This is a genomic window from Nocardiopsis sp. L17-MgMaSL7, from assembly GCF_003182025.1.
In the GTDB taxonomy this organism is placed as follows: Bacteria; Actinomycetota; Actinomycetes; order Streptosporangiales; family Streptosporangiaceae; genus Nocardiopsis; species Nocardiopsis prasina.
The window spans coordinates 363,330-421,000 of sequence record NZ_QGTF01000005.1 but is presented as its reverse complement, the minus strand read 5'-3'; the positions used below and the strand labels follow the sequence as shown (position 1 = coordinate 421,000).

Annotated in this window: 44 protein-coding genes and 1 tRNA gene (1 of these 45 only partly in view); 31 read left to right on the top strand and 14 right to left on the bottom strand. The window is 71.3% G+C overall.

All coding sequences use genetic code 11. From position 1 onward, the window contains the following. Together sucC and sucD are read left to right on the top strand one after the other, a co-directional pair. Positions 1 to 697 carry the 3' portion of an ADP-forming succinate--CoA ligase subunit beta gene (gene sucC / locus BDW27_RS11715; RefSeq protein ID WP_017545892.1) on the top strand. Its footprint begins 485 nt before the window's first position, so only the last 697 of its 1,182 coding nucleotides appear in the window; its start codon lies beyond the left edge, outside the window; its stop codon occupies positions 695 to 697. 12 nt (positions 698 to 709) lie between these two features. Then, complete coding sequence (gene sucD / locus BDW27_RS11710) at positions 710 to 1,588, top strand: succinate--CoA ligase subunit alpha (protein ID WP_017545891.1); 879 nt, start codon at positions 710 to 712, stop codon at positions 1,586 to 1,588. A 93-nt stretch (positions 1,589 to 1,681) separates the two neighbouring features. On the opposite strand, the gene BDW27_RS11705 is transcribed toward sucD, so the two are convergent. Beyond that, on the bottom strand, positions 1,682 to 2,167 hold the full coding sequence (locus tag BDW27_RS11705; protein ID WP_017545890.1) for a DUF1707 domain-containing protein: 486 nt from the start codon (positions 2,165 to 2,167) through the stop codon (positions 1,682 to 1,684). A gap of 219 nt (positions 2,168 to 2,386) precedes the next feature. Here BDW27_RS11705 and BDW27_RS11700 point away from each other — a divergent pair, with 219 nt between their 5' ends. Continuing rightward, positions 2,387 to 3,985, top strand: a complete 1,599-nt coding sequence (locus tag BDW27_RS11700) for a DUF6350 family protein (protein ID WP_110049301.1) — start codon at positions 2,387 to 2,389, stop codon at positions 3,983 to 3,985. Between the two features lie 85 nt (positions 3,986 to 4,070). On the opposite strand, the gene mfd is transcribed toward BDW27_RS11700, so the two are convergent. Continuing rightward, positions 4,071 to 7,682 carry a transcription-repair coupling factor gene (mfd, locus tag BDW27_RS11695; RefSeq protein WP_110049300.1) on the bottom strand — a complete coding sequence of 1,204 codons (3,612 nt, stop codon included), beginning with the start codon at positions 7,680 to 7,682 and terminating at the stop codon, positions 4,071 to 4,073. A 406-nt stretch (positions 7,683 to 8,088) separates the two neighbouring features. Here mfd and cysC point away from each other — a divergent pair, with 406 nt between their 5' ends. The 3 genes from cysC (at position 8,089) to BDW27_RS11680 (ending at position 12,183) form a co-directional block, all read left to right on the top strand. Then, a complete protein-coding gene (cysC, locus tag BDW27_RS11690; protein WP_110049327.1) occupies positions 8,089 to 9,672 on the top strand; it encodes an adenylyl-sulfate kinase in 1,584 nt (527 codons plus the stop codon). Beyond that, positions 9,672 to 10,430, top strand: coding sequence for a MazG family protein (locus tag BDW27_RS11685; protein ID WP_110049299.1), 759 nt, complete (start codon positions 9,672 to 9,674; stop codon positions 10,428 to 10,430). The genes cysC and BDW27_RS11685 overlap by 1 nt, the downstream gene beginning before the upstream one ends. Positions 10,431 to 10,836: 406 nt before the next feature. Continuing rightward, positions 10,837 to 12,183 (top strand): short-chain fatty acid transporter, encoded by a 1,347-nt coding sequence (locus BDW27_RS11680; RefSeq protein WP_017545885.1) that lies wholly within the window; start codon positions 10,837 to 10,839, stop codon positions 12,181 to 12,183. A 6-nt stretch (positions 12,184 to 12,189) separates the two neighbouring features. Here the strand turns inward: BDW27_RS11680 and BDW27_RS11675 are convergent, their stop codons facing one another. After that, positions 12,190 to 13,641, bottom strand: a complete 1,452-nt coding sequence (locus BDW27_RS11675; RefSeq protein WP_017545884.1) for an FtsW/RodA/SpoVE family cell cycle protein — start codon at positions 13,639 to 13,641, stop codon at positions 12,190 to 12,192. 303 nt (positions 13,642 to 13,944) lie between these two features. Between BDW27_RS11675 and eno the strand changes: the two genes are divergently transcribed. The 6 genes from eno to BDW27_RS11640 all read left to right on the top strand — a co-directional run bounded on the left by eno (position 13,945) and on the right by BDW27_RS11640 (position 19,351). Beyond that, positions 13,945 to 15,228: a phosphopyruvate hydratase gene (gene eno / locus BDW27_RS11670; protein WP_017545883.1), complete on the top strand. Its 1,284-nt coding sequence runs from the start codon at positions 13,945 to 13,947 to the stop codon at positions 15,226 to 15,228. 162 nt (positions 15,229 to 15,390) lie between these two features. Continuing rightward, on the top strand, positions 15,391 to 15,765 hold the full coding sequence (locus tag BDW27_RS11660) for a septum formation initiator family protein (protein WP_017545881.1): 375 nt from the start codon (positions 15,391 to 15,393) through the stop codon (positions 15,763 to 15,765). Positions 15,766 to 15,817: 52 nt separating this feature from the next. Next, positions 15,818 to 16,402, top strand: coding sequence for a DUF501 domain-containing protein (locus BDW27_RS11655; protein WP_017545880.1), 585 nt, complete (start codon positions 15,818 to 15,820; stop codon positions 16,400 to 16,402). Continuing rightward, complete coding sequence (locus tag BDW27_RS11650; RefSeq protein WP_017545879.1) at positions 16,399 to 17,391, top strand: Ppx/GppA phosphatase family protein; 993 nt, start codon at positions 16,399 to 16,401, stop codon at positions 17,389 to 17,391. Before BDW27_RS11655 ends, BDW27_RS11650 begins: the two co-directional genes overlap by 4 nt. 379 nt (positions 17,392 to 17,770) lie before the next feature. Further along, positions 17,771 to 19,147: an NAD(P)/FAD-dependent oxidoreductase gene (locus BDW27_RS11645; RefSeq protein ID WP_017545878.1), complete on the top strand. Its 1,377-nt coding sequence runs from the start codon at positions 17,771 to 17,773 to the stop codon at positions 19,145 to 19,147. Positions 19,148 to 19,277: 130 nt separating this feature from the next. Beyond that, positions 19,278 to 19,351, top strand: a tRNA-Leu gene (locus tag BDW27_RS11640). 473 nt (positions 19,352 to 19,824) lie between these two features. Here the strand turns inward: BDW27_RS11640 and BDW27_RS11635 are convergent. After that, on the bottom strand, positions 19,825 to 21,588 hold the full coding sequence (locus BDW27_RS11635) for a helix-turn-helix domain-containing protein (protein ID WP_110049298.1): 1,764 nt from the start codon (positions 21,586 to 21,588) through the stop codon (positions 19,825 to 19,827). Between the two features lie 220 nt (positions 21,589 to 21,808). Between BDW27_RS11635 and pruA the strand changes: the two genes are divergently transcribed. The 3 genes from pruA to BDW27_RS11620 all read left to right on the top strand — a co-directional run bounded on the left by pruA (position 21,809) and on the right by BDW27_RS11620 (position 25,625). Further along, complete coding sequence (gene pruA, locus BDW27_RS11630) at positions 21,809 to 23,434, top strand: L-glutamate gamma-semialdehyde dehydrogenase (RefSeq protein WP_110049297.1); 1,626 nt, start codon at positions 21,809 to 21,811, stop codon at positions 23,432 to 23,434. Between the two features lie 174 nt (positions 23,435 to 23,608). Continuing rightward, positions 23,609 to 24,535 carry a proline dehydrogenase family protein gene (locus tag BDW27_RS11625; protein ID WP_017545875.1) on the top strand — a complete coding sequence of 309 codons (927 nt, stop codon included), beginning with the start codon at positions 23,609 to 23,611 and terminating at the stop codon, positions 24,533 to 24,535. A gap of 157 nt (positions 24,536 to 24,692) precedes the next feature. Then, entirely contained in the window at positions 24,693 to 25,625 is a 933-nt protein-coding gene (locus BDW27_RS11620) for a Bax inhibitor-1/YccA family protein (RefSeq protein ID WP_110049296.1), read from the top strand. A gap of 64 nt (positions 25,626 to 25,689) precedes the next feature. Here the strand turns inward: BDW27_RS11620 and BDW27_RS11615 are convergent, their stop codons facing one another. The 3 genes from BDW27_RS11615 to BDW27_RS11605 all read right to left on the bottom strand — a co-directional run bounded on the left by BDW27_RS11615 (position 25,690) and on the right by BDW27_RS11605 (position 28,472). Beyond that, on the bottom strand, positions 25,690 to 25,941 hold the full coding sequence (locus tag BDW27_RS11615) for a DUF4287 domain-containing protein (protein WP_017545873.1): 252 nt from the start codon (positions 25,939 to 25,941) through the stop codon (positions 25,690 to 25,692). 206 nt (positions 25,942 to 26,147) lie between these two features. Continuing rightward, entirely contained in the window at positions 26,148 to 27,368 is a 1,221-nt protein-coding gene (locus tag BDW27_RS11610) for an acetyl-CoA C-acetyltransferase (protein ID WP_026129487.1), read from the bottom strand. Positions 27,369 to 27,413: 45 nt separating this feature from the next. Continuing rightward, a complete protein-coding gene (locus BDW27_RS11605) occupies positions 27,414 to 28,472 on the bottom strand; it encodes an SGNH/GDSL hydrolase family protein (protein WP_017545871.1) in 1,059 nt (352 codons plus the stop codon). A 323-nt stretch (positions 28,473 to 28,795) separates the two neighbouring features. Here BDW27_RS11605 and BDW27_RS11600 point away from each other — a divergent pair, with 323 nt between their 5' ends. The 3 genes from BDW27_RS11600 to BDW27_RS11590 all read left to right on the top strand — a co-directional run bounded on the left by BDW27_RS11600 (position 28,796) and on the right by BDW27_RS11590 (position 32,423). Beyond that, positions 28,796 to 30,163: a cystathionine beta-synthase gene (locus BDW27_RS11600; RefSeq protein ID WP_017545870.1), complete on the top strand. Its 1,368-nt coding sequence runs from the start codon at positions 28,796 to 28,798 to the stop codon at positions 30,161 to 30,163. 127 nt (positions 30,164 to 30,290) lie between these two features. Continuing rightward, positions 30,291 to 31,019 carry an acyltransferase gene (locus tag BDW27_RS11595; RefSeq protein ID WP_017545869.1) on the top strand — a complete coding sequence of 243 codons (729 nt, stop codon included), beginning with the start codon at positions 30,291 to 30,293 and terminating at the stop codon, positions 31,017 to 31,019. 258 nt (positions 31,020 to 31,277) lie between these two features. Further along, entirely contained in the window at positions 31,278 to 32,423 is a 1,146-nt protein-coding gene (locus BDW27_RS11590) for a cystathionine gamma-synthase (protein ID WP_017545868.1), read from the top strand. Positions 32,424 to 32,528: 105 nt separating this feature from the next. Here BDW27_RS11590 and BDW27_RS11585 read toward each other — a convergent pair whose 3' ends face one another. Continuing rightward, the gene (locus BDW27_RS11585; RefSeq protein ID WP_017545867.1) at positions 32,529 to 32,774 is read right to left on the bottom strand and encodes a hypothetical protein; all 246 of its coding nucleotides are present in this window, start codon (positions 32,772 to 32,774) and stop codon (positions 32,529 to 32,531) included. 299 nt (positions 32,775 to 33,073) lie between these two features. Between BDW27_RS11585 and BDW27_RS11580 the strand changes: the two genes are divergently transcribed. Together BDW27_RS11580 and BDW27_RS11575 are read left to right on the top strand one after the other, a co-directional pair. Continuing rightward, positions 33,074 to 33,805 carry a GntR family transcriptional regulator gene (locus BDW27_RS11580; RefSeq protein ID WP_017545866.1) on the top strand — a complete coding sequence of 244 codons (732 nt, stop codon included), beginning with the start codon at positions 33,074 to 33,076 and terminating at the stop codon, positions 33,803 to 33,805. 8 nt (positions 33,806 to 33,813) lie between these two features. Continuing rightward, positions 33,814 to 34,623: a GntR family transcriptional regulator gene (locus BDW27_RS11575; protein WP_017545865.1), complete on the top strand. Its 810-nt coding sequence runs from the start codon at positions 33,814 to 33,816 to the stop codon at positions 34,621 to 34,623. A gap of 7 nt (positions 34,624 to 34,630) precedes the next feature. On the opposite strand, the gene BDW27_RS11570 is transcribed toward BDW27_RS11575, so the two are convergent. Both BDW27_RS11570 and BDW27_RS11565 read right to left on the bottom strand, forming a co-directional pair. Beyond that, complete coding sequence (locus BDW27_RS11570) at positions 34,631 to 35,782, bottom strand: VWA domain-containing protein (protein ID WP_110049295.1); 1,152 nt, start codon at positions 35,780 to 35,782, stop codon at positions 34,631 to 34,633. Continuing rightward, entirely contained in the window at positions 35,782 to 37,203 is a 1,422-nt protein-coding gene (locus BDW27_RS11565) for a sigma 54-interacting transcriptional regulator (RefSeq protein ID WP_110049294.1), read from the bottom strand. Before BDW27_RS11565 ends, BDW27_RS11570 begins: the two co-directional genes overlap by 1 nt. Before the next feature lie 192 nt (positions 37,204 to 37,395). On the opposite strand from BDW27_RS11565, the gene BDW27_RS11560 reads away from it, so the two are divergent. Both BDW27_RS11560 and BDW27_RS11555 read left to right on the top strand, forming a co-directional pair. After that, positions 37,396 to 38,550, top strand: coding sequence for an FIST N-terminal domain-containing protein (locus tag BDW27_RS11560; protein WP_199560624.1), 1,155 nt, complete (start codon positions 37,396 to 37,398; stop codon positions 38,548 to 38,550). Positions 38,551 to 38,682: 132 nt separating this feature from the next. Beyond that, a complete protein-coding gene (locus BDW27_RS11555) occupies positions 38,683 to 40,044 on the top strand; it encodes a hypothetical protein (RefSeq protein ID WP_110049292.1) in 1,362 nt (453 codons plus the stop codon). Positions 40,045 to 40,174: 130 nt separating this feature from the next. Here the strand turns inward: BDW27_RS11555 and greA are convergent, their stop codons facing one another. Both greA and BDW27_RS11545 read right to left on the bottom strand, forming a co-directional pair. Then, positions 40,175 to 40,675: a transcription elongation factor GreA gene (gene greA, locus BDW27_RS11550; RefSeq protein ID WP_017545860.1), complete on the bottom strand. Its 501-nt coding sequence runs from the start codon at positions 40,673 to 40,675 to the stop codon at positions 40,175 to 40,177. A 150-nt stretch (positions 40,676 to 40,825) separates the two neighbouring features. Then, positions 40,826 to 41,242 carry a DUF4307 domain-containing protein gene (locus BDW27_RS11545; protein ID WP_026129486.1) on the bottom strand — a complete coding sequence of 139 codons (417 nt, stop codon included), beginning with the start codon at positions 41,240 to 41,242 and terminating at the stop codon, positions 40,826 to 40,828. A 156-nt stretch (positions 41,243 to 41,398) separates the two neighbouring features. On the opposite strand from BDW27_RS11545, the gene mca reads away from it, so the two are divergent. The 5 genes from mca (at position 41,399) to BDW27_RS11520 (ending at position 46,530) form a co-directional block, all read left to right on the top strand. After that, positions 41,399 to 42,277 (top strand): mycothiol conjugate amidase Mca, encoded by an 879-nt coding sequence (gene mca, locus BDW27_RS11540; protein WP_026129485.1) that lies wholly within the window; start codon positions 41,399 to 41,401, stop codon positions 42,275 to 42,277. 5 nt (positions 42,278 to 42,282) lie between these two features. Next, positions 42,283 to 42,570 (top strand): hypothetical protein, encoded by a 288-nt coding sequence (locus BDW27_RS11535; RefSeq protein ID WP_040694353.1) that lies wholly within the window; start codon positions 42,283 to 42,285, stop codon positions 42,568 to 42,570. 83 nt (positions 42,571 to 42,653) lie between these two features. Beyond that, positions 42,654 to 43,352 carry a GntR family transcriptional regulator gene (locus tag BDW27_RS11530; RefSeq protein WP_017545856.1) on the top strand — a complete coding sequence of 233 codons (699 nt, stop codon included), beginning with the start codon at positions 42,654 to 42,656 and terminating at the stop codon, positions 43,350 to 43,352. 95 nt (positions 43,353 to 43,447) lie between these two features. Next, positions 43,448 to 44,452, top strand: coding sequence for an ornithine cyclodeaminase family protein (locus BDW27_RS11525; protein ID WP_017545855.1), 1,005 nt, complete (start codon positions 43,448 to 43,450; stop codon positions 44,450 to 44,452). Between the two features lie 44 nt (positions 44,453 to 44,496). After that, complete coding sequence (locus tag BDW27_RS11520; RefSeq protein WP_110049291.1) at positions 44,497 to 46,530, top strand: thioredoxin domain-containing protein; 2,034 nt, start codon at positions 44,497 to 44,499, stop codon at positions 46,528 to 46,530. An 88-nt stretch (positions 46,531 to 46,618) separates the two neighbouring features. On the opposite strand, the gene BDW27_RS11515 is transcribed toward BDW27_RS11520, so the two are convergent. Next, positions 46,619 to 47,986, bottom strand: coding sequence for a serine/threonine-protein kinase (locus BDW27_RS11515; RefSeq protein ID WP_110049290.1), 1,368 nt, complete (start codon positions 47,984 to 47,986; stop codon positions 46,619 to 46,621). A gap of 314 nt (positions 47,987 to 48,300) precedes the next feature. Between BDW27_RS11515 and BDW27_RS11510 the strand changes: the two genes are divergently transcribed. The 3 genes from BDW27_RS11510 (at position 48,301) to BDW27_RS11500 (ending at position 51,432) form a co-directional block, all read left to right on the top strand. Next, positions 48,301 to 48,912 carry an RNA polymerase sigma factor gene (locus BDW27_RS11510; RefSeq protein WP_017545852.1) on the top strand — a complete coding sequence of 204 codons (612 nt, stop codon included), beginning with the start codon at positions 48,301 to 48,303 and terminating at the stop codon, positions 48,910 to 48,912. A gap of 93 nt (positions 48,913 to 49,005) precedes the next feature. Then, positions 49,006 to 49,767 (top strand): isoprenyl transferase, encoded by a 762-nt coding sequence (locus tag BDW27_RS11505; protein WP_017545851.1) that lies wholly within the window; start codon positions 49,006 to 49,008, stop codon positions 49,765 to 49,767. Between the two features lie 306 nt (positions 49,768 to 50,073). Further along, complete coding sequence (locus tag BDW27_RS11500) at positions 50,074 to 51,432, top strand: PhoH family protein (protein ID WP_040694331.1); 1,359 nt, start codon at positions 50,074 to 50,076, stop codon at positions 51,430 to 51,432. Positions 51,433 to 51,696: 264 nt separating this feature from the next. On the opposite strand, the gene BDW27_RS11495 is transcribed toward BDW27_RS11500, so the two are convergent. Beyond that, complete coding sequence (locus tag BDW27_RS11495) at positions 51,697 to 56,616, bottom strand: SCO7613 C-terminal domain-containing membrane protein (RefSeq protein WP_110049289.1); 4,920 nt, start codon at positions 56,614 to 56,616, stop codon at positions 51,697 to 51,699. 464 nt (positions 56,617 to 57,080) lie between these two features. Between BDW27_RS11495 and BDW27_RS11490 the strand changes: the two genes are divergently transcribed. Further along, positions 57,081 to 57,671: hypothetical protein (locus BDW27_RS11490; protein ID WP_110049288.1), on the top strand; the 591-nt coding region annotated here is incomplete at its 3' end.

Sequence of the window (57,671 nt, the reverse complement as noted above, 5' to 3'; positions counted from 1 at the left end):
GGGCAACCTGCCCGAGGCCGCCGCCGCGGGCGCCACGGAGATCGTCTCCAAGCTGTGGGACGCCTTCGTGGGCAAGGACGCCACCCTCGTGGAGGTGAACCCGCTCATCCTGACCAAGGACGGCCGGGTCGTCGCCCTCGACGGCAAGGTGACCCTGGACGAGAACGCCGAGTTCCGCCAGGACCTCGAGAGCCTGACCTTCGCCGAGGAGGGTGACCCGCTCGAGGTCGCCGCCAAGGCCAAGGGCCTCAACTACGTCAAGCTCGAAGGCGAGGTCGGCATCATCGGTAACGGTGCCGGTCTGGTCATGTCGACCCTGGACGTGGTCGCCTACGCCGGTGAGAACCACGGTGGCGTCAAGCCCGCCAACTTCCTCGACATCGGTGGCGGCGCCTCCGCCGAGGTGATGGCGAACGGCCTGGAGATCATCCTGGGCGACCCCGCCGTCAAGAGCGTCTTCGTCAACGTCTTCGGTGGCATCACCGCCTGCGACGCGGTCGCCAACGGCATCGTGCAGGCTCTGGAGCTCCTGGAGCAGCGCGGCGACGACGTCAGCAAGCCGCTGGTCGTGCGCCTGGACGGCAACAACGCCGAACTGGGCCGCCAGATCCTCGACGAGCGCGCCCACCCGGCCGTTCGTCGGGTCGACACGATGGACGGCGCCGCCGCTCAGGCCGCCGAGCTCGCGGCGAAGTAGGGACAACACACCATGGCTATCTTCCTCAACAAGGACAGCAAGGTGCTCGTCCAGGGCATGACCGGCTCTGAGGGCACCAAGCACACCCGCCGTATGCTCGCGTCCGGCACCAACATCGTTGGTGGCGTGAACCCGCGCAAGGCCGGGCAGAGCGTCGACTTCGACGGCACCGAGGTGCCCGTCTTCGGCTCCGTCGCCGACGGCATGGCCGCCACCGGCGCCGACGTCACCGTGATCTTCGTTCCGCCGAAGTTCTCCAAGGACGCCGTCGTCGAGGCGATCGACGCCGAGATCGGTCTGGCCGTCGTGATCACCGAGGGCATCCCGGTCCACGACACCGCCGCCTTCTGGGCCTACGCCGGCTCCAAGGGCAACAAGACCCGCATCGTCGGCCCGAACTGCCCCGGTCTCATCACCCCGGGTCAGTCCAACGCCGGCATCATCCCGGCCGACATCGCCAAGCCGGGCCGCATCGGCCTGGTCTCGAAGTCGGGCACGCTCACCTACCAGATGATGTACGAGCTGCGCGACATCGGCTTCTCGTCCGCCGTCGGCATCGGTGGCGACCCGATCATCGGCACCACGCACATCGACGCCCTGGCGGCCTTCGAGGCCGACCCGGACACCGACGTGATCGTGATGATCGGTGAGATCGGTGGCGACGCCGAGGAGCGCGCGGCCGACTTCATCAAGGCCAACGTGACCAAGCCCGTCGTCGGCTACGTCGCTGGCTTCACCGCCCCGGAGGGCAAGACCATGGGCCACGCCGGCGCCATCGTCTCGGGCTCCTCCGGTACGGCCGCCGCCAAGAAGGAGGCCCTCGAGGCCGTTGGCGTCAAGGTCGGCAAGACCCCGAGCGAGACCGCTCAGCTGGTGCGCGACCTCTTCTAGGGGACGTGCCCCGCAGGGCGCTCGTTCAGCACGGCTCCGCCCCGCCTCCGGTGACATCCGGTCGGTGGGGCGGAGCCGTTTCGTGTGCGGGGGTCAGCCGCCGAGCTGGTCGCGCCGTCGGCGCTGGGAGATGAGCTGCCCGACGAGGGGGCCGACCACCATGAGGCAGAAGAACCCGAGGAAGACCGTGATGGCGTAGACGTTGCCGCTGACGAACGAGGGCGTGCCCCACACGAGCAGAAGGAAGCCGCCCCAGCCGAGGAGTCCGCCGATGTTCACGCCCCTGTCCTTCTCGGAGACCTCGGCCTCGTCCTCGTCGGGGACGGCGGGGGAGGTCTCGGCGGACGGGTGGGCCGGGTCGGGTTCGGCGACGGAGCTGGGGGCGAGTCTGCGCGGCAGGTCGTCGAAGAGCGGGACGAGGTCGGCGTTGTTCACCGCCCGGAGCGCGGCGTCCGAGCGGTACTCGTGCTCCTCGGTGTCGAGTCGCCCCTCCTCGAACGCCACGCGCAGCTTCCCGAGAGCCTCGTCGCGTTCGGTGTCGGACAGCCGGTAGCTGCGGTCGGGTTCGAGTTCTGCCATGTGGCGTCCTTGGTGCGGGGGGCGGGGTCTCATCTTACGACGTATCGCGTTTGTGGGGCGTTCCGTCATGGCGACCCGCACACGACACGCGCGGCCCGGATACCACGGAGCATTCCGGTCCCTGGCAGCATAAGTCGGGTGAGTACGCCAGGATCTCCCCCCGACCGAGGCCGACAGTCGAAGCGGTCCACGAGCACCAGCGACGGGGCCCCCGGGAGTGTGCCCGCGTCACCGCCGGAGGCGGCGGGCCGACCGATCTACTCCACGGGCGGGGTGGCCGCGGCTTCGGCCGCCGGTATCGGCCTGGCGGTGATCGTCACGCTCACCATGGCCGGGTGGGTGGCCGCGCCCCACGACACCTTCGGTGAGGACATCGTGGACCTGCTGCGGGGCGCCGTGCTGGCCTGGCTGGTCGGCCACCACGTGTCCTTCTCCATCGCGGAGGGGCAGATCAGCCTGTTGCCGATGGGTCTGGTCCTGTTGCCGGGGATGCTGCTGTACCGGTTCGGCCGATGGTTGGCGGGCTGCTGCGTGATCGAGCGGCTGCGGCACGTGCACCGGGCGGCGCTGGCCATCGCCGGTCCCTACGCGGCGATCGCGGGCACGCTCGCGCTCCTGGCCCGCACCGACGAGGCCGTGCCCAGCATGCCGCGCGCCCTCCTCATGGGGTTCGTGATCGCGTTCATCGCGGGCGGGCTGGGGGTGCTGCGCCAGCTCATGCGGGACAAGGGCGTGGCCGCGCGCGACCTTCTCGACCTCATGCCCGCGCGGTCGAGGTCGCTGCTGGTAGGCATGCTCGCGGCCACGGGAACCCTGCTGGTCGGGGGGCTGGTGCTGTTCCTGGTGGCGTTGGGGATGAACCTGCCGGAGGCGGTCGAGATCACGCGGTCGCTGGGCCCGGGGGTGGTCGGCGGTTCGCTCCTGCTGATCGTGCAGTTGGCGTACCTGCCCAACGCGGTGGTGTTCGCGGTCTGTTACGCGCTCGGCCCCGGGTTCGCGATGGGTGCGTCCACGGTGGTCGCGCCGACGGAGGTGTCGGTGGGCGCTGTCCCGGCACTGCCGATGCTCGCGGCGCTGCCCTCCAACGGCGCCGCCCCGGTGCTGTCCCTGGGCGCTCTGGCGGTGCCGTTCCTGGCGGGGGCGATCGGCGGGGTGCTGACCCAGCGCAGCGCGCCGGACGTGGTCAGCGAGGCGGCGCCGCTGTGGGGGTTCGTGTGCGGCGTGACGACGGGGCTGCTGTTCGCCGCCCTGGCCGGGGTGGCGGGCGGTTCGTTGGGTGCGCAGCGGCTCAGCGACATGGGCCCCTCGGCCTGGCAGGTGGGAGTGGTGGCCGCCCTCGAAGTGGGGGTGGCGGCGGCGGTGGCGGCCTGGATCGCCAACTGGTGGTACACGCGCAAGCAGTCCCGTGAGGTGGCCGCGGAGCGGGAGGAGGCCGCGGCCGAGCCGAGCCCCGAACCCGCAGTGCCCGTGGTGGAGCTGCCCGAGGACGTCCCGGTCGGCAAGGGGCTGGCCACCGTCACGGCGCTGCGCCCCCGCGAGGAGGAGCGCGAGGAGAAGGTGGCGGAGGAGGCGCCGGAGCCGACCATCGCCGAACGCCGGGCGGTGCTGCGGCGTGTGCGGCAGGCGCGCAGGCGCGACCGCGTGGTGGAGCGGCAGGCACGCCGGGAGGCCCGCCGGGAGCTGCGGGGGCAGCGCCGCGCGGACCGGCGCGCCGAGGGCGGCTGGTGGCGTCGCGGCCGCGCGGACGAGGAGTCGGAGGAGGAGCTGTACGGCATCACCTACGAGGCCGCTCCCGAAGAGGTGGACCGGCGCGACTGAGGTGGGAAGCCCGGGACGGGCCCCCGACCCCGGAGACGACGGAGGGCACGGCCGGTGGCCGTGCCCTCCGTCGTCTCTCGGGCCGTCAGTCGCCCTGCGGGGCGACCCGGCGCTTGCCGGGCTCGAAGATCGAGTTCACGAGGTCCGTGCACCACTTGAGGAGTTCGAGGTCGCGCAGCGGCTTGCCGCCCAACCCGCCCGCCTTGGGGACCGGTACCAGGAGGGTCTTCGCGGACTCCTTCTGGATGGACCTCGGGTACATCCGCCGCAGCCTCAGTTCCTGGGACTCGCGCAGCTCCACCGGGGAGAAACGGATCTGGTTGCCCTGCATGACCACGTCGGCCAGCCCGGCGGACTTGGCCAGCACCCGGAACCGGGCCACCGCCATGAGGTTGTCCACCTGCTGCGGCGGTGCGCCGAAGCGGTCGGTGAGCTCCTCGTAGGCGGCGAGGATGTCCTGCTCGCTGGTGACGCTGGCGATCCGCTTGTACGACTGGAGGCGCAGCCGCTCGCCCGGCACGTAGTCGTGCGGGATGTGCGCGTTGATCGGCAGCTCCACCTTGGTCTCGACCTCGGCCACCGCCTCCGGGTCTCCCTTGAGCTCGGCCACGGCCTCACCGACCATACGCACGTACAGGTCGAATCCCACGCCCGCGATGGTCCCGGACTGCTCCGCGCCCAGGATGTTGCCCGCGCCCCGGATCTCCAGGTCCTTCATGGCCACGTACATGCCCGCGCCGGTCTCGGTGTGCTGGGCGACGGTGGCGAGCCGTTCGTAGGCGGTCTCGGTGAGCGGGCGCTCCGGCGGGTACAGGAAGTACGCGTAGGCGCGCTCGCGGCCACGGCCCACACGGCCGCGCAGCTGGTGCAGCTGGGACAGCCCGTAGGTGTCGGCGCGGTCGATGATGAGCGTGTTGGCGTTGGGCACGTCCAGGCCGGACTCGACGATGGTCGTGGAGACCAGCACGTCGAAGTTCTTCTCCCAGAAGTCGACCATGACCTTCTCGAGCTGCTGCTCGTTCATCTGGCCGTGCGCGTAGGCCACCCGGGCCTCGGGGACCAGGCGCTTGATGGAGGCGGCCACCTTGTCGATGGACGCCACCCGGTTGTGCACGAAGAACACCTGTCCCTCACGCATCAGCTCGCGCCGGATCGCCGCGGTGATCTGCTTGTCCTCGTAGGGCCCCACGAAGGTGAGCACCGGGTGGCGCTCCTCGGGCGGGGTGAGGATCGTGGTCATCTCGCGGATGCCCGTCAGGCCCATCTCCAGGGTGCGCGGGATGGGCGTGGCCGACATCGCCAGTACGTCGACCTGGGTGCGCAGCCGCTTCAGGGCCTCCTTGTGCTCCACTCCGAAGCGCTGTTCCTCGTCGATGATGACCAGGCCCAGGTCCTTGAAGCGGGTCTCCTGTGACAGGAGCCGGTGCGTGCCGATCACCACGTCCACCTCGCCGGAGCGCAGGCCCTCGCGGGTCAGCTCGACCTCGCCGTCGGTCTGGAACCGCGACATCGGCTTGACCTTGACGGGGAAGGACGCGTAGCGCTCGGTGAACGTGGACAGGTGCTGCTGGACCAGCAGGGTGGTGGGCACCAGCAGCGCCACCTGCTTGCCGTCCTGCACCGCCTTGAACGCGGCGCGCACCGCCACCTCGGTCTTGCCGTAACCCACGTCGCCGCAGATCAGCCGGTCCATCGGGACCGACTTCGACATGTCCTTCTTGACCTCGTCGATGGCGGCCAGCTGGTCGGGCGTCTCCACGTAGGGGAAGGCGTCCTCCAGCTCGTTCTGCCACGGGGTGTCCGGCCCGAACGCGTGCCCGGGGGAGGCCTGCCGCGCCGAGTACAGGCGGATGAGGTCTCCGGCGATCTCGCGGACCACCTTGCGGGCCCGGCTCTTGGCCTTGCTCCACTCGGCGCCGCCCATCTTGGACAGCGTCGGCGCCTCGCCGCCCACGTACCGGGTGACCTCGCCGAGCTGCTCGGTGGGCACGAACAGGCGGTCGCCGGGCTGGCCGCGCTTGGAGGGCGCGTACTCGATGAGCAGGTACTCGCGGGTGGCGCCCTGGATCTGGCGGCTGACCATCTCCAGGTAGCGGCCCACGCCGTGCTGTTCGTGCACGACGTAGTCGCCGGGCTTGAGCTGGAGGGGGTCGACCGTGCCCTTGCGGCGGCTGGGCATGCGGCGCATGTCGCGGGTGGAGGACTTCTGCCCCACGAGGTCGGTCTCGGTCAGGACCACCGTGTGCACCGACCGCAGCAGGAAGCCGTGGTCGACCAGGCCGGTGGTGACCGTGGCGATCGCCTCCTTGGGCGGCTCAGCCAGGTCGGCGGCGAGCGTGGCACCCAGCCCCGCGTCCCTGAGCATGGCCACCAGGCGTTCGGCCGGGCCGTGGCCCTGGGTGACCAGCACGACGCTCCAGTTGTCGTGCAGCCAGCTCTTGACGTCGGCCAGGGCGCGCTCGGTGTCGCCGCGGTAGGAGTCGGCGGGCACCGCGCCCACCACGACGGCGTCGTCCTCCTCGCTCGGGTCCTGCCCGGTGCCCTCACCGGCGCTGAAGGGGGTCAGACCCCACCAGGGCAGCCCCAGCCCCGTCGCGGCCGAGCGCAGCTCGGAGATGGACATGTAGGCGGACTCGCCGAGGTCGATGGGGGCCTCACCGCCGGAGGCGGCGTTGATCCAGGAGGCGTCCAGGAACTCGGCGCTGGTGGCCTCCAGCTCCACGGCGCGGGTCCGGATGCGCTCGGGGTCGCAGCCCAGCACCATCGCGTTCTTCGGCAGGTACTCCAGGAAGGGTTCCATGCGTTCGGCGAGGACGGGGGCGAAGGCCTCCATGCCCTCGACCGAGACGCCGTCGGCGATCTTGTTGAGCACCTCGGCCAGTGAGGGGTGTTCGGCGGCCAGGGCGCGGGCGCGCTCGCGCACGGTGTCGGTGAGCAGCAGCTCACGGCAGGGCGGGGCGAACAGGCCGGAGGCGGCGCGGGAGTCGGTGGCCTCCCCGGCCTCGCCGGGGGTGATGGAGCGCTGGTCGGCCACCTGGAAGTAACGGATGTCCTCGACGGTGTCGCCCCAGAACTCCAACCGGAGCGGGTGCTCCTCGGTGGGCGGGAAGACGTCCAGGATGCCGCCGCGCACGGCCATGTCGCCGCGCTTCTCCACCAGGTCCACGCGGGCGTAGCCGGTGTTGGTCAGGGAGCTGACCACGTCCTCCAGGGAGGCCTCGTCACCGGGCCGGATACGGACGGGTTCGAGGTCGCCCAGCCCGGCCACCAGCGGCTGGAGGACGCTGCGGACCGGGGCCACCACCACGCGCAGCGGGGTGGTGAGCGGGTCCGCGGGGTCCGGGTGCGCCAGACGGCGCAGCACCGCGAGGCGCTGGCCCACGGTGTCCGAACGCGGGGAGAGCCGTTCGTGCGGGAGGGTCTCCCAGGCGGGGAAGAGCGCGACCGAGTCCGCGGGCAGCAGCGAGCCGAGCGCGTCGGTCAGGTCGGCGGCCTCCCGCTCGGTGGCGGTGACGGCGAGCACCGGCCGGTTCGCGCCCACGGGGGACTCGGCGGCCAGCGCCCCCACCATGAAGGGGCGCAGTGCCGCCGGGGCGACGAGGTCGAGGTGGGGATCGCGGCCGCTCCGGGCGGTCTCGATCGCACTGTGCAGTGCCGGGTCCTTGGAGACGTCGGCGAGAAGTCCAATGAGGCTCATAGCACCAAAAACTGGAAGTGGTCCGGTTCAGGAGTCGGGTCCTGCCCTGACGCCGACACCCGCGTGCGGCGGGCACGGTTGCCGCCGTCCCGCGAGGCGAGTGGGGACGGGTCCGTACGTGAACGGTGACGGTTGTGGGCGGCCGATGGGCGTGACCACCCGGCTTCTCTCAGCTTATCCAGTACCGCCGTCACACGCGGGCCGGTCGCGGGGTCGGCGGTTGGGTTCCGCCGCGTCCGCGCCCCACTCCCACACTCGGGGAACCGGAAGGGTCACTTCCTACCGAACCCATCCTGAACTGGTGATATTCCGCAGCGACGGCCTCGACGCCGGGGTGTGGGGGCCGGCGGGCATACGCTGGACGCTCGTGGAGGGTCCCGCTGGACGGACAGAGAAGAGGATGTGCGTGGTGAGTGCCCACAGAGACGGGAGCGGGCCGGGCGGGGGCGCCGGCCGATCGAGTGCCCCGGCCTTCGCCCCAGGTCCGGACGGCCTCGCCCACTTGGAACTCATCCTCAGCGGCGCCTACCCGCTGGCCGGGTTCATGACCCGCGAACAGGCGGAGTCGGTGGCGCTCCGGGGACGTCTGCCCGACGGCCGCCCCTGGCCGGTTCCGGTCACCCTTGAGGTGCCGGAGGAACTGGCGGGACAGGAGCGGCTCACGCTCACGGACCTGGAGGGCGCCCCGCTGGCCGAACTCGTGGTGAGCGAGCGCTGGGAGTCGTCCGGTGAGGCCGGTGTGCACTACCTGGCCGGAGACGTCACCCTGCTGCGGCCGCCCACTTACGGGGTCCTGCGGGAGTTGCGGGCCACCCCCGCCGAGGTGCGCGCCCAGCGGGGGCTGGAGCCCACCCCGGACCGGCCTCTGCTCGCTGTGGTCACCGACCGGCCGCTGCACCACCGCGCCCTGCACCAGATCCGCGCCGAGGCCGAGACGCTGGGGCGCGCCGAGGTCCTCGTCATCGTCGACACCGGGCTGCACGACGAGGGACTGGCCGCGACCGTGCTGGCGGCCGAGCCGCTGCTGCCGCCCCGGACGTCGTTCGCCGTCGTCACCCTGCCCCGGTCCGGAGCACGCTCCACGAGCACGCTCGGCGGGGCGTGGACCGAACGCGACGCCGCGCTGGCGGGGCACGTCGCCGCCGCCTACGGCGCCACCCACCTGCTGGTCGAGGCGGGCGGCCGCCCGCCCGAGACCGAGCGGGTCATGGCGCTGCGGCCGCCGCTGACCGTCCTGGACCCCGAGCCGTGGCGGTACGACGCGAACGAGGCGCTGTGGAAGCCCCTCACCCACGTCGACCCGCGCACGGTCCTCGCGGAGCTGAGCGACGACGAGGTCGCGGCGGAACTCGCGCACGGCCGCGAACTCCCGTCCTGGTTCACCCCCGCACGGGTGGGCGCCGAACTCGCGCGGCTGCGCCCCGCGCGTACCCGCCGCGGCCTCACCCTGCTCTTCACGGGCCTGTCCGGATCGGGCAAGTCCACCATCGCCCGGGGGGTGTGCGACGGAGTCCGGCGCTCGGGCCGCACGGTGAGCCTGCTCGACGGCGACGTGGTGCGGCGCGTGCTCTCCAAGGGGCTGACCTTCTCCCGGCAGGACCGCGAACTCAACATCCGGCGCATCGGCTACGTCGCCGCCGAGATCACCCGCCACGGCGGGGTGGCGGTGTGCGCGCCGATCGCGCCGTACGCGGCCGGACGGGCCGAGGTCCGTGCCATGGTGGAGGAGTTCGGGGACTTCTTCCTGGTGCACGTGGCCACGCCCCTGGAGGAGTGCGAGGCCCGCGACCGCAAGGGCCTGTACGCCCAGGCGCGGGCGGGGCGCATCCCCGAGTTCACCGGGGTCTCCGACCCCTACGAGGAGCCCACCGACGCCGACCTGGTCGTCGACACCGTGGGCGCGGACCCCGCCGAGTCCGTGGCCCTGGTGCTGGACGCCCTGCGCGAGGGCGGTTGGCTCCCCTCCGACCAGCACGTGAGCGAGGAATGATGACGAGCGACGCCCCGACCCCACCGGTGCCCGGGCACCGGATGCTCCGCCTGGTCGAGGTGATGGAGACGCTGCGCCGGGAGTGCCCGTGGGACAGCACCCAGACCCACGAGTCCCTGGCGAAGTTCCTCATCCAGGAGTCCTACGAGACCCTGGAGACCATCGAGGACGGTGACTACCCGCAGCTGCGCGAGGAGCTCGGTGACGTGCTGCTCCAGGTGGTCTTCCACTCCGCGATCGGCGCCGAGCGCCCCGAGGGCGACCCGGCCCGGTTCACTGTGGACGACGTCGCCGACGCGATCATCGACAAGATGACCCGCCGCCACCCCCACGTGTTCGGGGGCCAGGACGTGTCCGGCACCGACGAGGTGTGGTCGAACTGGGAGGCCATCAAGGCCGCCGAGCGCGCCGAGAAGGCCAGGGCCAACGGCGGCACGGGTGAGACCTCGGTCCTGGACGGGGTGCCCTTCGCCCAGCCCGCCGTGCTGCTTGCCTACGAGCTCCAGAAGCGGGCGGTGCGCAACGGATTCCCGGCCGATCTCGTGGGCGACGACGGTGTCGAGGGCGGAGAGCTCTTCGCCGCGGTGGCCGCCGAGCGCGACCAGGGTCGTGACGCCGAGACCGACCTGCGTCTGGCGGCCCGCCGCTTCGACACCCGCGTGCGCGCCGCCGAGGAGGCCGCCCGCGCCGAGGGCCACGAACCCCGCGAGCTCAGCGACGAGCAGTGGCGCACCTACTGGGCGAAGGCGGGCGAGTAGACGTAAGGCGAACACGGCCCCGGGCAGTGAGCTGCCCGGGGCCGTCGTTTTCGTGTCCGGTCCGGGCGTTCGCGAGCGCTTCCGGGGGCGTTCGGGCCGCGAGGGAGTGCTCCTGGGCGACCGCGCGCCACGCGTACCAGCACGGCAGAGGATGTGGGAGAGCACGGACGACACCGCCAGGGTGAGGTCGACGAGGACGATCCTCCGTGACTCGGCGGCGCCCCACCGGCTTTGACCCCGCGGGGCTGGTGTGAACGACCTGCCGGCCTGACGCTGAAAACCCTCAAATCGCCTAGTTTGATCTTGACTCCCATGTGACCCATGCAACACAGTGCTCTCACCTCGGGGCCCGGGGCTCCGGCACCCTCCGCCGGAGTCGGGCCCCCGAACCCGTGGGAGCCCCCTAATGCGCCGCTTCGGAAACGCGCTCGCGGCGTTCAGCACCAGGTGGGTGCCGGACGCCTTCGTCTTCGCGGTCATCCTGTCCGCGCTCGTCTTCGGTATGGCCCTGTTCCTGACCGAACGCACCCCGATCCAGTTGGTCGGGGACTGGTACGGCGGGTTCTGGGGCCTGCTGGAGTTCGGCATGCAGATGACCCTGGTCCTGGTCACCGGGTACGCCCTGGCCTCGTCGCCTCCGGCGCGGCGGGCGATCCACAGGGTGGCGGGGCTGGCCCGGGGGCCGCTGACGGCGGTACTGGTCACGGCCGTGGGCTCGGCGCTGCTGGGCATGCTGCACTGGGGGCTCGGCCTGATCGCCGGTGCGCTCCTGGCTGTGGAGGTGGCCCGCTCCTGCAAGGAACGCGGGATCAGGGTGCACTTCCCGCTTGTGGTCGCGGGCGGCTACACGGGGCTGATGGTCTGGCACAGCGGGCTGTCCGGATCGGCGCCGCTGCTCGTCAACACCCCGGGGCACTTCCTGGAGGACCAGATCGGCCTCGTGCCGCTCAGCGAGACCATCTTCCAGCCCTTCAACCTGGTCTTCCTCGCGGCGATGCTGATCGGCGCCCCGCTGCTGCTGATGAGCATGACCCCGAAGCCGGAGGAGAGCGAGGAGATCGGCGACACCGCCGAGAGCGGCCCCGGCGGGACCGGGCGGCCCGCCAAGGAGGAACTGCTCGCCCTGTCACCGGCGCAGCGCCTCATGCACAGCCGCGTCCTGGTGTACGCGGTGGTCGCCGTGGGGCTGGTGTACCTCGTGCCCGCCATCGTGACCAACGGTGTGGTGGGCATGGACATCAACATGCTCAACTTCGCGTTCCTCATGGCCGGACTGGGCCTGCACGGGACGCTCGCCAGCTACTCGGCGGCGGCCGCCGAGGGGGCGAGGAACGCCTCCGCCGTGATCATCCAGTTCCCCTTCTACGCCGGGATCATGGGGATCATGGACACCTCCGGGCTGCTGGAGGTCATCACCCAGTGGTTCATCTCGTTCTCCACCCCGTTCACGTATCCGTTCTGGGCCCTGATCAGCGCCTGCCTGGTCAACCTCGCCGTGCCCTCGGGCGGCGGCCAGTGGGCCGTGCAGGGTCCGGTGGTCATCGGCGCCACCGAGTCCCTGGGCATCCGTCCCGGGGTGGGCGTCATGGCGGTGGCCATGGGCGACCAGCTCACCAACGGCATCCAGCCGTTCTGGGCGCTGCCGCTGCTCGCGCTGACCAAGCTGCGGGCGGGGCGCATCCTGGGCTACTCGGCGGTCGTGATGCTCTTCGGCATCCTCGTCGCCTCCCTGTGCATCACGTTCCTGACCTGAGCCTCCTCAGCGGCGGTCCCGGATGCCGTCGGGCAGGTCCCGCACGTTGATCACCTCGGTCGCGGGGTCGCCCGGCGCCAGCCCCGAGCTGAACGACTCCTGCGGACGGCGGGCGGTCTCGCTGATGGTCAGCAACAGGCCCACGATCAGCCAGTTGGCCATCAGTGCGGACCCGCCCGCCGACAGGAACGGCGTGGTCATACCCGTGAGCGGGATGATCAGCGTCGCCCCGCCCAGCACGATGAACACGTCGAACGCGGTGATGAAGCCGTAGCCGAGCGCGGTGAGCTTGAGGAACACGTCCCGGCAGCCCAGGGAGATGCGCAGCGCCCGCTGGGCGAAGAGCAGCAGCAGGGTGAGCACCGCCATGAGCCCCGTCAGGCCCAGCTTCTCGCCCATCGACACCAGGATGAGGTCGCTGTCGGCGGCGAACAGGTTCTCCGCGTTGCCACTGTGGAACCCGGTCCCCAACAGCCCGCCGTAGGCCAGGGCGATCATGCCCTCCACCACCTGGAAGCTGCCGCCCTCGCTGTGGTACACGTCCGGGTCGAACGCGTTCAGCCAGATCCGCACCCGGTTCTGCACGTGCCCGAAGATCAGGTAGGCCACGTAGGCGCCCGCTGAGAAGGCCACCAGCCCGATCAGCACCCAGGACTTGCGTGCGGTGGCCGCGTACAGCACGGCCAGGAACGTCCCGAACAGCAGCAGCGAGGTGCCCAGGTCCTTGGTGCCCACCAGCAGCAGGATCGCCACCCCCCAGCCCACGGCCATCGGGGCCAGGTCCCGGGCGCGCGGTGCGCTGAACACCTTCACACCGCCGATCCTGAAGGTGCGGGTGACCAGCGCCATCACGTCGCGCTGGCGGCCCAGGTACGAGGCGAGGAAGATCACCAGCAGCACCTTCGCGAACTCCGAGGGCTGCATGGTGAAGGGCCCGACCATGATCCACCGGCGGGCGCCCAGCACCTCGTGGCCCAGCGGCGACAACGGGAGCAGCAGCAGGACCAGCGCGGCCAGGGCGATGAGGTAGGTGTACATGGTCAGGCGACGCGGATGCCTCACGAACACGATGGCGGCGGCGCACAGCACCATGCCGACCAGCGTCCACATCAGCTGCCTGTCGGCCTCACTGCTGCCCGGGGCGAGGTCCCGGGTCATCTGGAGCGCCCAGATCATGGTGATGCCGAGCCCGCTGAGCGCCGTGGCGACCGGGAGCAGCACGGGGTCGGCGTAGGGGGCCACGAACCGCAGCAGCACGTGCAGGGCGATCGCACCCGCGCCGAGCACCGCGCCGTACACCAGCACTCGGTCGTCGACGCCGCCGGTCACCGACAGCGACGCGTACAGCAGGGCGGCGAAGGTCACCCCGATCGAGGCGAGCAACAGCGCCAGTTCGGCGCGTCTTTGTCGCGCGGGGCGCAGAGCCCCGTCCAGCGGTTCGGTCGGCGGGTTGGCCATGCTCGTCCTCTACCGTTCACGCGGGGCCGTGGCTGTTCCGGTGTGGATGGGGGGACGGGCGGCCCTCAGTTGGAACTATAGACACGGGTGGGGGCCAGGCAAGCGGAACGGCCACTTCCGGGCGGTTCGGTTTAACCGGTACGTACCGATGTGGAGGTCGCCCGGGCCGTGACGGCGGGCGATACGTCCGGTATGGACTAGACCAATCTGGCAGGGCGGGCACCACCCACCGGTCCGGGGGTCGCTAGTCTCGTGTCCGGGTCCGGAAACTGTGGGCCCAGACATCGAAGAGACGGAGAGATCGTGGCGTCCATCGAGGCAGTAACGGCGCGGGAGATCCTTGACTCCCGGGGCAACCCGACAGTCGAGGTCGAGGTCCTGCTCGACGACGGGACCCTCACTCGCGCTGGTGTCCCCAGCGGTGCCTCCACCGGCAGGTTCGAGGCGGTCGAGCTGCGTGACGGCGGCGACCGGTACGGCGGCAAGGGCGTGACCAAGGCCGTCACCGCCGTCAACGACGAGATCGCCGACGAGCTGCTCGGCCACACCCCCGACGAGCAGCGCATCATCGACCGCGCGCTCATCGACCTGGACGGCACCCCGGACAAGTCCCGGATCGGCGCCAACGCCATCCTGGGCACCTCCCTGGCCGTGGCCAAGGCCGCCGCCGAGGAGGCCGGTCTGCCGCTGTTCCGCTACATCGGCGGCCCCAACGCGCACGTCCTGCCCGTCCCGATGATGAACATCCTCAACGGTGGCGCGCACGCCGACAGCAACGTCGACATCCAGGAGTTCATGGTCGCGCCCATCGGCGCCCCCACCTTCTCCGAGGCCGTGCGCTGGGGCACCGAGGTCTACCACTCCCTGAAGTCGGTCCTGAAGTCGCACGGCCTGGGCACCGGCGTCGGCGACGAGGGCGGCTTCGCTCCCAACCTGGAGAGCAACCGCGCCGCGCTGGACCTGATCGTCGAGGCGATCGAGAAGGCCGGGTACAAGGTCGGCACCGACATCGCGCTGGCCCTGGACGTGGCCGCCAGCGAGCTGTTCTCCGACGGCGTGTACACCTTCGAGGGCAAGTCCCGCACCGCCGAGGAGATGGCCGCCTACTACGGGGAGCTCGTCGACTCCTACCCGCTGGTCTCCATCGAGGACCCCCTCGACGAGGAGGACTGGGACGGTTGGAAGAAGCTCACCGAGCAGCTCGGCGCCAAGGTCCAGCTGGTCGGCGACGACCTGTTCGTCACCAACCCGGAGCGGCTCCAGCGCGGCATCCTCGCCGACACCGCTAACTCGCTCCTGGTGAAGGTCAACCAGATCGGCACCCTCACCGAGACGCTGGACGCGGTCTCCCTCGCCCAGCGCAGCGGCTACACGGCGATGATCAGCCACCGGTCCGGCGAGACCGAGGACACCACCATCGCCGACATCGCGGTGGCCACCAACGCCGGGCAGATCAAGACCGGTGCCCCGGCGCGCAGTGAGCGGGTCGCCAAGTACAACCAGCTGCTGCGCATCGAGGAGGAACTGGACGACGCCGCCGTCTACGCGGGCGTGTCGGCCTTCCCGAGGTTCGCCAAGCGCGGCTAGTCTGCCCCAGTGTCCCGCGAAACCAAGCAGCCGCCCACAAAGGCCAAGAAGGCGACCAAAGCCGACAGGCCTGCGAAGGCCGCTGCCCGGAAGGGCGCCAAGCGCGCGGGTGACGCGGGCACGAAGGACTCCGGTGTGGGCCGCACCTCCAGGGTGCGGCCCATGCTCACCAGCCGCGCGGCCATCCTCGCGCTGGTCGTGTGCGTGATCGCGCTGAGCCTGGCCTATCCACTGCGCGAGTACGTCATGCAGCAGTCGGAGATCGCGCAGCTCAAGGAGGAGCGCGCCCGCATGGAGGAGAACGTCGCCCACCTCCAGGAGCGCGAGGAGGCCCTGGGCGACGAGGGCTACGTGGAGCGCGAGGCCCGCGCCCGGCTCCACTACCAGTACCCCGAGGAAACCGCCTACATCGTCATCAGGCCCGGTTCCGAGGCCGAGGCCGAGGCGGGCCCGGCCGAGCCCACCGAACCGTGGTTCACCGAGTTGTGGCGCTCCGTGGAGGAGGCCGACAGCCCGGAGCCCGACGCCGGTCTCTAGGTCCTGCGGACCCGGCCCGGGCGGGTACGGCGGCAACTATGCTGGGCTGGTCATGACTTCCGCAGATCAGCCCGTTCCGGGGCACACCGACGGCGGTCCCGCGTCCGAACGGGACCTCGCCGCCATCGAACTCCAGTTGGGCCGCCAGCCGCGGGGGGTCCGTGCCGTAGCGCACCGGTGCCCGTGCGGCCTCCCCGACGTGGTGAAGACCGCTCCCCGCCTGGAAGACGGCACCCCCTTCCCGACGTTGTACTACCTGACATGCCCGCGAGCCGCCTCGGCGATCGGCCGTCTCGAGAACGACGGCCGTATGCGTCGGATGCAGGAGCGCCTGGGCGAGGAGCCCGAGCTCCAGGAGGCCTACACCCGGGCCCACGAGTCCTACCTGGAGGAGCGCGCCGAGCAGGCGCGCACTGACGGGATGGAGCCGTTGCCCGAGGGGATGCAGAGCACCGGGGGCATGCCGACGAGGGTCAAGTGCCTGCACGCGCTGGTCGGCCACGAGCTGGCGGCGCCGGGCACCAACCCGTTCGGGGCGGAGGCCCTGGCCGAGCTTCCGGACTGGTGGGCCAAGGGCCCGTGTGTGTGCGTGGACGAGAACGCCCCCGAGGGCGCTGAAGGGACGGACGCTTCATGAGCGGTGTCGCGGCGATCGACTGCGGAACCAACTCGATCAGGCTGCTGATCGCCGACGTGGTCTTCCTGGGAGACGACGAGGTCCAGGTGGTCGACGTCGACCGCCGGATGGAGATCGTGCGTCTGGGCCAGGGGGTCGACGAGACCGGGGCGTTCGCGCCCGAGGCCCTGGAGCGGACCTTCGAGGCGCTGCGCGGCTACGCGGAGACCATCGAGGCGCACGGGATCGAGCTGGGCCCGGACGCGGTGCGCATGGTCGCCACCAGCGCGACCCGGGACGCCAGCAACCGCCAGGAGTTCGTGGACGGCGTCCGCGCGATCCTGGGCGTGGAGCCGGAGGTGGTGACCGGTCTGGACGAGGCCGAGCTGTCCTTCGTGGGCGCCACGGCCGAGCTGGAGGCGCAGGCCGCCGAGGGTGAGGTCAACGCTGACTTCACGCCGCCGTTCCTGGTCGTCGACATCGGCGGGGGATCCACGGAGTTCGTGCTGGGCGGTCTGGACGACGACGAGGACCTCGTACGCGCGGCCCTGTCCGTGGACATCGGCTGCGTGCGCATGACCGAGCGCCACCTGCGCGACGACCCGCCCACCAGGGAGCAGATCGAGGCGGCCACGGCCGACATCGACGCCGCCCTGGACGAGGTCGAGAAGGTCGTCCCGCTGCGGGAGGCCGGTTCGGTGGTGTGCGTGGCCGGGACCGCGACCACGGTCGCCGGGATCGCGATGGACCTGCCCGAGTACGACTCGGAGCTGATCCACCACTCGCGCGTCTCGGCCGAGGACCTGGAGCGGATCACGGGTGAGCTGTTGGTCTCGCGGCACGCGGAGCGTGCGGAGATCGGCGTGATGCACCCGGGTCGCGTGGACGTGATCGCGGCGGGCTCCCTGGTGCTGTCCCGCGTGCTGGCTCGGACCGGCGCGGACCACTTCACCACGAGTGAGCACGACATCCTCGACGGTGTCGCGTGGAGTCTCATCGTCCCTGAGTAAAAACCAGGGCAAACTAGTACTGAATAGGGCATAACCTCCTCGAAAGGGACCTTCGGGTGAACCGGAGGGGCCTTTCGAGGGGGGTCCAGTAGGGCCCTCGGGTGAGACGCGTCACCCGGAAGACCCTTGTGAATGCATTCACAACCCATCTGACCTGCACAAACATCCTCGCCTCGCACGTGGGGATGGTGGGAAGGTGGGCGGATGTGAACCTTCTCTGCGGGGAGGGGCTTGTGAAAGAATGCACAAGCAACCTTCCAGAGAGTCGGGAGCAAGAACCACGGCTCCACGGACCCCGGTGCGGGGAACCGGGAACGTGACAGCCTTCGCGGCCCTTGAGGCAAGGGCGCCAAAGATTAACCGTTAGGGCGGAAATGCGATGACCGAGAGCAGGAACTACCGGCTGGTGCACGGTGGCGGGGACGAGGCGGAGATCCCGCACATCCTCATCGTCGGCGGCGGTTACCTCGGGATGTACACCGCGAGGCGACTGGAGAAGAAGCTCGGATCCGGTGAAGCCCGCATCACCGTCATCGACCCGAACTCCTACATGACCTACCAGCCGTTCCTGCCCGAGACGGCCGCGGGCAACATCTCCCCGCGCAACGTCGTGGTCCCGCTGCGGAAGGTCTTCGACCGGGTCCGCGTGCTGGGCGGCCGCGTCGTGCGCATCGACCACGCCGACAACACGGTCCGCTACGAGCCCAACGTCGGTGAGCCCGAGACGCTCCACTACGACTACCTCGTGATGGCGGCCGGAGCGGTCTCGCGCACCCTGCCCATCCCCGGCCTGGCCGAGTGGGGCATCGGGATCAAGACCGTCGAAGAGGCGGCCTACCTGCGCAACCACGTGCTCAACCAGCTCACCATCGCCGACTCCACCGACGACGAGGCCGTGCGCGCCAAGGCGCTCAACTTCGTGTTCGTCGGCGGCGGGTTCGCCGGCGCCGAGGCCATCGCCGAGCTGGAGGACATGGTCCGCGACGCGGTCCGCCTCCACCCCTCGATCGACCTCTCCGAGGTGAACTTCTACCTCATCGAGGCCGCGGACAAGATCCTGCCCGAGGTCGGCCCGGAGGTCGGCGGCAAGGCGCTCAACCAGCTCCGCCGCCGCGGCATCGACGTCCGCCTCAAGACCTTCCTCGAGTCCGCCGCGGACCAGCGCATCAAGCTCAGCGACGGCGCCGAGTTCGACGCGGGCACCCTGGTGTGGACGGCGGGCGTCAAGCCCAGCCCGGTCGTTTCCGCGAGCGACCTCCCGCTGGGCCCCAAGGGGCACGTCGACACCAGCGAGTACCTCACCGTCAACGGCACGGACAACGTCTTCGCCGGTGGCGACAACGCCCAGGTCCCCGACGGCAACGGCGGCTACTACCCGCCCAACGCCCAGAACGCGGTCCGCCAGGCGCCGGTGCTCGCCGACAACGTCATCGCGACCCTGCGCAACGGTGAGCTCAAGGCCTACCGGCACAAGAACCTCGGCGCGGTCGCCGGGCTCGGACTGCACAAGGGCGCGGCCCAGCTGTTCGGCAAGATCAAGCTCAACGGCCGCCTGGCCTGGTACGCGCACCGCTCGTACCACCTGCTCGCGGTGCCGACCTTCAACCGCAAGCTGCGGGTCCTCTCCGACTGGACGCTCGCCTTCTTCCTGCGCCGCGACTTCGCCGCGCTGCCGGAGATGTCCGAGCCGCGCCAGGCCTTCGAAGAGGCCAGCCAGCCGCAGGTCGAGGACGGCCGCCTGCGCCGCGTGAGCTGATCCCACGCGACGCCTTCGGCGCCAACACGAACGAAACGACCGGCTTTCTCGCGAAGCCGGTCGTTTCGTGTCCCCATCCGGCCAAGCGGAACCAAAGTGGGCAATCGGCCCGGCCGGTATGATGGGCCACGCCCTCGTAGCCCAATGGAAGAGGCAGGCCCCCTAAAAGGGTCACAAGTGTCGGTTCGAGTCCGACCGGGGGTACTTTGTTTGCTTTGGGCCTCCGCTTCGCTTCGGCCCGTGTTCGGGCGCCCAAGTAGCCAGGGATTCTTCATCCTCGTCTACGCCTGGCTCGTTCCTCGCTGGCGGCTTGACTCGTCTTGCAGAACCCTGGCGGCGCCCTCACCTTCTTCTTTGGGCCTCCGCTTCGCTTCGGCCCGTGTTCGGTGCCTTTGCAGAGGAACCTTCGGCGTCTTCGGTGTGATGGCTCGTTCCTCGCGATCCCACCTCCAGAACCCTCTCCGGCACCGAACGAAAGCACCCCCCTTGCGGCTGGGGTGTACGGGCGGGGCTCACGCCTGTGGCTGAGGTGTCTGGTCCGTGCTCCGCCGGTGGCTGAGGTCCTGGTGGGAAATGCCCCTGTGGCCCGGATACCTGGTCGGCATTGCACCGTGGTTGAGGTGAGCGGTCGGGTCCGCCAGTGGCTGAGGGGGTGGGCGTGGGCACTCGGGTGGGGGTCAGCCCTGTTCCATGAGGAGCTGGAGCTGGGTGAACAGGCGCTCTCCCGGGTCGGAGAGGTCGATCCCGCTCACCGAGGCGGCGCGGCGCACGCGGTAGCGGAGCGTATTGGGGTGGATGTGCAGCCGCTCGGCGGCCGCCCGGGCGTCACCGAAGGCCTCCAGATAGGCCAGCAGGGAGTGCACGAGGTCGGCGCCGCCCGCCTGGTCGTACTCGATCAGCCGGCTTACCCGGGGGTCGCGCAGCGACGGGTCCGCGCGCAGGTGCGCCAGGGTCTCACTGATCAGCACCCGGGAGCGAACGTCGGAGATGGTGGCCACCTCCCAGTCGGTGCCGCCGTCCAGGTCGCGGCCCATCGCGTCCAGCACCCGGTCGGCCTCGGCGCGGGACTCGGGGACGTCGCGCAGCCGCTCCACGAGTGAACCCACGGCCGCCTGCACACGCAGTCCCAGCGCCGCCCGCGCGGCGGCCACGGTCTTGCGGGTCAGGGCCAGCACCGACTGCTCCACCCCGCGCCAGCCGTCGCCGCCCGGTGTGCGGGCCAGGTCGGGCAGCAGCACGTACACGCGGCCGTCGAGCTCGGTCACCAGGGAACTGCGGCGGTAGGCGGCCGTGTGCACGGACACCAGGTCGATCAGTTGGCGGCGGCGCAGCTCCCGCACGGGCCGGTCCGGGCGCTCACCGTCCGCTCCCTCGGGTTCGGCCTCGCCCGAGGCGGGATGGCTGAGGGAGAAGGCCGCCACCAGAGCGGCCCGCTCGGTGTGCACCTCGACGGTGTCCGCGAGGGCGCTCGCGTCGATCCGCCCCTCCAACAGGCTGGACAGCAGGTCCTCGCGCAGCCGCAGCCCGGCGCTGGTCTGGGTGCGCTGCCGGATCATCTGGAGCGCGGTCGTGCGGGCCGCCCCGAGCAGTGCCTCCTCAGCGTGCTGGGACAGCGGCTGCGAACCCTCCTGCACCCAGATGGCGCCCAGGGGCTGGCGCCCGGCGTGGATGCCGACCGCCAGACGGCGGCGGATGCCCAGATCGGGGTGCTCCTCGATCCGGACCACCTCCTCGCCCGCGCGCAGCTTCGTGAACACGCCCCACTCCCGCAGCAGCGCCAGGTAGGACTCCGGTCCCTGGCGGCCGAGCACGGACAGGCGGCGCAGTTCGTCCACCTCGGCTCCGCTGGAGTAGGCGAGCACACGGCTGGCGGAGTCCTCGATGCTCACCAGCCCGCCGGTGAGCTGGGCGATGGTCTGCGCCATGGAGAACAGGTCCCCGGTGGCCTCACCCAGGTCCTCCGAGGTGTTCAGCCGGGCGTCGTCCACGATGCTCTGGCACACCGACTGGAGCTGGTCCCAGCGCACCTCCGGCCGGACCGCGAGGAGCGCCACGCCGCTCTCCTGCGCTTCGGCGCGCAGCGTCCTCAGCTCGTCGGCGCCGGAGCGGGAACGGCCCCGGGCGTCGCCGGAGGGAGGAATGGTCTCCTCGGCGGGGGCGTGCCCTCCGGCCTTGACCGCGACCGCCGTGGCGCCCTGCGCCGCCAGGGCCCGGACCAGACGGCGGGCGGCCCCGCCGCGCACGCCGATCAGTAGGACCAGGTCCCCTTCGCGGGCCTCCACGCGGTCCTCGGGGTCGATGATCACGACGTTGTCCACCTGGACATCCAGCCCGTCCGGTGCGGCGGCGACGTCCAGGATCGGGTCGCCGAGGGCTAGGAGGAGCCTGCGCAGGGGCAGGCCCGACCCCTCTTCACTCTGTGGTACTGAATGACCAGGCATGACGTGGTTCCTCACCGGTCGGGTCCGGTGACCGACACTACTGGAGGGGCGGGGGAGTGGCGTCGGCTCTCGTATGACCACGAGTGCCTGGGTTTGTCCTGGTGAACAAATAAGGCTGGCAAAGAGTGGCCCGTCCCACAAGGTCCGCGCGGGGCGGTTCTGCGACTGTTGAATCAGTCAACCCTGCTCATTCAGGGACATTCTTTCCAGGGAGGTGCCCATGGACGCCGTGACCAACGTCCCGCAGCCGGTGAACGAGCCCGTTCTCACCTACGCGCCCGGGAGCGCCGAGCGTGCCGAGCTCGTCGCCAAGCTCGAGGAGCTCGGTCGCGAGAGCATCGACCTGCCGATGCGCATCAACGGCGAGAGCCGCATGGGTGGCGGCGACCCGATCGACGCCGTCCAGCCGCACAACCACGCGTCCGTCCTGGGCACCATGCGCAACGCCACCCACCAGGACGCCCGCGACGCCATCGCCGCCGCGAAGGCCGCCGCCCCCGCCTGGCGCGCCATGTCCTTCGACGACCGCGCCGCGATCATCCTCCGTGCCGCCGAGCTGCTCGCCGGCCCCTGGCGCGCCACGATCAACGCCGCCACCATGCTCGGCCAGTCGAAGACCGTCCAGCAGGCGGAGATCGACGCGGCCTGTGAGCTCATCGACTTCTGGCGCTTCAACGTCTCCTACGCCCGCCAGCTCATGGAGCAGCAGCCCCTGAGCGTGCGCGGCGTGTGGAACCGCATGGAGCAGCGTCCGCTGGAGGGGTTCGTCTACGCGATCACCCCCTTCAACTTCACCGCCATCGCGGGCAACCTCCCCACCGCCCCCGCCCTCATGGGCAACGTGGTCGTGTGGAAGCCGTCCCCGACCCAGCAGTTCGCCGCCGAGCTCACCATGCGCCTCCTGGAGGAGGCCGGCATGCCCCCCGGCGTCATCAACATGGTCACCGGTGACGGCCTGGCCGTCTCGGACATCGCGCTCAACGACCCCGAGCTGGCCGGTGTGCACTTCACCGGTTCCACGAAGACCTTCCAGCACCTGTGGAAGAGCGTCGGCGAGAACATCTCCAACTACCGCTCCTACCCGCGCATCGTGGGCGAGACCGGTGGCAAGGACTTCATCGTCGCCCACCCCTCCGCCGACCCGGAGATCCTGCGCACCGCCATCGTGCGCGGCGCCTTCGAGTACCAGGGCCAGAAGTGCTCCGCCGCTTCGCGCGCCTTCGTCGCCCGCTCCGTGTGGGAGAGGATGCGCGACGACCTGGTCGCCGAGACCGAGGCCCTCACCATGGGCGACGTCACCGACCTGTCGAACTTCGTCGGCGCCGTCATCGACCGCCGCTCCTTCGACAAGCTGGCCAAGGTCCTGGAGGACGCCAAGTCCGACCCGACCCTGGAGATCATCGCGGGCGGCACCGCCGACGACTCGGTGGGCTACTTCGTGCGCCCCACCATCATCGAGGGCACCGACCCCACCAACGACGTGTTCCGCACGGAGTACTTCGGCCCGGTGATCGCCGTCCACGTCTACGAGGACGACAGGTTCGAGGACGTCCTCAAGATCGTGGACGAGGGTTCCGCCTACGCGCTGACCGGCGCCATCCTGGCCAACGACCGCAGCGCGGTGGCCAAGGCGACCGAGGCCCTGCGCTTCGCGGCGGGCAACTTCTACATCAACGACCGCCCGACCGGCTCCATCGTCGGTCAGCAGCCCTTCGGCGGCGGTCGCGCCTCCGGCACCAACGACAAGGCCGGTTCCGCCCAGAACCTGTCCCGCTGGGCCAGCCCGCGCGCCATCAAGGAGACGTTCGTCGCGCCGACGGTCTCCTCCTACCCCCACCAGGGGTAGTCACCCGGCGGCGCGCCCACTCCCGTCCGAGTCGGGGCCGCCGCCACCCACGGGGCCCGCTCTCTTCCGAGCGGGCCCCGGCCCCCCGAGGAACCCATCGCGCGGACGGCACACCGCCCGCGCGCAACGCCCGCGCCAGCCCCATCGGCTCGCGCACGTCTCTTCGAGGTCACCATGCTTCGTAAGCCCCTGCTGCTCGCCGCCAGGTCCGCGACCTGCCGCAAGATCGTCGAGCGCACTCCCATGACCCGGGCCATGGTCACGCGCTTCGTCGCGGGCTCCACCCAGGAGGAGGCCCTTCCGGCCGTCCGCGAGCTGGCGAAGGACCGCTACATCACCCTGGACTTCCTCGGTGAGGACACCACGGACCTGTCCCAGGCCACCGCCACCGTGACCGCCTACCAGGACCTGCTCGGGGCCCTCGGCGAGGCCGGGCTGGGCGACCGCGCCGAGGTCTCGGTCAAGCTGTCGGCCGTCGGCCAGTTCCTGAACCAGGACGGCGAGAAGATCGCGCTGGAGAACGCGCGCCTGATCGCCGAGGCCGCCCAGGCGATCGGCACCACGGTGACCCTCGACATGGAGGACCACACCACCACCGACTCCACGCTGGGCATCCTGCGCGAGCTGCGCGAGGACTTCCCGTTCGTGGGCGCGGTGCTCCAGGCATACCTGCACCGCACCGAGGCCGACTGCCGCGACCTCAGCGGCGCCGGTTCCCGTGTGCGCCTGTGCAAGGGCGCCTACGACGAGCCCGAGTCGGTGGCCTTCCGCGACAAGCACGAGGTCGACAGGGCCTACGTGCGGGCGCTGAAGGTCCTCATGGAGGGCGACGGCTACCCGATGGTCGCCTCGCACGACCCGCGCATGGTCGCCATCGCCGGTGAGCTGGCCGCCGCCAACGGCCGCGGCGCGGACGACTACGAGTACCAGATGCTCTACGGCATCCGGGACGGCGAGCAGGTCCGCCTGGCCGCCGAGGGCAAGCGCATGCGCGTCTACGTCCCCTACGGCGACGAGTGGTACGGCTACTACATGCGCCGCCTGGCCGAGCGTCCGGCCAACATGCTCTTCCTGGCGCGGTCCCTGGTGACCCGCAACTAGGAGAGCGGTCGTCGCCCCGGCGACGGCGAACGGGCCCGTGCCGGTGCGATCCGGTGCGGGCCCGTTTCGCAACGGTGACCTTGGCGCCGGAACCCCCGGGCCGGGCCGTACGTTACTTTGTGGGCAGCAATCCACGCGTGAAAGGCCATTACTAGACATGCGGATGCGGAGTTCCAACCCCGTCCTCAAGCGGGCGCTTCAGCAGCAGTCCGGACCCCAGCAGGGGTACGGGCAGCCCGGCTACGGTCAGCAGGGCTACGGGCAGCAGGGTTACGGACAGGCGTACCCGCAGCCCTACGGCCAGCAGGGATACCCCCAGCAGGGATACCCCCAGCAGGGCTACCCGCAGCAGGGTTACCCCCAGCAGGCTCAGGCCGAGCAGCCGATGACCATCGACGACGTCGTCGTGCGCACCGGCATGACCCTGGGCGCCGTCGCGATCTTCGGCGTCATCAACTACTTCCTCTTCTTCTCGGGCAACCCGGGCCTGGCCATGGGCCTGATGTTCCTGGGCATGATCGGCGGGCTCATCCTGGGCCTGGTGATCGCGTTCAAGCAGATCACCAACCCGGTCGCGATCCTGTCGTACGCGGCCCTGGAGGGCCTGCTCGTCGGTGGTCTGTCGGCCGTGCTCGGCAACATGCTGTCGATGCAGATGGGCGACCCCTCGGCGGGCACCTCGCTGGTCTCCCAGGCCGTGATCGGTACCGTCGCGGTCTTCGGTGTGATGCTCGCGCTGTACAAGTTCCGCATCATCAAGGTGACCGACGGCTTCGTCAAGGCCGTCTCCTACGCCGTGCTCGGTGCCGCCGCGCTGATGCTGGTCAACTTCGTGCTCAGCTTCTTCATCGCTGGCGGCATGGGTCTGCGTGAGCCCACCTGGCTGGGCCTCGGCGTCGGCATCGTGTTCGTCGTCCTGGCCGCGCTCACCCTCGCCATCGAGTTCCGCGGCATCGAGGAGGGCGTCAACGCCGGCATCCCGAACAAGTTCGCCTGGCAGTTCGCCTTCGGCCTGACCGTCTCCGTGGTCTGGCTGTACATCGAGATCCTGCGTCTGCTCTGGCTGATCAAGACGATGTTCGCGGACTAGCGCTGCGCGTGACGAGGGGCCGTCGCCCGGGTTCTTCCCGGGGGCGGCCCCTCCGCTGTTTCGGTCAGGAGGACTTCGGGCGGGGCGACGGGATGGAGCGGTTGCGGCGGCGGCGGTCGTACTCGGTGACGATCGCGTGCGCGTAACCGTGGGTGAGGTCGTACTCGTCCGCGAGCCAGCGCGACCGGTCGGTGGGGCGCAGGAGGCCCGGTCCCTGGTCGAGCGAGTCGAACCACTCGTGGAGTCCTCGGCCGGTGACGACCGGGATACGTTCGATGAGCTTCGCGTGGATCTCCGGCGAGTGGGTCACCGTCATAGGCACCTCCGCAGTGCGTTGAACGTGTGGCACTTACCTGCGACCCTGCATCAGGATCGCGGCGGGGACAAGACCCGGGCACCAGCTTTTACCTTGGCGAAGTGGGAACGTTTGCCTGTGGGACGCCCGTAGTCGAACCCGGGGCGCCAAGGGCTCCGCAGACACAGAAAGGGCCCCGAACCGGTGTCCGGAGCCCCTTCCGCGTGCTAGCTGAGGCGCTCGAAGACGGCGGCCATGCCCTGGCCGCCACCCACGCACATGGTCTCCAGGCCGAAGGTCCTGTCGTGGAACTGGAGGCCGTTGATCAGCGTGCCGGTGATGCGGGCGCCGGTGCTGCCGAACGGGTGGCCCACGGCGATGCCGCCGCCGTTGACGTTCAGCTGGGAGTCGATGTCGATGCCCAGCTGGTCGGCGGAGGGCAGCACCTGGGCGGCGAAGGCCTCGTTGATCTCGGCGAGGTCGATGTCGCCGATGGCCATGTTGGCGCGGGCCAGGGCCTGCTTGGAGGCCTCGACCGGGCCCAGGCCCATGATCTCGGGGCTGAGGCCGGTCACACCGGTGGAGACGATGCGGGCCAGCGGGGTGATGCCCAGCTGCTTGGCCTTGGTGTCGCTCATGATGACGAGTGCGGAGGCGCCGTCGTTGAGCGGGCAGGCGTTGCCCGCGGTGACGGTGCCGTCGGGGCGGAAGACCGGCTTGAGCTGCGAGACCTTCTCGTAGGTGGTGCCGCGGCGGATGCCGTCGTCGGTGCTCACCACGGTGCCGTCCGGCAGGGTCACCGGGGTGATCTCCCGCTCCCAGAAGCCGTTGTCGAGCGACTTCTCGGCGAGGTTCTGCGACCGGACGGCGAACTCGTCCTGGCGCTGGCGGGAGACGCCGGTGATCTCGGCGACGTTCTCGGCGGTCTGGCCCATCTCGATGTAGGCGTCGGGCAGGAGGCCGTCCTCGCGCGGGTCGGTCCAGGTGCCCTGGCCGCCCTCCTTGCGCCTCTCGGTGCGCGCCTTGGCGTCGGCGAAGACCGGGTTCTCGTTCTGCGGGTTGTCGCTGCTGCCGTTGACGAAGCGGCTCACGGTCTCCACGCCCGCCGAGACGAACACGTCGCCCTCGCCCGCCCTGATGGCGTGGTAGGCCATCCGGGTGGTCTGGAGGGAGGAGGAGCAGTAGCGGGTGACGGTGGTGCCCGGGACGGTGTCCAGGCCCAGCTGCACGGCGACGATACGGGCCAGGTTGAAGCCCTGGTCGCCGCCGGGGAGGCCGCAGCCGAGCATGAGGTCGTCGATGCTCTTCGGGTCGAGTTCGGGGACCTTGGCCAGGGCGGCGCCGACGATCTGGGTGGTCAGGTCGTCCGGACGCAGATCCTTGAGGGAGCCCTTGAAGGCTCGGCCGATCGGGGAGCGCGCGGTGGCGACGATGACTGCTTCGGGCATGTTCTCGTCCTTGTTCGGGGCACGGCGGGTCTTGTTACTCACCAGTTAACCCGTCCGGCGCTCCGCCGCGCCACCCGGGGTCGGCCTTGGCGCGTCCGCCTCGGCGGGCGGTTCGGGCGGTGTCGGGCGGGCCCCTCCCCGGAGACGGAAGGGGCCCCGCACGAGGGCGCTCCAACGGCCCTGTGTACCGCTCGGCTCCTGGTCGGCGGCGCGCGACACCTCCGTGCCGGGGGTCTGCGCGGCCACCACGGCGGCGCGGTCCAAGGGCAGCACACCTTCGGTGCGCGCCGCCTCGTCGAGCTCCGGGAGCAGTCCCAGGGCCGCGCAGGCGGAGGGCAGGACGACGAACGCCGCCTCGGCGTAGCCGCGCGCCGACGGATGGAACCGGTCCGGTCCGAACATGGACAGGGGATCGGAGCGGAAGTCGTCCGCGAGGACGTCGCTCAACGAGACCGTGCGCCCGCCCGCCTCCGTCACCGCGATGGTCTGGGCGGCCGCCAGCTGCCGTGACGCCCGGCGGGCCACCGAGCGGAGGGGCCAGCCGATGGGACGGACGGTGCCGAGGTCGGGGCAGGTGGCCACCACCACGGGGGTGCCCAGCCCGACCAGTTCGGCGGTGACCTCGCGCAGCGCCGCCACGGCGTCGTTGGGGCGGACCCGGCGGATGACGTCGTTGGCGCCCACGAAGACCACCGCGATGTCGTAGCGCTTCTCGGGGAGTGCCGCCTCAGCCCGCTCCACCTGGGATGCGAGGTCGGCCGAGGTGGCGCCGGGGCTGGCCGTGCAGCGCAGCCACACCGGGCGGTCGACGGCTGCGGAGATGCCCGCCGCGAGGTGGGCCCCCGGTGTCTGCCGGGACTCGGTGACCGCGAACCCGGCCGCCGTGGAGTCGCCGAGCATCAGCAGGCGCAGCGCCGGGCCCTCGCCCTCGCCGTAGGTGCCGTTGGCCCTCGGCCGGTCCCATTTCGTGTGGCCGATCGCGTTCTGGGCGAGCCGGGCCTGGAGGTAGAGCAGGGCGACGGTGCCGCCGCCCACCAGCGTGAGACCGCCCCCGCCGAACGCGGTGGCGGCGGCGATGCGTCGGGCTCGCGCGGCTCGCAGCATCGGTACCCCCCGAAGCGTCCGACCAGCAGGTTATCCAGTCCGACGTTACCGGCGGGGCCCCTCGGGGTCACGCACCCCGAGGGCACACAATCAGTGCCCGGCGGTCAGCGAAGTCGGTCGTTCCGGTACGGGGTACCGGCCCACTGGTCCGAACCGGTCCACACCGCTCTTGGGCGCCTTGATCCAGGTGAGCGGCGCGAGACCGGTGAAATCGGCTTAGAGTCTGGATGTGGGAGCCGGACCGGTCCCACCTGCCCCGGGCGTCACCGGGGAAACACACGGGCGGGCCGAAGACCCGGTCGCCACGATGCGAAGGAGCGAAGTTGCGGGTACACGACTCACTGATCGACCTGGTCGGAGACACCCCCCTGGTCCGTCTTCGGAAGGTCACCGAGGGGTTGGCCCCGACGATCCTGGCCAAGGTCGAGTACTTCAACCCGGGCGGGTCGGTCAAGGACCGCATCGCGCTGCGCATGGTCGAGGCCGCCGAGAAGAGCGGAGAGCTCAAACCGGGCGGCACGATCGTGGAGCCCACCTCCGGTAACACCGGTATCGGCCTGGCCCTCGTGGCGCAGGAGAAGGGCTACCGCTGCGTCTTCGTCTGCCCCGACAAGGTCGGCCCGGACAAGCTGTCGGTGCTGCGCGCCTACGGGGCCGAGGTCGTGGTGTGCCCGACCACGGTCGCGCCCGAGCACCCCGAGTCCTACTACTCGGTCTCCGACCGCCTGGCCGCCGAGATCCCCGGTGCCTGGAAGCCCAACCAGTACGAGAACGAGAACAACCCGGAGTCCCACTACCACTCCACCGGGCCGGAGATCTGGGACCAGACCGAGGGCCGGATCACGCACTTCGTGGCGGGCATCGGCACCGGCGGCACCATCAGCGGCACCGGCCGGTACCTCAAGGAGGCCTCGAAGGGCGCCGTCCAGGTCGTCGGCGCCGACCCCGAGGGCTCCGTGTACTCCGGCGGCAGCGGCCGTCCGTACCTGGTCGAGGGCGTGGGCGAGGACATCTGGCCCGGCACCTACGACACGGCGATCTGCGACGAGATCGTGCCGATCAGCGACAAGGACTCCTTCTTGATGACCCGCCGCCTGGCCAAGGAGGAGGGCCTGCTGGTGGGCGGCTCCTGCGGTCTGGCGGTCGAGGCGGCCCTGCGCGTGGCCAAGGACGCCGGTCCGGACGACGTCATCGTGGTGCTGCTGCCCGACGGCGGCCGCGGCTACCTCGGCAAGATCTTCAACGACGAGTGGATGGCCGACTACGGCTTCCTGTCCGCAGAGACCGAGGAGGCCACCGCCGGCCAGGTGCTCGCGGACAAGGAGGGCGAGATGCCCGACTTCGTGCACAGCCACCCCGACGAGACGGTCGGTACCGCCGTGGCGATCATGCGCGAGTACGGCGTCTCCCAGCTCCCGGTGATGAAGGAGGAGCCGCCGGTCATGGCGGCCGAGGTGGTCGGCTCCATCGCCGAGCGCGACCTCCTGGACGCCCTGTTCGACGGCCGCGCCGAGCTGGACGACCTGGTCGAGACGCACATGGGCAAGCCGCTGTCCACGGTGGGCACGGGGACGCCGGTCAGCGACTGCGTCCGCCTGCTGCGCACCTCCGGTGCGCTGGTGGTGCTCCGCGACGGCAAGCCGGTGGGCATCCTCACCCGCCAGGACCTGCTGGCCCACCTGTCCGGCTGATCCCCGTTCCCCGGGGACCGAACGACATTCGGGCCCCGGGGTTCACCTTCCGGACACGGTGCCGCATACTCGGACACTGCTAATGTTCGCGTCAGTACGTACTGGCCGGTAATAAGTAGGTGCACCCGTGTCGCGGCTCCTCAACTGGATCATCCGCTCCGCCTGGTCGTACGCGCGGAGCCACGGAGAGATCCGAGCCGACTCCAGGGCGGCCCGCAGGTTCGCGCGCTTCGGCGTCGGTTCGGCGATCGCCTTCCCCACGGCCACTCTCTACGGTGAGCCGTGGATCGAGATCGGCGTGCACACCGTCCTCGGCGGGGACATGACCCTCGCGGCCGGGATGGGCCCCGACTACGACCTCGGTGAGGGCTCCGTCGTGCGTATCGGTTCCGGCTGCGCCATCGGGCGGGGGTCGCACATCGTCGCGCACCGCTCGGTGGACATCGGCGACCACGTGTACACCGGGCCCTACGTCTACATCACGGACCAGAACCACGCCTACGCCAACACCGACATCCCGGTGGGCCTCCAGTGGCCCGTGGACGACCCGGTGAGCATCGGGGACGGGAGCTGGTTGGGCGCCAACAGCGTGATCCTGCCCGGGGTGCACCTGGGGAGGAACTCCGTTGTGGCGGCCGGGACCGTCGTGCGGCCGGGCCGGTACCCGGACCACGCGGTGATCGCGGGCATCCCCGGCAAGGTCGTGCGCTCGTACGACGAGCAGCTCGGCTGGGACCCGCCCCTGCGCGAGACCGGGACCCCCACCCGGGTCCCCACCCCGGTCACCGGGCTGCCCCCCGAGGCGCCCACAGAGCCTCCCGAGCCGGGTTCCCCGACCCGCTTCCCCCCGGCCTGACCGAGGCCTCGCGGGGCGGGCCCCCGTGCCGTCCCGCGCCGCCTGATCATGGCGACCGAAGCCCCGGAACCCTCCAAGTGAGGGCGCCGCGTGTCCGGGATCGGCCCCGGGCGTCGCATACGTCCGGGGGCCGTCGCGGCGGGCCGCCCCGGGGGTGGTCCGTACGGCGACGCGGACGCACGGACCGTGGTGACCACATCCTGAGATATGCCTGTTGACAAAGGGTTCCAGGCCGTTCCGGGGCACTAGGCTGGACCCATGAAGTTCGACGGTTTTGAAACGCTGGCCATCCACGCGGGGCAGGAGCCGGACGCCGGTACCGGCGCCGTGGTTGTGCCGATCTACCAGACGAGTACCTACGCCCAGGACGGCGTTGGCGGGATGCGACAGGGGTACGAGTACTCCCGCACCAAGAACCCCACGCGCACCGCGTTGGAGGAGTGCCTGGCGGCCCTGGAGTCCGGGGCCCGCGGCCTCGCCTTCGCCTCCGGCATGGCGGCCGAGGACACCCTGCTGCGCGCGGTCCTCTCCCCGGGCGACCACGTCCTCATCCCCGGTGACGCCTACGGCGGCACGTTCCGGCTCATCTCCAAGGTGGTCGAGCGCTGGGGCGTCAGCTGGGACGCCGTCGACCAGACCGACGTGGAGGCGGTCCGCGCCGCCATGCGCCCCAACACCAAGGTGGTGTGGACGGAGACGCCCACCAACCCGCTGCTGGGCATCACCGACATCGAGTCGGTCGCGCAGGTCGCCCACGACGCCGGCGCGCTGCACGTCGTGGACAACACCTTCGCCTCTCCCTACCTCCAGCGCCCCCTCACCCTGGGCGCCGACGTGGTCGTGCACTCCACGACCAAGTACATCGGCGGGCACTCCGACGTCGTCGGCGGCGCCCTGGTCGTGGCCGACGCCGAGCTGGGCGAGCGGCTGGCGTTCCACCAGAACACCATGGGCGCCATTCCGGGCCCGTTCGACTCCTGGCTGACGCTGCGCGGGGTCAAGACTCTGGGCGTGCGGATGGACCGCCACAGCGAGAACGCCGAGCGCGTGGTGGCGGCCCTGGAGGGCCATCCCGCGGTGCGCAGGGTCTACTACCCGGGCCTGGACAGCCACCCGGGGCACAAGATCGCCGAGCGGCAGATGCGTTCGTTCGGTGGCATGGTCTCCTTCTCCCTGCGTGACGGGGAGCAGGCCGCCCTGGATCTGTGCGAGCGGACCAGGGTGTTCACCCTGGGGGAGTCGCTGGGCGGGGTGGAGTCCCTGATCGAGCACCCGGGGCGGATGACGCACGCGTCCACCGCGGGTTCCGCGCTGGAGGTCCCGGCCGACCTGGTCCGGATCTCCGTGGGCATCGAGTCCGGTGACGACCTCGTCGCGGACCTGACGCAGGCCCTCGAGGGCTGATACGGCGGCTTGGGGTGCCCGCGCCGAGCCGCGCGGGTCCCCCGGCCGTGTGCCGGGCCCGCCGCGGCCCCTGGTTCGGTGGTGCTCCGCGGACGTGTGTCCGGGTCAGACAGCGGTGGGGGTACGGCCGCGGTCCGGAAGTTCGCCCCGGTCGTCCCGGAAGCGCAGGCCGACGACGGCCCGGCTGGAGCGGGAGAGGGCGCTGTCGTTGCCGTTCCGGCGCAGGGAACGGTAGGTGCGGTTGCGGTCCGCGCGGCGGATGCCGATGGAGACCGCGAGGAGGAATCCCGTGGCGAGTCCCAACAGGAGGAGTCCGGCGAGGATGAGGATGACGAAGGCGATCTGCTGCATGGGGAAGTGGTCCTCTGTGTGGTGGGTGGTCAGATCCTGAGCGGCCCCCTGGTGAGCCGGGGGAGGGTACTGCCGGGATTCATCGGCGGTCGCTTCCTGTGGCGGTATGGGGCGGGTGGTCCTGGAGGGGTCTGCGCATTACGGGGGTCTCCGTCTCGGGCCGGGGGTGCCCTGTACTGAGGGTCACCTTCCTCTAGGATGGGTTCATGTAAACCAGGTAAACCTGTTCGGCTGGTGTAGCACTTAGCTTGTTGGTACAAGCTGTGATGTTGGTCTTTTACCCCTCCTAGGGCGGACTTATGCGGGCAGAGAGCAGATATCGACAGATCGCCCGTGTCCTACGGCGGGAGATCCAGGAGAGGAGCCTGCCCCTGGGCGGGCAGCTCCCCTCGGAGAAGCAGCTGGAGGAGCGCTTCGAGGCCTCCCGCAACACGATCCGCCTCGCCCTGGGCATGCTGCGCAACCAGGGCCTCATCGTGAGCAGACCCGGGCGCGGTCACTTCGTCCAGGACGTGGTCCCCGAGATCTTCTACGCCACCCGCAAGGCGGGCGGCCCCGACGGGCTCAACGAGTTCAACATGAGCGGCCTCACCCTGGAGGAACTCCAGCTGCTCAGCGCCACCCCCGACATCGCCAGCCGACTCCGCGTTCCGGAGGGCGAGATGACGGTGGTCCGGCGCATGCACCGGTTCTCCGGGGAGCGCTCCGGATCGATCAGCTCCGCCTACTACCCGGTCGACCTGGTCCAGGGCACCTCACTGATGCTCCCCGAGAACGTCGAGAGCGCCCTGACCGTCCTCCTCGAGCAAGGGCACCGTCAGGTCGGCTACGTGGACGAGCTGGAGACCCGCATGCCCACCCCGCAGGAGGCGACCGAGCTCGAACTCCCGCCGGGGGTCCCGGTCCTCGACGTCCACCGCACCGACTACTCCGACGACCGCCCCCTCCGGCTGGTGCACACCGTCCACGCGGGGCACAGCATCCGCTACCAGTTCGAGCACGGCAACCTCCAGGCCTACCACCGGGACTGATCCAGCCAATGAGCGCGACGAAGAAGACCGTGGTCGCTGACTACCTCCGCGAGGCCCTGTCCAGGGGCGACTACCGCCCGGGCGACCGGCTGCCCGGCGAGGAGGAACTCGCCGAAGAACTCGACGTCTCCCGTGCCACCGCCCGGCTGGGGATGCGCATCCTCCAGGACGAGGGCCGCGTCTCCATCCGGGTCGGTCGGGGCGCCTTCGTCGCCGACCACCACCCGGTCATGCACAAGGCCACCCCCGACGCCTCGGACGATCCCTCCCGGTTCGACCTCGGCTACCACGAACGGCTGCGGCAGGCCGGGTACAGCAACATCGACGAGAAGGTGAAGGTCAGTCTGGACACCATGCGCCCCAAGGTGGCCAAGCGGCTGATCGACGCCGTCGACGGCAGGGCGGCCAGCGGCGGGCTGGTCGTGATCCGCTCCTCGGAGCACTACGTGGACGGCGGCCTGTGGCAGTCCCACGTCACCTACTTCCCGTTCGGGATCGCCAACAACACCCCGCTCATGTCCCCCGAGTACCTGGAGAACGGCATCGGCACCGTCATGCGCGACCTCGGGTTCCACGAGGACTGGAACTGGGACGTCGTGGGTGCCCGCATGCCCTCCCAGGACGAGGCGGACGCCTTCGGCCTGGGCCCCGGCCTCCCCCTGCTGGTGCAGGAGCGGGTGACCTACGAGGGCCAGCGCCCGCTGCGCTACACCGAGACGCTCATGCCCGCCAACCGCCACCAGCTCCTCTACGCGGGCGGCGACGCCCCCGAGAACCTGCCGGTGATGGACTCCGACGTCAACGTCTTCGACCACTGACCCCGGCTCAGGTACCGGGCCGCCGCCGCAGGTACCGGTCGATCACCGACGGCCCCAGAGCGTCGGCGTCGCTGCTCACCACGCCCACGCCACGGCGGCGTTCGAGCAGCGCCCGGAACTCCCGCAGCCGGGGGTCGTCGGCGAGCAGGAAGAACGTCACCCCGGCTCCCTCGTGCAGCACGGAGTCGAGTTCGGCCGCGGTGACCTCCACCGTGCGCGGCGCGGGCGGCCAGGCGAACCGGGCGTCCCCGTCCTCCTCCAGGTGCGCGGTGGGCTCACCGTCGGTGACCACCAGGACCAGCGGCCGCAGACCCCGGTGACGGCGCAGGTGCCGCCGGGCCAGGTGCAGCGCGTGCTGGAGGTTGGTGCCGGGGACGCGCCGCCAGTCGTGCTCCACCAGGTCGGCGGGGGTCATCTCGCGGGCGCGGTCGCCGAAGCCGATCAGCAGGACCCGGTCCTCGGGGTGCCGGGTGCGCACCAGGGTGTGCAGCGCCAGCGCCGTACGGGTGGCGGCCTCGTGCAGCCCCCGCGTGACCATCGAGTGGGACAGGTCCACCAGCAGGCACACGGCGGCGGCCCCCGCGGGTTCCGTCTCCGTGTACCGGACGTCCTCCGCCCGCAGCGCCGCTCCGGAACCACCGGCGGCGGCCCGGCGCAGCATGGCCTCGCGCAGGGTCGCGACGGCGTCCAGGGTCCGGTCCAGTCCGTCGTGGGGTACGGCGGCCCCGGTGGGTTCGTCCCCGGCCCCGTCCCCGCCCGGGTGGCCCCCGGGAGCGCCCCGTCGCACCGCCTCGATGTCGCCCAGCGCCACCTCCCCGAGTCTGCGCAGCTCACGTGGCGTCAACTCGTGGTCGGCGGCGTCCAGCCGATCCAGCGGGCCGTACGCGGCGGGCCCTAGGGCGCCCCGGAGCGCCCCCGTGTCCAGCCCGACCAGCGCGTCGCGGTCGCCGTCGGCGTAGCGGGTCAGCGCCTCCTCGGCGGCGGCGAGCGCCGCTTCCGGCGAGTCCTCGATGCTCGCCGCGCTCCCGGATTCCCCGGAGCGCGCCCCGGCTATCAGCTCCAGCAGGCCCACGGCGGACCGCACCGCTTCCGCGGGGGGCGGATCGGTCTCGGCCAGGGGGTCGGGGCCACCCATGTACTCCCGGTACCGGAACCTCATCAGAAGCGGTAGACACCCCCGTCGGGCACGGTGTCCTTGGACAGCCGCCGTTCCAGGTACAGGCCCTCCAACGCGAACTCCACCACGGCGGCGGCCAACCCCGGGGTGGGCGGTCCGTCCGCCGACTCCGGCGCGGCCCGCTCCATGAGCCCGGACAACCCGGGCACCGTACCCACACGGCGCAGCAGCTCGGCCGCTCCCACGAGGTCGCCGCTCTCCACCGTCCCGCCGCCCGTGAACCGGTCGCTGAGCGGTTCCAGGTCCGCGTCGCCCAGCCGGGCCCGGAAGGTCTCGGCCACCGCCCGCCGCAACAGTGTCTCCAGGACCGACGCCTCACGCCCCTGGGCCCCGGCCTCGAACTCGACCTTGCCCAGGAGCGGTTCGGCCACCCCCGCCAGGTCGCAGACCCGGGCCACCGGGACCTCCTCGCCGACCAGCGCGGCCCGGCGCAGCGCCGAGGCGGCCAGGGTCTCGGCGGCCGCCACGGAGAAGCGCACGGACACCCCCGACCCGTGGTCCACCCGGTTGGAGGCGCGCACCAGTCGGGTGAAGCGGGCGACCGCCTCCAGCAGGTGCGACGGGACGGTCGTGCCCGGGGGCAGGTCCGCCTCCTGCCGGATCAGTGCCAGCTCGTCGTCGAGTCCGGGTGGATAGTGCGTGCGCACCTGCGCGCCGAACCGGTCCTTGAGCGGGGTGACGATCCGCCCCCGGCTCGTGTAGTCGTCCGGGTTGGCGCTGGCCACCAGGAGCAGGTCCAGGGGGAGGCGCAGGGTGTACCCGCGCACCTGGAGGTCGCGTTCCTCCAGCACGTTGAACAGGGCCACCTGGGCGCGCGCGGGGAGGTCGGGGAGTTCGTTCACGCAGAACACGCCCCGGTTGGCGCGCGGCAGCAGACCGTAGTGGACCGTCTCGGGGTCGCCGAGGGAGCGCCCCTCGGCCAGCCGCGCCGGGTCCACGTCCCCGATCAGCTCCGTGGTGCCGGTGTCGGGTGTGGCCAGCTTCTCCCCGTAGCGGAGGCCGCGGTGGCGCCAGGCCACCGGCAGGTCGTCGCCCTCGGCCGCGCTCCGGCGCAGGCAGGCGGGGCAGACGGGGGCGTAGGGGTGGTCGTTGACCGGGCAGCCCTCCACCACGGGGCTCCACTCGTCGAGGAGACCGGCCACCGTGCGGATCAACCGGGTCTTGCCCTGGCCGCGCTCGCCCAGCAGGACGATGTCGTGCCCGGCGATCAGGGCCCGTTCCAGCTGGGGCAGCACGGTGTCGTCGAACCCGTGCACCCCGGGGAAGCGGGGGCGGCCCGAGGCCATCCGGGCCAGCAGGTTCTCGCGCACCTCCGCCGTGGTGGTGCGGTGGACGTGGCCGGACTCGCGCAGCGCGGCGCGGGTGCGCGGGAGCCCGCTGGGGGCATGTGCGGCATGGGTCACAAGGGGAGTGTAGGGCGTGCCTGACGGGTGCCGCCCGCCCACGGGGAAGGGGATTCGTCGGACACGCGCCGGGGCGGAGGCGTTTGAGGGGCCATCAGGAGGAAAGCTCCTGTTGGGAGTCTGGATGGAAGAATGGGACGGCAAGGTTCCCAGGACCGGTCCGGTGGCCGGTGAAGGCGGGGGTGGCAGCTGGTGGCTAGGTTCGGCGATGCACTGACGACGGGGGCCGACCTCGTGAACGCGGCCGAACGCGCCGTGCTTCAGGCCCTGGAGCAGATGGACGGCCCGGCCGACCTGGTCTGCTTCTTCGTCAGCGGGGCGGACCCGGACGAGGTCACCCTCGCCGGAAGGCGGGTCATGGAGCTGGCCGGTGACGCCCTCACTCTGGGGTGCAGCGCCACCGGAGTGGTCGGCGGCGGCCGGGGCGTGGAGGGCCAGGGCGCGGTCAGCGTGTGGAGCGCCCGCCTGCCCGGGGTCGAGTTGACCCCCTTCCGACTGGACACCGTCGTCGAGGGCGACCAGCTGGCCGTGGTGGGTATGCGCGAACCGTCTCCGCGCGACCGGGCCGGCATCCTGCTCACCAACCCCTACGAGTTCCCCACCCAGGCGTTCGTCCGGGAGACCACGGCCGCGCTCGACGGGCTTCCGCTGATCGGCGGCATGGCCGACGGTCTGCGCGGCGAGGAGTCCGTGCGGCTGTTCTGCGAGGGCGAGGTCGCCGACAACGGCGCCATCGGCGTGCTGATCGGCGGCGAGGGGGTGCTGGGCACGGTGGTCAGCCAGGGCTGTCGCCCGGTGGGGCCGAGCATGACCATCACCAAGGCCGAGGGCAACCTCGTGCTGGAACTGGCCGGGACCAACGCCTACGAGCGGTTGGAGAGCCTGGTCGAGGAGCTCTCCGAGGAGGACCGCGAGCTGGCCGCGCGGGGGCTGCACATCGGGATCGCCATGGACGAGTACGCGGACCACCACGAACAGGGCGACTTCCTGATCCGCGCGCTCAGCGGCGCCGACCCCGAGCTGGGGGCGCTGACCATCGACGAGATGGTGGAGGTGGGCCAGACCGTCCGCTTCCAGGTCCGCGACGCGAGCACCGCGGACGAGGACCTCGCCCGCAAGCTGACGGACTTCGGCACCGAGTACTCCGTGGGCGGGGGTCTGCTGTTCTCGTGCAACGGCCGGGGCGAGGCGCTGTTCACGCAGGCCGACCATGACGTCCTCGCGGTCCGGCGCATCCTCGGTGCGGGCCCGGTGGCGGGTTTCTTCGCTGCAGGGGAGATCGGTCCGGTCGCCGGGGTCAACCACGTCCACGGCTTCACGGCCTGTCTCCTGGCCTTCGCCGCCTGACACCCGGCCAAGTCGGACTTTTACTCTCGGATCACCAACACCCTGACCAACCTGCTTGAGTGTGCGCACACCAGGGTGATTACTAAGAGTGACTGTTTTCATCACTTTGCGTGTTTGGTGAGAGAAGGAACGATGGCCGACTTCCGGCGCACGACCACGTCCCTCGTGGCCCTCGGGGCGTTCGCCCTCCTGGCTCCGTTGGCGACACCCACGCCGGCCCTTGCCGACTCCGCCTGGCTGGAGCAGGACCTGTCCTCGGCGGACCGGATCGGCCTGGCCCTGGACGCCGGGGGACTGCGCCTGAACCCTGGTGACCGCACCCAGCTCGGCGCCTCGCCGCGCCTGGACCCGTCCCAGCGCCACGCGGGGCTGGCGACCTTCCCCGAACAGGAGCTGGGGGAGGCCACGGACACCATCGACGTGGCTGTGCGCGTCTCCGGGGACGCCGAGGAGGTCCTCACCGAGGCCCGGGGCGTGCGCGCCGACGGCATGTGGACCGAGTGGCACCCGACCGGTCCTGGCGGCGGCCGGGTGACCCTCCCGGAGGCGGTCAGTGAGGTCCAGCTGAGGATCGGGGTGGAGTCGGCGCTCGGGTCCGCGTCGCGGGTGCGGGCCGACCGGACCTCCGTCACGGACGTCCGCGTCCGCGCGGTCGAGGGAACCGGAACGCCTCCGTCCCCGGAGCCGGAGGCCGGGGAGACACAGGGGTCCGACGAGGACTCCGGTGAGGAGGCGCGGGGAGACGACGTCCCGCGCCCCTTCTCCGCGCGCCTGTTCGCCACCCGTATCGGCCTGGTCGGAAACACCACCGCCAACGGGCACAAGGTCCGGACCGCCGACCAGTTCGCCGCGCTCCCCTCGCGGCGGGGCCTGTCCAACCGGGGCGGCGGGGAGTACACCGTCCGGGTGTGCAGCACCGGGGCACTGGGTCCCGAGGCCAGCGGCGACACCAGGAACCACGTCCCGCGCTGCGCCTACCTGCCCGTGTGGGACGTCGGGCCTTGGAACATCACCGATGACCACTGGAACGCCGACCGCGAGTCCTGGCGCGACCTGGACCGGGGACGCCCCCAGGCACAGGCGGCCTACACCGAGAACCACAACAACGGCCTGGACGGGTTCGGCCGCAAGGTGCTCAACCCCGCGGGCATCGACCTCGCCGACGGTGCCTTCAACGAAGGGCTCCAGCTCCCCACCAACGGGTGGGTGCGGGTCGACTACCTGTGGACCGCCCAGTACCGGGCCCGCGCCGAGATCACCACGGCTTCCGGTACCGATCCGGTGATCGTGCGGGAGGGGCCCGGCACCGAGTTCGACACCGCGGGCCTGGCCGCGCACAAGGCCAACGTGGACGTGGCCTGCCGCACGACCGGTGACCGGGCCACCGGACCGACCGGGACCTCGGACGTCTGGTACCGCATCGGGGAGGGCCACTACGTTCCGGCGGCCTTCGCCGTGGGCGGCGCGGACGCCCCCAGGTGCGCCAGGAGCTAGGGCACCAGCCCCGCCAGGACCTGGACCAGCAGGCAGGGATACGGGGGCGCGGCACACACACGACAGGGGCGGCCGGAGCCGCCCCTGTCGTTACTTCGTGCCTGGTCCACCCGGTGGCCGCACAGCGATGTCACATGCCGCTGTAGGGGACCGCCCCGATGATCTCCACACCGAGGCTCTTGCCGTTGGGCAGGTTGTAGCTGACCGTCTCGCCGACCGCCTTGCCGTTGATGGCGGAGCCGAGCGGGGACTTGGGGGAGTACACGTCGATGGGGGAGCCGCTCTCCTCGCGCGAGGCGAGCAGGAAGGTGACCTCCTCCTCGTCGCCGTCGAACTTGACGGTGACGGTCATGCCGGGACCGACCACGCCCTCGGTGCGGGGCGCTTCGCCGACCCGCGCAGTGCGCAGGATCTCGGTGAGCTGGAGGATGCGGGCCTCCATCTTGCCCTGTTCCTCCTTGGCGGCGTGGTAGCCACCGTTCTCCTTCAGGTCACCCTCTTCCCGGGCGGCCTCGATCTTCTCCGCGATCTCGATGCGCCCGGGCCCCGAGAGGTGGTCCAGCTCTCCCTTGAGCCGGTCGTACGCCTCCTGGGTGAGCCAGGTGACGTTTTCATCGCGGGTCTGGGTCACGGGAACTCCTTGTGTACTAGTAGCAATGGCCACCAGGCGGCCAGAGCTGAACTCACGAGAATATCACCGTGCGCGATCGCGCACTGGTGACACGACTCTCAGGGGTCCGCTCCAGGTACCTGTGCCGGACAGGGGGAAAGGCTCGGTGGATCAGTCTTGCGAACCTTGTTCCCTGCACGAGGCCACTTCTACCGTGGAAGCCTGACGAACCGTCTCAACGGTCTGGCTCACCATTCGGTTCCCGCCCTCCACCTCGACGCGTTCCGTGCCGACCTCGACCATCTGGCTGTCCAGCGCGCGGAGCAGGCACTCGGCCCCGTTCTTGCTGTTCACCTCGAAGTCGATCCGGGCCTCGCTCCCGGTGGGCGCGGTCACGGCGACCACCTGGTGGTACACGCCCCCGCTGAGCCCGGTGTAGTTCATGACGGAGTAGCCCCAGCCGATGCTGACGGCCACCGCGAAGATGGTCGCGACGACGAAGAAGACGGGCCCGTTGCCGTGGCGCTTGCGTAGCGCTGGCGCGGTGTCGGCACTGTTCACGGCATCATCTTCCGGGGTCGCTGACATTGGGAATCTCCGAGCAAGGGGACGGTGTTGTCTAAGATATCCCCGACCTGACAGCCCCCCTACGCGGCCCGCACGTGAGTCGTCCACGCCGTGACCCGGGGTGGTGTCGGACAGCCGCGTGCAGTGGCCGTCGACCGAGCCAAGGAGAAGCCTTCGTTGTCCGAGCGTCTGCGGCTTATGGCCGTCCATGCCCATCCCGATGACGAGTCCAGCAAGGGCGCCGCGACCATGGCGCGCTACGCGCGCGAGGGCGCGGAAGTGCTGGTCGTCACCATGACCGGTGGCGAACGCGGTGACATCCTCAACCCCGCGATGGAGCGCCCCGAGATCCGCGAGAACATCGCCGAGGTGCGCCGCGAGGAGATGAACCGCGCCCGCGAGATCCTCGGTGTCGAGCAGGAGTTCGCCGGTTTCGTCGACTCCGGCCTGCCCGAGGGCGACCCGCTTCCCCCGCTTCCCGAGGGCAGCTTCGCGACCCTTTCGGTGGAGGAGGGCGCCGAACCCCTCGTGGCCGCGATCCGCCGGTTCCGTCCGCACGTCATCCTCACCTATGACGAGAACGGCGGCTACCCGCACCCCGACCACATCATGACCCACAAGGTGTCGATGCACGCCTTCGACGCCGCCGCGGAGCCGGACGCCTACCCCGACGCCGGTGACCCCTGGCAGCCCCTCAAGCTGTACTACTTCGTCTCGTTCCCGCCCGAGCGGTTCGAGGCCCTGGCGAAGATCCTGGTCGAGCGCGGCCTGGACAACCCCTTCGAGGAGTGGATGGAGCGCCTCAAGGACCGTGAGCGGCCGCGCTGGGAGATCACCACGCGCGTGAGTTGCAGTGAGTACTTCGACACCGCGCACGACGCCCTCCGGGCGCACGCCACCCAGATCGACCCGAACGGCTTCTGGTTCGCCGTGCCCAACGAGGTCGTGGCTGAGGCGTGGCCGACCGAGGACTACCACCTGGTCCGTTCCCTCGTGGACACGGAGGTCCCTGAGCAGGACCTCTTCGCGGGTGTCCGCGAGGCAATGAGAGTATGAGCGACATGAACACCCTTCTCGCGTCCACCACGGTGCTCGCCCAGGACTTCGCGCTGGACAAGGACACCGTCACACCCGGTGTCATGGGCTTCCTCGCGATCTTCGCGATCGGTGTGTGCCTGTACTTCCTGATGCGCAGCCTGATGGGCAAGCTGCGCGGTGTCTCGGCCCGCGCCGAGGCCGAGGAAGCCGAGGAGGCGGCGGAGAGGGACGGCCAGGAGGTGACCTCCGGGGTGGAGGCCGCCGCCGGCGGATCGTCCTCCTCCACGGAGGACCCCTCCGCCAGGGCCTGACCCGGTCCCGCCCCCGCCGCGCACCCGCGGGGGCGGTCTGGGCGGGCACACCCGCCCGGCGGGGGAGTGCCTACCATGGGGGGATGCAGCCCGAGCCCTCCCGAGCCCCCTCCCTGCGCGACCGGGTGCACGACCAGCTCAGGTCGCGCATCATCGACCTCGAACTGCTCCCCGGACACCGGATCACGGAGCGCGAGGCCTCCGCCGAACTCGGCGTCTCCCGGGTCCCGTTGCGCGAGGCGCTGCGGCTGCTCGAGGCCGAGGGACTGGTCGTCCTGGTTCCCCGGCAGGGCGCCATGGTGGCCAGTTGGTCCCGTGAGGACATCGTGCGCCTGTTCGAGGTTCGCGAGGAGCTGGAGACCCTGGCCGCCCGCCTCGCGGCCACTCGTCGCACCGACGCCGACCTGCGTCGGATGCGCGACCTCCTGGACGACGCCGAGCGCGCCCTGAAGGCGGACGACGAGTCCGCCACGGCCGCCGCCAACGCGGGTTTCCACCGGGCTGTGGTGGCTGCCTGCGGCAATCCCCTCCTCCAGCGGATGATGGCCCCGCTGGACTCCCGTGTGCAGTGGCTCTTCCACCTCACCAAGCACCGTGACACCCGCGAGCAGCGCGATGAGCACGTCCGCCTGCTCGAACTGATCGAGGCGGGGGACGGCGACGGGGCCGCCGCGCTCTATCGGGCGCACATCGTGGCCGGCCTCGAACCCACGCTGGCCGTCGCCGACACCTGGGAGCGGTTCGATCCGGTGGACGTCACCCGTACCCGCCAACGGAGGTAGCCCCGCGCGGTGGGGCGCCGTCCGAGGGGTGTCCGAGTGCCCGGATTAGTGGTATACCGCTAATGGACCGCAGTGGACCCACGGAGAAGGCAACGATGACGCTCATCCTCACCCGTTCCGAACTCACCGGACTCGTCACACCGCGCCAGGTGGCCGACGCCGTGGAGACCGCCTTCGCCGACCTCGCCGAGGGCCGGGCCGCGCAGCCCCACGCGGAACCCGCGCGGCTGGCGGGGCACGACGCCCAGTTCGTCCCCATGGTCGGACTCCTCGGGAGCGCGGGCCTGGCCGCGAGCAAACTCCTCAGTGACATCCCGGGCAACCGCGAGCGCGGACTCCCCACCCAGCAGTCGGTGGTGGTCCTGGCCGACGCCGAGACCGGAGGGCCCCTCGCGATCCTGGACGGCGCGGTCCCCACCCGGCTGCGCACCGCGGCCACCACCCGCGTGGCCACCCGACACCTGGCCCGCCGGGGCTGGGACACCCTGGGGATCGTCGGCGCCGGCCCCCTGGCCGCCGCACACGTGGTCGCCCTCGCCGACGAACGCGACCCGGACCGGGTCCTGGTGTGGTCCCGCTCCGCCGCCACCGTCGAGGGGCTCCGCCGCGCGGTGGCCGAGCAGGCGCCCGGCCTGGAGGTGGTCGCCGCCGCCTCACCCCGCGAGGTCGTGGAGGGCGCCGACGTCGTCTGCACGGTGACCCCGTCCCGGGAACCGCTGGTGGAGGGTGCCTGGTTGCGCCCGGGACAGCACCTGAACGTGGTGGGATCGCCGCCCAGGACCGACCACCGCGAGGTGGACGCCGCCGTCCTCGCCGCAGCCCGGGACTCCGGCCTCCTCGTGGTGGACTCCGCCCCGGCCGCCCTGCACGAGTCCGGGGACGTCGCGCACGCCGTGGCCGAGGGTGCGATCACCGCCGAGGACTGCTCCCTCGAACTCGCCGGAGTGGTCGGCGGCCAGCACCCCGGACGCACCTCGGACCGCCAGATCACCGTGTTCAACTCGGTGGGCGTCGGCCTGGAGGACGCCGCCGTCGGCCGTCTCCTGCTCGACGCCGCCCGCGAGCGCGGGCTGGGCACGGAGATCACTCTCTCCTCCTGAGACCGGGGCCCGCGCACCCGGCGCCGGAGTGGCACAGTGGAACCATGTCCAACCGCCTGAGCGACGCGACCAGCCCGTACCTGTTGCAGCACGCCGACAACCCGGTGGAGTGGTGGCCCTGGGGCGAGGAGGCCTTCGCCGAGGCCCGCCGCCGCGAGGTCCCCCTCCTTATCTCCGTGGGCTACGCGGCCTGCCACTGGTGCCACGTCATGGCCCACGAGTCCTTCGAGGACCACGAGACCGCGAACCGGATGAACGAGCTGTTCGTCAACGTCAAGGTCGACCGCGAGGAACGCCCCGACGTCGACGCCGTGTACATGGAAGCCACCCAGGCCATGACCGGCCAGGGCGGCTGGCCCATGACCGTGTTCGCCACCCCCGACGGCGCGCCGTTCTACTGCGGCACCTACTTCCCCCGCGACCACTTCCAGCGGCTGCTCGAGGGCGTCGGCACCGCCTGGCGGGACAAGCGGGCCGACCTCCTCGACCAGGGCCGCCGCGTGGTGGACGCGCTGGCGGCCCCGCGCCGCCTGGCCTCCTCCCCGCCACCGACCGCCGCCGACCTCGACCTGGCCGTGCAGGCCCTGGTCCGCGACTACGACGTGGTCAACGGCGGGTACGGCGACGAGCCCAAGTTCCCGCCGTCCATGCTGCTGTCCTTCCTCACCGCGCAGCACGAGCGCACCTTCCCGTTCCAGAGCGCCGACGAGCCCACGCCCGCCGCCCTCATGGCGGGCGGCACCGCCGTGGCCATGGCCAGGGGCGGCATGTACGACCAGATCGGCGGCGGCTTCGCCCGCTACACGGTCGACGGCGCGTGGGTGGTCCCGCACTTCGAGAAGATGCTCTACGACAACGCCCTCCTGCTGCGCGCCTACGCCCGCCTCTCCCGGCGCCCGGTGGGCACCGACCCGGTCGCGGTGGCCGGGAGGTCCCTCATGCTCAGGGTGGTCCAGGAGACCGCCGACTGGATGCTGCGCGACCTGCGCACCGCCGAGGGCGGGTTCGCGTCGGCCCTGGACGCCGACAGCGAGGGCGAGGAGGGCACCTACTACGTGTGGACCCCCGACCAGCTCACCGAGGTCCTGGGGGAGGAGGACGGGGCCTGGGCCGCCGAACTGTTCGACGTGACCCCGCAGGGCACCTTCGAGCACGGCACGTCGGTGCTCCAGCTCCGCCGGGACCCCGACGACCCCGAGCGCTACGACCGCGTACGCGCCGCCCTGCTCACCGCCCGCGCCGACCGGGTCCCGCCCGCCCGCGACGACAAGGTGGTGGCCGCCTGGAACGGGCTGGCGATCGCCGCGCTGGCCGAGGCGGGCGCCCTGCTGGAGCGCCCCGACTGGATCCGGGCGGCGCGGGAGGCCGCCGACCTTGTCCTCGACACCCACCTGATCCACGGGCGGCTCGTGCGCACGTCCCGGGACGGTCGCCCCGGGCCCAGCGCCGGGGTGCTGGAGGACTACGCCGACCTCGCCGAGGGGTTGATCGCCCTGCACGGTGTGACCGGTGAGGCCCGCTACGTGCATGAGGCCGGGAGCCTGCTCGACACCGTCCTGGACCACTTCGGCGACGACGACGGCGGGTTCTACGACACCGCCGACGACGCCGAGAGGCTGTTCAGCCGCCCCCAGGACCCCACGGACAACGCCACGCCCTCGGGCCGGTTCGCCGCCGCCTCCGCGCTGCTCTCCTACGCGGCCCTGACCGGCGGCGAGCGCCACCGGGCCGCAGCCGAGGGCGCACTGGCCGTGGTGCCGCTGTTGGCCGAGAAGGCCCCGCGCTTCGCCGGTTGGGGCCTGGCCGCCGGTGAGGCGCTGCTCAGCGGGCCGCGCGCCGTCGCCGTGGTGGGGGAGCCGGGTGACCCGGAGACCGAGGAGCTGGTGCGCACGGTGCTGCGGTCGGCGCCCCTGGGCACGGTGCTCTCCCGGGGAGACGGAAACGACAGCGGGGGAGTGCCCCTGCTCGAACAACGCGTACGCGTCGGCGGCAGGGCCACCGCCTATGTCTGCGAGGGTTTCGTCTGCAAACTCCCCGTCACCACTCCGGAGGAACTCAGGGCGCAGCTGACCCTTTAGTCGGCCTCAAGTCCGGCTTTTGGTTGAAATGCGAACCACATTCGTCCGACGCGGCGCATTTCGAGGTGAAGAGGCGGACCCCAAAGGGTCACAGCAGCTCAATGCCCTCGACGATCTCGTCCACGACGTCGGGACGGTAGTCGGGCTGACGGATTTCCAGGTACACGGTCTTGGGGGTGTCCGGCGGGTGCACGGCGACGGAGGCGAAAGCGCCGTTGCCGTTGCACTCGGGCCACTCCCAGACCATGCCCTGCCAGTCGCCGTCGTTGATCGCCCGCTCCTCCGGCTGCCCCGGGCAGGGTTTGGTGTCCGCGACGGTGTCCAGGTTCGGCGCCCCGGGGACCACGGTCGCGTACACCCCGTACGAGGGGACGTCGGTGGAGTGCCAGTCGTCCACGTCGGTGGCGGCCAGCAACCCCTGCCCCGCTCCGGCATCGGTCACGGAGTCGCGGGCGTCGTGGTCGGTGTGGAACTCCCGCGCCCACACCGAGGGCACGTCCACGCGCATCTCCATGGCGGAGTTGCGCACGGTGGTCAGCGCCATGCCGGGCGCCCCCAGGGACGAGGTGACCCCCGCGACGAGCAGCCCGCAGGCCAGGACCAGGGCGCCCGCCCGCTGCCAGGGCATACGGTAGCGGCGCCACCAGGACGAGTCCTCGGGCATGTTGGGCGCCATACGGATGGCACGGACCCGGTCGGTGAAGGTCTTGGCGTCGGCCGGGCGGCTCTCCCGGTCCACGGACAGCGCGGACAGGATCAGTTCGTCCAGCGCCGGAGGCAAACCTGGCCGAATCCGGCCAGGTGCCACCCTCACCGGAGGCCGGGACGGCGGGCGTCCCGTGATGAGCTCGTAGGCGACCGCGCCCAGCGAGTACACGTCGGAGCGCACGTCGAGGTCGCCGCCGGGGATGCTCTGCTCGGGGGACATGTACCCGGGCGTTCCCGCGGCCGCCGTGAAACCGGACGCCTCGTCGATCGCCTTCGCGAAGCCGAGGTCGGCCACGAGCACGCGCTGGCCCACGGGGGAGGACTGGAGGAGCACGTTCGAGGGTTTGATGTCCCGGTGGATCGTGCCATGGCCGTGCAGCACGGTGATGCCCTGACCGATCTCCGTGAGCAGCCGCAGCGCCTCGTCCAGGGGCAGCTGACCTCGGTGGATGAGATCGGCGACACTGCCCTGGTCGGCGTAGGTCATCACCATGTACGGGCGTCCGTCGGGCAGCACGTCGACGTCGTGGACGGCCACCAGCCACGTGGAGTCGGTCTGGCGCAGGATGCGCGCCTCCTCCAGGAAGCGGTGCTGGATGTCCATCTGGTGCGCCCAGTTCTCGGCGAGTACCTTGATGGCCACCGGGTAGTTCAGCAGATCGTCCTGCGCCAGCCAGACTGTGGCGAAGGAACCGGAACCCAGGCGCCTGATGACGCGGTAACGTCCGAAGGCCTCCGGTTGGCTCATCTTCGCCTCGGTCTGTCGGGGGTGAATACGCGGTCGTTGCCCACTAATACACCATCTGCGCCTTCACGTTGACTTCCGTGGATATGATCCCCTCCCCCGGGTATCGTCGACGCCTTCGGGGCATGGAGACTGGAGGTGCCCTTCGAGTTCCGTGCGCCATGTGCACCACGGGGCGGAGATCGTGAGGATTCGTGAGGCGGGAGCCGAACGGGGCTCATAGACGTCCCATTGACGTGTGACCCTCTCATAAGTGGGCGCGTACGCGTTCGTACGGACGATCGGACGTCTGTCGCAAGCCAGGAAGAGAATGAGCCATGCACAGTAGTGACAACTCGGAGAACGAGGAGACCCCCACCCCCCGGCGCCGGGTGGCCAGCAACGTGGACGAGGAACTGGAGGAGCTCGCGCGCCGCGCCAAACACGGTGACGCCGTGGCCCTGGACGACCTCCTGCGTCGCATCCAGCCCGAGGTGCTGCGCCGCTGCGCCCGGTTCCTTCCCTACCGCCAGGACGCCGAGGAGGCCTGCCAGGACGCGCTCCTGCGGGTCGCCCGCAAGATCGACAGCTTCAAGGGCGACTCCCTCTTCACCACGTGGCTCTACACCGTGGTGTCCAACTCCGCCCGCCAGACCTACCGCTCCATGAAGCGTCGTTCCGCCGAGTTCCCCACCGAGGCCGAGCGCATGCCGCACCAGTCGGACCCGCGCACCACCAGCGTCATCGCCGGTTCACGGATCGACCTGCTGGAGGCGCTGGACCAGCTGGAGAAGGACCGCCCCAACCTCGTGGCCCCGCTGGTGCTCCGCGACCTGTGCCAGATGGACTACAACGAGATCGCCTCGGAGCTGAACCTCGCCCTGGGAACGGTGAAGTCCCGCATCCACCAGGGCCGCAAACACGTGCGTAAATCGCTCGCCGTGACGTGACGTCCACGGGCGAACTACTCTGGAGGAATCCCCGTCGGCACATCCGTCACAGGAGTGCGCCGTCCCATGATCCAGCTCTGAGAGGTTTCGCCAATGGGGCTCCGTGACCCCCTGTACTGGCTGTATGAGCGGCGTCTCGAACGCGGCCTGACCAGCCAGGAGATTCCCAGGCACGTCGGTGTGGCCATGGACGGCAACCGGCGCTGGGCCAAGAGCAGCGGTCTCCCGGGCGCCGAGCAAGGTCACCAGGCCGGGGCGAACAAGATCTTCGACGTGCTCGGCTGGTGCAACGAAGTCGGTGTGCAGGTCGTCACGTTGTGGATGCTGTCCACGGACAACCTCACCCGCGACGAGAACGAGCTGGGTCCCCTCGTGCGCATCATCGAGGAGACCATCGCGCGGCTGCGCCAGGAGGGCTGGAACACGCGCCCCGTCGGAGCGCTCGACGTCCTGCCCGATTCCACTGCCCGTGCCCTGAAAGAGGCGGAAGAGGCCACATCCGGCAACCCGGGTCTGGTTGTCAACGTCGCCGTCGGGTATGGAGGTAGACGTGAGATCGCTGATGCGGTTCGGTCCCTCCTCCAGGAGGAGGCGGCCAAGGGCACCGGTATCCAGGAGCTGGCAGAGCGCCTGGACATCGAGGATATCGCCCGGCATCTCTACACGCGCGGACAACCCGACCCGGACCTGCTCATCCGTACCTCCGGCGAGCAGCGTCTCTCGGGTTTCATGCTCTGGCAGAGCGTGCACTCGGAGTTCTACTTCTGCGAGGTCTTCTGGCCCGCGTTCCGCAGAGTGGACTTCCTGCGCGCGCTGCGTGCCTACGGCGCGCGCAACCGGCGCTTCGGCTCCTGAACCCCGGCCCCACGTTCCCACCCGCCCCCGTTCCGCGGGGCGCGCCGTGTCTGTCCACGGCGGGTCCGTAACGCGGAGTTCACCGGTTGGTGGGCAAGGGACCTGGAAAACGGGCTCTCGGCCGCGTAGCGTCGAAAACAGCGGATGGCGTTCGTCCATCCGTTCGGGAGGCCCCGTCTCGTTGATCTTCTCCGCCACGGCGGGATATCGAAGAGGAGGGCCGGAACCGGCCCTCGTGGGCCTGGTCCCGGTCCTCCATGATCCCGTGACAGCAGGGCACCCACGCGGTGCCCAAGGGGAGAACGAGTGGCTAGTTCCTCGACCGATCACCGCGACACCCAGCCCCCCACCGCCCCCGATGTGGAGGCGGTGGAGGGTAAGCGCGTCTACGTGCTCGACACCAGCGTCCTGCTCGCCGACCCGATGGCCATGGCCCGGTTCGCCGAACACGAGGTCGTCATCCCCGTGGTGGTGATCACCGAGCTGGAGAGCAAGCGTCACCACCCGGAACTCGGATACTTCGCTCGCAACGCCCTGCGTCGACTGGACGACCTGAGGGTCGCCCACGGCCGTCTGGACGTGGCCGTCCCGGTGAACGAACAGGGCGGCACGCTCCGGGTGGAGCTCAACCACAGCGATCCGACGATCCTGCCCGCGGGATTCCGGCTCGGTGACAACGACACCCGGATCCTCACGGTGGCCCGCAACCTCCAGGCGGAGGGCGAGGAGGAGAGCTCGGTCGTCCTGGTGAGTAAGGATCTGCCGATGCGGATCAAGGCCTCCTCGATCGGTCTCCCGGCCGACGAGTACCGGGCCGAGCTCGCCATCGAGCACGGGTGGACCGGGATGGCGGAGCTGGACGTGCCCGCCCACAACATCGGCGAACTGTTCTCCGCCGGTGAGAGCGAGATCGAGCAGGCCAGGGACCTGCCCTGCCACACCGGTCTGGTCCTGGTCTCGGAGCAGGGCAAGGCGCTGGGCCGGGTCCAGGCGGACAAGTCGGTCAAGGTGGTGCGCGGGGACCGGGACGTGTTCGGTCTGAAGGGGCGCAGCGCCGAGCAGCGGATCGCCCTGGACCTGCTCACCGACCCGGACGTCGGCATCGTCTCCCTTGGTGGTCGCGCGGGCACCGGGAAGTCGGCGCTGGCGCTGTGCGCCGGTCTGGAGGCCGTCCTGGAGCGCGCCCAGCACCGCAAGGTGATGGTGTTCCGGCCGCTGTACGCGGTGGGCGGCCAGGAGCTCGGCTACCTGCCGGGCAGCGAGAACGACAAGATGACGCCCTGGGGCCAGGCGGTGCACGACACCCTCTCCGCCGTGACCAGCGAGGACGTGATCGAGGAGATCGTGGACCGGGGGATGCTGGAGGTCCTGCCGCTCACGCACATCCGGGGCCGCTCGCTGCACGACGCCTTCGTGATCGTCGACGAGGCGCAGTCCCTGGAACGCAACGTGCTGCTGACCGTGCTGTCCCGGCTGGGTGAGAACTCGCGGGTGGTCCTCACCCACGACATCGCCCAGCGCGACAACCTGCGGGTGGGCCGCCACGACGGGGTCGTCGCGGTGATCGAGAAGCTCAAGGGTCACCCGCTCTTCTCCCACGTGACCCTGACCCGCTCCGAGCGCTCACCCATCGCCGCCCTGGTCACCGAGATGCTGGAGACCTAGGGGTCGTGTTCGGCGGACACACGCCCCGCCGCGCGTCGCCCCGGCGGCACCGGCGCGGCGTTCCCTGCGGTCGACAGCCGAACCGGGGCCGACTCCCTCTTCGGCCCTGCCCCGGCACCACTGGACGCACCGCTCGCAACGGGCAGCATCCACCGGACACGGCCTAGCCGGGTCCGGTGGAACCGGACCGAGCAGTCGGGTGCGCCCGTCCCACTGAACGTGGGGCGGGCGCACCCCTTTCGTCCGGTGCCCGCCGTCCGCCGCCTACCGCAGCTGGGAGAGGTACCTCCCGACCCGGCGCAGGCGGGCGAGACTGGCCTCGTAGCGAGCGCCCACGAACAGCAGCACCGCGCCGATCACCGCGAACGGGAGCCAGTTGGGAGTCAGCTGGCTCAGCTCCCACAGGGGCGGCCCGAAGGCCCGCAGCGACGTGACGAGCAGCGCGAGGCCGCCGAGCACCAGGGCGGCGCTCAGACGCTGCCGCAGTCCCCACACGGTGACGGCCAGCCCCACCGCCAGCACGGCCGGGACCCGCCAGACCATGTCGTCCCCCGTCAGCACCTCCCACACGGTGGGACCCAGGAGCAGCGCCAGCCCGCCGCCGTAGGCGAGCCAGCTCGACGGGGTTCCGGTGGCCTTGCGCGACCACTCCCAGCCGATGACCAGGAAGGCGAGCGCGGGCAGGGCCGTGTACGCCTCCGGAACGGTGACCTCCCAGGACGCCAGGGCCGTCCACAGGGCGAGGAACATCAGCGCGGCTCCGACCCCCGCGTACCAACGCCGGTTCGGCCGGACCGCGCTGGCCAGGCTGATCACCCCGACCACCGCCAGGGCCGTGGCCACCAGTTCCAGCCGTCCGCCGTTCAGGACGGTGAGCAGCAGGGCGACCCCGGCCCACGAGGCGGCGGGGATCTCGGCCGCCGTGACCAGGGGGTGGCCCAGGCGCGGGGCGACCGCCGCCACGGCGGCCACCACGGCGAGAGGGCCGAAGGCCGCGTACTCGACCGGCGCGCCCAGGGCCAGCGGAAGCGCGAGCGCGAACCCGCCGGTGGCCGCCGTGGAGACGGCGGTCGAGGCGATCGCCACGAACCGGGTCCGGGCCAACGCGGTCACCACGGAGAGCACCGCGGCCGCCGCCAGCAGGACCGCCACGGCGCTGTGCCGCTCCGAGAGCGCCCAACCGAACGCCAGGGCCAGTGAGTACAGGCCGCTCGCCCACGGCATCCAGGAGAGACGGTCGTCGCGGATCAGCGCGGCCCCGGCGAGCAGGAGGGCGCCGACCGCGAGGGCCCACACCAGGGCGACGAGGAAGGGCAGGCCCAGCGTCACCGGCAGCGGGAGCAGGGTGAGGGGCACGACCAGCGCGGCGGTCGGCACCAGCATGGTCCGGTCCACGAGGAACACCGCGAGCAGGGCCAGTGCCCCGGCGGCCAGCAGCCCCGCCGAGACGGTGAGCGCGCCCAGGGCGTCGGACGGCCCGGGCACACCGATGAACACGTGCGCGGGCTCCAGCAGCGCGGAGAGCGGGGCCCCGCTGACGGAGTGGGTCCGGGAGAACACGGCCAGGGCCGGGAGCCCGCGCGGGCCGGCCACCAGCGGCACGAGCGCCAGCAACAGCACCCCCGCCCCGCCGAAGGGGACCGGTGCGTCGGTTCGCCCCCGTCTCGCCGCCCGCAGGCGGTCCGTGCGTCCCAGCACCAGGGCGGTCATACCGAGCACGAGGGCGGCGGCGCCCAGCAGCCACCAGGGGACCTGTCCGGGGGCGCCCGCGGTGGCGGACCCGATCAGCAGTCCGCATCCGGAGAACAGGGCGAGGGACCACGCGGCGATGGTCAGCCCGTACACGAACCGCTCGGGGGAGTCCGCCGCCTGCGGGGCCAGGCCGTGGCGCATGCGGGCGGAGATCAGCGTGACGACGGCGATCAGCGGCAGGACGATCAGCGCCGTGTGCTGCTGGGGGAGCGCCCAGCCGAGGGCGAGCAGCATCGCGGCCAGACCGGTCGCCCCGGGGAGCGGGGCGAGGGACGGGCGTACCCGCGAGGTCCAGAGGAAGAGGGCCGCGCCGACCAGCGCCGTCCACACCACGGCCGCGAGGAAGGGCGCCCCCAGCAGCACCGGCACCGGAACCAGGGCCAGCGGGGTTACGAGGGCGATCGCGGGCCGGAACAGGCGGCGATCGAGGAGCAGCGCGGCGCCCAGGGACAGGGACCCGAAGACCAGCAGCCCGGCCGCCATGAGCAGTGCGGTCAGGGTGTCCGACGGGACCGGAAGCCCAACGAGCGTGCTCGCGGGCGAGCCCATGGCCGTGACCGGGGAGGTGAACGCACCGCCCCCGGGGCCGAGCGCCGGGATCGTCGGGAGGCCGTTGGGGCCGACCACGGGCGGTACAGCGGCCAGCAGGACCAGGCCCGCGACACCGAACGCGGACCGCGCCGCCCCGGGCTTCGCGGCCCCGCCGCCCGTCTGACCCAGGACGAGTGCGCAGGAGCCGAGCACCAGGGTGACGGCGCCCAGCAGCCACCAGGCGCCCATGCCGGGAACGCCGAGGGCGGCGGAGGCGAGCAGGGCGGTGAACGACAGGAACAGGAGCGCGCCCCATGCCGAGACCGTCAGTCGGCGCACGGTCCCCGCACTCGAAGCCCTCCCGGTCCGTCCACCGGTTCGGGAGGCCCGCGGGCCCCGGTGCGCCCACGCGGAGACCGCCACCGCCACGGAGGCCGTCAACAGGGCGACCAGGGTGGTGTGCTGCTCGGGCAGGGACCACACCAGCGCCAGCAGCATGGTGGCCAGACCGGCCACCCCGGGGAGCCAGGCGACGGACGCGCCCACCCGCGAGGACCAGAGGAAGAGGGCCGCGCCGACCAGTGCCGTCCACACCACGGCCACGACGAGGGGCGCTCCCAGCAGCACCGGCACCGGAACCAGGGTCGGCGGCGCGACCAGGGCCACACCGGCGGGGAGGCAGCGGCGGTCGACGACGGCCACCAACCCCAGCACCAGGGCGCCCGCCACGAGCACGCCGAGGGCCATCCCCAGAGCGGAGAGCGGATCAGGCTGCGCGGGCGCTCCGAGCGCCGCGTGCGCCGGACCCCACATCGCCCCGACCGGAGCCGACCACGGGACGGTTCCGGGGATCAGGGGCAGGGACGGAGAATCCCCGGGCAGCGCCATGAGCGGGGCCGCGGGCAGCAGCGCCAGACCGACCAGCGTGAACAGCCAGCGCGGGTCGGAACCGGACCGCTCGTGGCCAGGGACGGCCGCGCTCGGGGCCGGAGGAGCGACCCGGCCCAAGGTCAGGGCGGTCGCCCCGGACAGCAGGGCGGCGGCGGTCAGCAGCCACCACTGGGCCTGGACGGTGCCGTCCGCGCCCCGGTTCCCGATCAGGAAGGCGATCCCCGTCAGCAGCGCCAGGGCCCACAGCAGAGTGCCGCCCATGTAGAGGGTCGCGGCCCGACCGCCCGGTTCGGGACGGCCCTCGGCGGCGGAGAACAGGCGGGCCCCGACGGCGCAGACCAGTGCGGTGGCGGCGAGCATCAGCACCGCCGCGAGGGTCATGTACCGCTCCGGCAGGGCCCAGACCAGGCCCGTGACCAGGGTGAGCGTTCCGGCGACCACCGGGACCGCGCCGGTCCACCGGCCCAGAAGGGCGGAGCCCAGCACCAGGCCGCCGCCGACGATGAGGGCCCACACCACCGCCACGACCTGCGGCAGTCCGAGGAGCAGCGGCGGCGCCAGCAGCGCGGCGGGGGCGATGAGGGACAGGACGACGAGCAGGGCGGAGCGACGCAGCAGCCAGACCGCGCCCACGGCCAGCGCGGCGGCCACCAGCACTCCGGCCAGGTACACGAGGTTCAGCGGTGGCAGCGTGCTCGCCCGCTCCAGCTGGAGGAGTTCCACGGCCGGGAGGGTCATCGCGGACGGCTCCAGGCTCCACGGCCAGGCCGTGAGGCGGGGCAGGACCGGCAGGTGCGCGGGACCGGCCACCAGCGGTGCCAGGGTCAGTGAACCCAGGCCGACCACCGTGTACGCGGAGAACGCGTCCGGTGCCGGAACCGTCCCGGACCGGCGCCAGCGGTCGGCCAGCAGACCGGTGACCCCGGCCAGGATCAGGGTGGCCGCCATCGACCACCAGCCCAGCGGGTCGGTACCGGAGTAGCCGGAGGCGGTCAGGACCACCACGAGGGCGACGACCAGGGCGAGAGACCACAGGACCACGGCCGCTGCCCACAGTGTGCGGACCGGAACTCCGGGGCGGGGCGCACCGAGGAGGCGCACGACCGCCAGGTCGGCGAGCGCGGTGGCGGTGACCACGGGCAGCAGCCAGCCGGGGTTGCCGTCGCTGGGCAGCGAGACGACCAGCAGCAGCGGCACGGGCTGCGCGAACAGGACCGCCAGGACGCGCGGCGAGCGCAGCGGCACCAGCGCCGGGTACAGCAGCAGGAGCGCGCTCATGATCGCCAGCGCCGCGGCCGTGTAGCCGGGGCCGTTGCTGATCCGGTCGCTCAGCAGCCACAGGGCGAGGGCGTCCACGCAGAGCAGACCGGCGGCCACGGCGCCGAACGTCTCGGCGGTGGCGTGCAGGCCGCGCCGGTACAGCGGCAGGGCCAGCCCGGCGAAGGTCAGGGTGGTCAGCCCGAGCACGCCGGCGCGGGCGCCGGTGCTCATGTCGCTCCAGGTCCAGATGGCGAAGACCAGGGCGGCGATGCCGATGAGCAGCCCACCGAGGCCGAGGATCACGTTCTGGGCCGAACGCTGGCTCACCTCACCGGTGCGCTCGGCCGGTCCGGCGGCGGATGCGGTACCCGGGGCGGGGCCCGGTGCGGGCTCCTGCCGCGCGGCGGCCGGAACCCCGACGGCCATCGGGGCCTGCTCCCGGGTCCGGGCCCGCGCCGGGACGGCGGGCGGGCGCGGGGGAGCCGGTGCGGGCACCGCCCGGCGTGCGAGTTCCCCGGACTCCCGGCGCAGACGGCCCAGCACGAGGGGGCGCTCCTGGGAGAGCGCGCGCTCGCGTCCGCGCAGGGCGTCCAGTTCGGTGTCGATCCACCACAGGCGCTGCGCCGTCGCCCCGACGAGACTGAGCCCGCAGCGCCCGCACGCCCGACCGGCCGCGCCGAGCGGCGCGGCGCAGTCGGGGCAGTGGCGTGGTGGGCCGGGCGGTGGCTGGGGGAGTCCGTGGGCGTTCATACGGACATGTTCCTCGCGCGTGCGCCTCGGCACATCAGTACGAGTACTCAGTCGGAGTGAGCGGTACGGGGTGCACTCCGGTGACAACCGTCCCTCCGGACCCGAGCCGGAGACGAGGGACACAGCCCGAAGGGACGTGGAGCACCCTGACTCTTTGTGTTCCCTTGCAGGTCACAAGCGCGCAATGCGGGCACATTCCGTGATGTGAGTCAGGACACGGCAAAACTGGCGTTACTTCACCGTGACGATGATGCAGGCTGAGGGCGCTGCACCGAGAATCCCCCCTCCCGTGTGGGAGCCCCGCCCCGTGGACGGTCGAACGGCGACTCCGCCCCCTCCACGGCGCCACGCAGGGCCGCGCGGCCCCCAGCGGCGACCCACACCACGCGAGAGCCCGAACCAGGGCACGCGTGCGTCAACGTGAAAGGGCGATCTTGATAGTCAACCGGATCTCACTGCGTCAGATGAGCGCGGTCGGAGCCGCCGCGCTGGTCGCGGGCGGCATGTTCACCGTTTCGGCCTTCGCGCAGACCGGCGACCTCGACCCCGGTCAGGCCGCTTCGGCGGCCACCCCCCAGCAGCCGAAGGAGCCCCAGGAGGAGTTCTTCGCGAGCCCTCCCGCCGTCGACGACGCCGAGCGCGAGAGCCAGCGGGACCAGGGCCGGGACGACGTACGGACCGCGGCCGAGCAGGCCGTCCAGTCCGCCAGCGGCACCGGCGCGGAGATCGCCGAGCCCGAACCCGAGCCCGAGGAGGAGACCCCCGGCACCGGCTCCTCCGAGGGTTCCGGCTCCTCAGGCGGCTCCGCCCCGGCCGCCCCGGTCCCCGCGGGCTCCGCCAAGGAGATCGCGCTCCAGATGGTCCTCGACCAGGGATGGGAGGCCGACCAGTTCCACAGCTGCCTCGAGCCCCTGTGGGAGAAGGAGAGCAACTGGAACCACACGGCCGAGAACGCGAGTTCCGGTGCCTACGGCATCCCGCAGTCGCTCCCCGGCGACAAGATGGCCTCCCACGGCTCGGACTGGCGGACCAACCCCGCCACCCAGATCTCCTGG

What these genes read in the sequence shown, in the direction of transcription:
- sucD (WP_017545891.1), top strand. Translation starts at nt 710, where the DNA reads ATGGCTATCTTCCTCAACAAGGACAGCAAGGTGCTCGTCCAGGGCATG.
- BDW27_RS11705 (WP_017545890.1), bottom strand. Translation starts at nt 2,167, where the DNA reads ATGGCAGAACTCGAACCCGACCGCAGCTACCGGCTGTCCGACACCGAA.
- mfd (WP_110049300.1), bottom strand. Translation starts at nt 7,682, where the DNA reads ATGAGCCTCATTGGACTTCTCGCCGACGTCTCCAAGGACCCGGCACTG.
- BDW27_RS11685 (WP_110049299.1), top strand. Translation starts at nt 9,672, where the DNA reads ATGACGAGCGACGCCCCGACCCCACCGGTGCCCGGGCACCGGATGCTC.
- BDW27_RS11680 (WP_017545885.1), top strand. Translation starts at nt 10,837, where the DNA reads ATGCGCCGCTTCGGAAACGCGCTCGCGGCGTTCAGCACCAGGTGGGTG.
- BDW27_RS11675 (WP_017545884.1), bottom strand. Translation starts at nt 13,641, where the DNA reads ATGGCCAACCCGCCGACCGAACCGCTGGACGGGGCTCTGCGCCCCGCG.
- BDW27_RS11660 (WP_017545881.1), top strand. Translation starts at nt 15,391, where the DNA reads ATGCTCACCAGCCGCGCGGCCATCCTCGCGCTGGTCGTGTGCGTGATC.
- BDW27_RS11655 (WP_017545880.1), top strand. Translation starts at nt 15,818, where the DNA reads ATGACTTCCGCAGATCAGCCCGTTCCGGGGCACACCGACGGCGGTCCC.
- BDW27_RS11650 (WP_017545879.1), top strand. Translation starts at nt 16,399, where the DNA reads ATGAGCGGTGTCGCGGCGATCGACTGCGGAACCAACTCGATCAGGCTG.
- BDW27_RS11645 (WP_017545878.1), top strand. Translation starts at nt 17,771, where the DNA reads ATGACCGAGAGCAGGAACTACCGGCTGGTGCACGGTGGCGGGGACGAG.
- BDW27_RS11635 (WP_110049298.1), bottom strand. Translation starts at nt 21,588, where the DNA reads ATGCCTGGTCATTCAGTACCACAGAGTGAAGAGGGGTCGGGCCTGCCC.
- pruA (WP_110049297.1), top strand. Translation starts at nt 21,809, where the DNA reads ATGGACGCCGTGACCAACGTCCCGCAGCCGGTGAACGAGCCCGTTCTC.
- BDW27_RS11625 (WP_017545875.1), top strand. Translation starts at nt 23,609, where the DNA reads ATGCTTCGTAAGCCCCTGCTGCTCGCCGCCAGGTCCGCGACCTGCCGC.
- BDW27_RS11620 (WP_110049296.1), top strand. Translation starts at nt 24,693, where the DNA reads ATGCGGATGCGGAGTTCCAACCCCGTCCTCAAGCGGGCGCTTCAGCAG.
- BDW27_RS11615 (WP_017545873.1), bottom strand. Translation starts at nt 25,941, where the DNA reads ATGACGGTGACCCACTCGCCGGAGATCCACGCGAAGCTCATCGAACGT.
- BDW27_RS11610 (WP_026129487.1), bottom strand. Translation starts at nt 27,368, where the DNA reads ATGCCCGAAGCAGTCATCGTCGCCACCGCGCGCTCCCCGATCGGCCGA.
- BDW27_RS11605 (WP_017545871.1), bottom strand. Translation starts at nt 28,472, where the DNA reads ATGCTGCGAGCCGCGCGAGCCCGACGCATCGCCGCCGCCACCGCGTTC.
- BDW27_RS11590 (WP_017545868.1), top strand. Translation starts at nt 31,278, where the DNA reads ATGAAGTTCGACGGTTTTGAAACGCTGGCCATCCACGCGGGGCAGGAG.
- BDW27_RS11585 (WP_017545867.1), bottom strand. Translation starts at nt 32,774, where the DNA reads ATGCAGCAGATCGCCTTCGTCATCCTCATCCTCGCCGGACTCCTCCTG.
- BDW27_RS11580 (WP_017545866.1), top strand. Translation starts at nt 33,074, where the DNA reads ATGCGGGCAGAGAGCAGATATCGACAGATCGCCCGTGTCCTACGGCGG.
- BDW27_RS11575 (WP_017545865.1), top strand. Translation starts at nt 33,814, where the DNA reads ATGAGCGCGACGAAGAAGACCGTGGTCGCTGACTACCTCCGCGAGGCC.
- BDW27_RS11570 (WP_110049295.1), bottom strand. Translation starts at nt 35,782, where the DNA reads ATGAGGTTCCGGTACCGGGAGTACATGGGTGGCCCCGACCCCCTGGCC.
- BDW27_RS11555 (WP_110049292.1), top strand. Translation starts at nt 38,683, where the DNA reads ATGGCCGACTTCCGGCGCACGACCACGTCCCTCGTGGCCCTCGGGGCG.
- BDW27_RS11545 (WP_026129486.1), bottom strand. Translation starts at nt 41,242, where the DNA reads ATGTCAGCGACCCCGGAAGATGATGCCGTGAACAGTGCCGACACCGCG.
- BDW27_RS11535 (WP_040694353.1), top strand. Translation starts at nt 42,283, where the DNA reads ATGAACACCCTTCTCGCGTCCACCACGGTGCTCGCCCAGGACTTCGCG.
- BDW27_RS11530 (WP_017545856.1), top strand. Translation starts at nt 42,654, where the DNA reads ATGCAGCCCGAGCCCTCCCGAGCCCCCTCCCTGCGCGACCGGGTGCAC.
- BDW27_RS11525 (WP_017545855.1), top strand. Translation starts at nt 43,448, where the DNA reads ATGACGCTCATCCTCACCCGTTCCGAACTCACCGGACTCGTCACACCG.
- BDW27_RS11520 (WP_110049291.1), top strand. Translation starts at nt 44,497, where the DNA reads ATGTCCAACCGCCTGAGCGACGCGACCAGCCCGTACCTGTTGCAGCAC.
- BDW27_RS11515 (WP_110049290.1), bottom strand. Translation starts at nt 47,986, where the DNA reads ATGAGCCAACCGGAGGCCTTCGGACGTTACCGCGTCATCAGGCGCCTG.
- BDW27_RS11510 (WP_017545852.1), top strand. Translation starts at nt 48,301, where the DNA reads ATGCACAGTAGTGACAACTCGGAGAACGAGGAGACCCCCACCCCCCGG.
- BDW27_RS11505 (WP_017545851.1), top strand. Translation starts at nt 49,006, where the DNA reads ATGGGGCTCCGTGACCCCCTGTACTGGCTGTATGAGCGGCGTCTCGAA.
- BDW27_RS11495 (WP_110049289.1), bottom strand. Translation starts at nt 56,616, where the DNA reads ATGAACGCCCACGGACTCCCCCAGCCACCGCCCGGCCCACCACGCCAC.